42 protein-coding genes (2 of these 42 only partly in view) are annotated in these 53,458 nt (G+C 54.7%); 36 read left to right on the forward strand and 6 right to left on the reverse strand.

Features of this window, described 5'->3' with window-relative positions; all coding sequences use genetic code 11:
* The 15 genes from secA to GCU45_RS19200 all read left to right on the forward strand — a co-directional run.
* Nucleotides 1–1,921: the 3' portion of a preprotein translocase subunit SecA gene (gene secA / locus GCU45_RS19130; protein WP_152399994.1), read on the forward strand. It extends 578 nt beyond the left edge of the window; 1,921 of the gene's 2,499 nt are visible here — the last part of the coding sequence; the start codon falls outside the window, past its left edge; the stop codon is at nt 1,919–1,921.
* A gap of 193 nt (nt 1,922–2,114) precedes the next feature.
* Nucleotides 2,115–3,228 (forward strand): peptide chain release factor 2 gene (gene prfB / locus GCU45_RS19135; protein ID WP_152399995.1). Its coding sequence is split into 2 segments (ribosomal slippage): nt 2,115–2,186 and nt 2,188–3,228, totalling 1,113 coding nucleotides; the frame shifts between segments, so codons are not numbered across the junction.
* A gap of 127 nt (nt 3,229–3,355) precedes the next feature.
* Nucleotides 3,356–4,243: a YitT family protein gene (locus GCU45_RS19140; RefSeq protein WP_145028139.1), complete on the forward strand. Its 888-nt coding sequence runs from the start codon at nt 3,356–3,358 to the stop codon at nt 4,241–4,243.
* 116 nt (nt 4,244–4,359) lie between these two features.
* Nucleotides 4,360–5,100 (forward strand): class I SAM-dependent methyltransferase, encoded by a 741-nt coding sequence (locus GCU45_RS19145; protein ID WP_152399996.1) that lies wholly within the window; start codon nt 4,360–4,362, stop codon nt 5,098–5,100.
* Nucleotides 5,101–5,368: 268 nt separating this feature from the next.
* Nucleotides 5,369–6,433 carry an N-acetyl-gamma-glutamyl-phosphate reductase gene (gene argC / locus GCU45_RS19150; protein WP_152399997.1) on the forward strand — a complete coding sequence of 355 codons (1,065 nt, stop codon included), beginning with the start codon at nt 5,369–5,371 and terminating at the stop codon, nt 6,431–6,433.
* A 17-nt stretch (nt 6,434–6,450) separates the two neighbouring features.
* Nucleotides 6,451–7,680, forward strand: coding sequence for a bifunctional glutamate N-acetyltransferase/amino-acid acetyltransferase ArgJ (argJ, locus tag GCU45_RS19155; RefSeq protein WP_152399998.1), 1,230 nt, complete (start codon nt 6,451–6,453; stop codon nt 7,678–7,680).
* Between the two features lie 33 nt (nt 7,681–7,713).
* Nucleotides 7,714–8,547 carry an acetylglutamate kinase gene (gene argB, locus GCU45_RS19160; RefSeq protein WP_152399999.1) on the forward strand — a complete coding sequence of 278 codons (834 nt, stop codon included), beginning with the start codon at nt 7,714–7,716 and terminating at the stop codon, nt 8,545–8,547.
* Between the two features lie 72 nt (nt 8,548–8,619).
* Nucleotides 8,620–9,816 carry an acetylornithine transaminase gene (locus GCU45_RS19165; protein ID WP_145028147.1) on the forward strand — a complete coding sequence of 399 codons (1,197 nt, stop codon included), beginning with the start codon at nt 8,620–8,622 and terminating at the stop codon, nt 9,814–9,816.
* Between the two features lie 46 nt (nt 9,817–9,862).
* Entirely contained in the window at nt 9,863–10,819 is a 957-nt protein-coding gene (argF, locus tag GCU45_RS19170; protein ID WP_152403203.1) for an ornithine carbamoyltransferase, read from the forward strand.
* A 26-nt stretch (nt 10,820–10,845) separates the two neighbouring features.
* Nucleotides 10,846–12,078, forward strand: a complete 1,233-nt coding sequence (locus tag GCU45_RS19175; RefSeq protein WP_076174549.1) for an argininosuccinate synthase — start codon at nt 10,846–10,848, stop codon at nt 12,076–12,078.
* A 109-nt stretch (nt 12,079–12,187) separates the two neighbouring features.
* Complete coding sequence (gene argH, locus GCU45_RS19180; RefSeq protein WP_152400000.1) at nt 12,188–13,591, forward strand: argininosuccinate lyase; 1,404 nt, start codon at nt 12,188–12,190, stop codon at nt 13,589–13,591.
* Between the two features lie 149 nt (nt 13,592–13,740).
* A complete protein-coding gene (locus GCU45_RS19185) occupies nt 13,741–14,376 on the forward strand; it encodes a YhbD family protein (protein WP_089549763.1) in 636 nt (211 codons plus the stop codon).
* Nucleotides 14,377–14,380: 4 nt separating this feature from the next.
* Nucleotides 14,381–15,106 carry a bactofilin family protein gene (locus GCU45_RS19190; protein WP_116233513.1) on the forward strand — a complete coding sequence of 242 codons (726 nt, stop codon included), beginning with the start codon at nt 14,381–14,383 and terminating at the stop codon, nt 15,104–15,106.
* A 137-nt stretch (nt 15,107–15,243) separates the two neighbouring features.
* Complete coding sequence (locus tag GCU45_RS19195) at nt 15,244–15,981, forward strand: cytoplasmic protein (RefSeq protein WP_145947959.1); 738 nt, start codon at nt 15,244–15,246, stop codon at nt 15,979–15,981.
* A gap of 37 nt (nt 15,982–16,018) precedes the next feature.
* A complete protein-coding gene (locus tag GCU45_RS19200) occupies nt 16,019–17,551 on the forward strand; it encodes an MDR family MFS transporter (RefSeq protein WP_152400001.1) in 1,533 nt (510 codons plus the stop codon).
* A gap of 121 nt (nt 17,552–17,672) precedes the next feature.
* Here GCU45_RS19200 and dnaN read toward each other — a convergent pair whose 3' ends face one another.
* Nucleotides 17,673–18,800 (reverse strand): DNA polymerase III subunit beta, encoded by a 1,128-nt coding sequence (dnaN, locus tag GCU45_RS19205; RefSeq protein WP_152400002.1) that lies wholly within the window; start codon nt 18,798–18,800, stop codon nt 17,673–17,675.
* 9 nt (nt 18,801–18,809) lie between these two features.
* The gene (locus GCU45_RS19210; RefSeq protein ID WP_105444821.1) at nt 18,810–19,055 is read right to left on the reverse strand and encodes a hypothetical protein; all 246 of its coding nucleotides are present in this window, start codon (nt 19,053–19,055) and stop codon (nt 18,810–18,812) included.
* A gap of 167 nt (nt 19,056–19,222) precedes the next feature.
* On the opposite strand from GCU45_RS19210, the gene GCU45_RS33830 reads away from it, so the two are divergent.
* Entirely contained in the window at nt 19,223–19,378 is a 156-nt protein-coding gene (locus GCU45_RS33830; RefSeq protein ID WP_167372917.1) for a hypothetical protein, read from the forward strand.
* Between the two features lie 111 nt (nt 19,379–19,489).
* On the opposite strand, the gene GCU45_RS19215 is transcribed toward GCU45_RS33830, so the two are convergent.
* Nucleotides 19,490–20,929 carry a VanW family protein gene (locus GCU45_RS19215; protein ID WP_152400003.1) on the reverse strand — a complete coding sequence of 480 codons (1,440 nt, stop codon included), beginning with the start codon at nt 20,927–20,929 and terminating at the stop codon, nt 19,490–19,492.
* 213 nt (nt 20,930–21,142) lie between these two features.
* Here GCU45_RS19215 and ftsE point away from each other — a divergent pair, with 213 nt between their 5' ends.
* From ftsE to GCU45_RS19240, 5 genes are all read left to right on the forward strand, one after another.
* Nucleotides 21,143–21,829, forward strand: a complete 687-nt coding sequence (gene ftsE / locus GCU45_RS19220; protein ID WP_089550485.1) for a cell division ATP-binding protein FtsE — start codon at nt 21,143–21,145, stop codon at nt 21,827–21,829.
* Nucleotides 21,819–22,730, forward strand: a complete 912-nt coding sequence (gene ftsX, locus GCU45_RS19225; protein WP_076174530.1) for a permease-like cell division protein FtsX — start codon at nt 21,819–21,821, stop codon at nt 22,728–22,730. Before ftsE ends, ftsX begins: the two co-directional genes overlap by 11 nt.
* 77 nt (nt 22,731–22,807) lie before the next feature.
* Nucleotides 22,808–24,103, forward strand: a complete 1,296-nt coding sequence (locus tag GCU45_RS19230) for a murein hydrolase activator EnvC family protein (RefSeq protein ID WP_152403205.1) — start codon at nt 22,808–22,810, stop codon at nt 24,101–24,103.
* A gap of 136 nt (nt 24,104–24,239) precedes the next feature.
* Entirely contained in the window at nt 24,240–25,664 is a 1,425-nt protein-coding gene (locus tag GCU45_RS19235; RefSeq protein ID WP_145028275.1) for a S41 family peptidase, read from the forward strand.
* Nucleotides 25,665–25,754: 90 nt separating this feature from the next.
* Nucleotides 25,755–27,053, forward strand: a complete 1,299-nt coding sequence (locus GCU45_RS19240; RefSeq protein WP_244364160.1) for a PDZ domain-containing protein — start codon at nt 25,755–25,757, stop codon at nt 27,051–27,053.
* Nucleotides 27,054–27,158: 105 nt separating this feature from the next.
* Here the strand turns inward: GCU45_RS19240 and GCU45_RS19245 are convergent, their stop codons facing one another.
* Together GCU45_RS19245 and GCU45_RS19250 are read right to left on the reverse strand one after the other, a co-directional pair.
* Nucleotides 27,159–27,956, reverse strand: a complete 798-nt coding sequence (locus GCU45_RS19245; RefSeq protein WP_116233521.1) for an OmpA/MotB family protein — start codon at nt 27,954–27,956, stop codon at nt 27,159–27,161.
* Nucleotides 27,940–28,737: a flagellar motor protein gene (locus GCU45_RS19250; protein WP_152400005.1), complete on the reverse strand. Its 798-nt coding sequence runs from the start codon at nt 28,735–28,737 to the stop codon at nt 27,940–27,942. The genes GCU45_RS19245 and GCU45_RS19250 overlap by 17 nt, the downstream gene beginning before the upstream one ends.
* A 173-nt stretch (nt 28,738–28,910) precedes the next feature.
* Between GCU45_RS19250 and uvrB the strand changes: the two genes are divergently transcribed.
* From uvrB to GCU45_RS19325, 15 genes are all read left to right on the forward strand, one after another.
* Complete coding sequence (gene uvrB / locus GCU45_RS19255; RefSeq protein WP_152400006.1) at nt 28,911–30,902, forward strand: excinuclease ABC subunit UvrB; 1,992 nt, start codon at nt 28,911–28,913, stop codon at nt 30,900–30,902.
* Between the two features lie 100 nt (nt 30,903–31,002).
* A complete protein-coding gene (gene uvrA, locus GCU45_RS19260; RefSeq protein WP_152400007.1) occupies nt 31,003–33,864 on the forward strand; it encodes an excinuclease ABC subunit UvrA in 2,862 nt (953 codons plus the stop codon).
* Nucleotides 33,865–34,498: 634 nt separating this feature from the next.
* On the forward strand, nt 34,499–34,708 hold the full coding sequence (locus GCU45_RS19265) for a hypothetical protein (protein ID WP_152400008.1): 210 nt from the start codon (nt 34,499–34,501) through the stop codon (nt 34,706–34,708).
* Between the two features lie 236 nt (nt 34,709–34,944).
* Nucleotides 34,945–36,099, forward strand: a complete 1,155-nt coding sequence (locus tag GCU45_RS19270; RefSeq protein ID WP_152400009.1) for a S1C family serine protease — start codon at nt 34,945–34,947, stop codon at nt 36,097–36,099.
* Complete coding sequence (locus GCU45_RS19275; protein WP_244364162.1) at nt 36,099–38,057, forward strand: copper amine oxidase N-terminal domain-containing protein; 1,959 nt, start codon at nt 36,099–36,101, stop codon at nt 38,055–38,057. Before GCU45_RS19270 ends, GCU45_RS19275 begins: the two co-directional genes overlap by 1 nt.
* A 502-nt stretch (nt 38,058–38,559) precedes the next feature.
* Nucleotides 38,560–41,073 carry a U32 family peptidase gene (locus tag GCU45_RS19280; RefSeq protein WP_152400010.1) on the forward strand — a complete coding sequence of 838 codons (2,514 nt, stop codon included), beginning with the start codon at nt 38,560–38,562 and terminating at the stop codon, nt 41,071–41,073.
* Between the two features lie 349 nt (nt 41,074–41,422).
* Entirely contained in the window at nt 41,423–41,968 is a 546-nt protein-coding gene (rfbC, locus tag GCU45_RS19285; RefSeq protein ID WP_152400011.1) for a dTDP-4-dehydrorhamnose 3,5-epimerase, read from the forward strand.
* Nucleotides 41,969–41,991: 23 nt separating this feature from the next.
* The gene (rfbB, locus tag GCU45_RS19290) at nt 41,992–43,020 is read left to right on the forward strand and encodes a dTDP-glucose 4,6-dehydratase (RefSeq protein WP_152400012.1); all 1,029 of its coding nucleotides are present in this window, start codon (nt 41,992–41,994) and stop codon (nt 43,018–43,020) included.
* Entirely contained in the window at nt 43,017–43,895 is an 879-nt protein-coding gene (gene rfbD, locus GCU45_RS19295) for a dTDP-4-dehydrorhamnose reductase (RefSeq protein WP_152400013.1), read from the forward strand. Before rfbB ends, rfbD begins: the two co-directional genes overlap by 4 nt.
* Before the next feature lie 197 nt (nt 43,896–44,092).
* Nucleotides 44,093–44,965, forward strand: coding sequence for a phosphatidylinositol-specific phospholipase C/glycerophosphodiester phosphodiesterase family protein (locus GCU45_RS19300; protein ID WP_152400014.1), 873 nt, complete (start codon nt 44,093–44,095; stop codon nt 44,963–44,965).
* Between the two features lie 195 nt (nt 44,966–45,160).
* Nucleotides 45,161–45,847, forward strand: coding sequence for a heptaprenylglyceryl phosphate synthase (locus GCU45_RS19305; RefSeq protein ID WP_152403209.1), 687 nt, complete (start codon nt 45,161–45,163; stop codon nt 45,845–45,847).
* Between the two features lie 162 nt (nt 45,848–46,009).
* Nucleotides 46,010–48,337 carry a DNA helicase PcrA gene (pcrA, locus tag GCU45_RS19310; protein ID WP_152400015.1) on the forward strand — a complete coding sequence of 776 codons (2,328 nt, stop codon included), beginning with the start codon at nt 46,010–46,012 and terminating at the stop codon, nt 48,335–48,337.
* Between the two features lie 34 nt (nt 48,338–48,371).
* Complete coding sequence (ligA, locus tag GCU45_RS19315) at nt 48,372–50,393, forward strand: NAD-dependent DNA ligase LigA (protein ID WP_152400016.1); 2,022 nt, start codon at nt 48,372–48,374, stop codon at nt 50,391–50,393.
* A 259-nt stretch (nt 50,394–50,652) separates the two neighbouring features.
* Nucleotides 50,653–51,273 carry a hypothetical protein gene (locus tag GCU45_RS19320; protein ID WP_152400017.1) on the forward strand — a complete coding sequence of 207 codons (621 nt, stop codon included), beginning with the start codon at nt 50,653–50,655 and terminating at the stop codon, nt 51,271–51,273.
* On the forward strand, nt 51,270–53,129 hold the full coding sequence (locus GCU45_RS19325; protein ID WP_152400018.1) for a transglycosylase domain-containing protein: 1,860 nt from the start codon (nt 51,270–51,272) through the stop codon (nt 53,127–53,129). The genes GCU45_RS19320 and GCU45_RS19325 overlap by 4 nt, the downstream gene beginning before the upstream one ends.
* A 22-nt stretch (nt 53,130–53,151) precedes the next feature.
* On the opposite strand, the gene GCU45_RS19330 is transcribed toward GCU45_RS19325, so the two are convergent.
* A protein-coding gene (locus tag GCU45_RS19330) for a molybdopterin-dependent oxidoreductase (RefSeq protein ID WP_152400019.1) crosses the window boundary here: on the reverse strand, nt 53,152–53,458 show its end. Its footprint extends 941 nt past the window's final position; only the last 307 of its 1,248 coding nucleotides appear in the window; its start codon lies beyond the right edge, outside the window; it ends in the stop codon at nt 53,152–53,154.

Here is a 53,458-nt window from a genome sequence, read left to right on the forward strand (position 1 = left end):
TAAGGAACAAATGGTGCAGCGTCCGCTGTACTTCTGTACGATTGACGAAGTGGACTCGATCCTGATCGATGAGGCGCGTACCCCGCTGATCATCTCGGGACAAGCTCAGAAATCGACGGAGCTGTATTACGTGGCGGATCGCTTTGTAAAGCAGCTGCAGAAGGAAGAGGACTATACGGTTGATATCAAGGTCAAATCCGTTGCTTTGACGGAAAAAGGTGTCGCCAAAGCGGAACGCGCTTTTGGCATCGAGAACCTGTATGACCACAGCCATATTACGCTGAACCACCACATCGTGCAGGCGCTGAAAGCGAACGTTATTATGCGCCGTGACGTCGACTATGTCGTGACGGAAGACGAAGTGGTGATCGTCGATGAGTTTACGGGCCGCCTGATGGCTGGACGCCGTTACAGCGACGGTCTGCACCAGGCGATCGAAGCGAAGGAAGGCATCGAGGTGCAGAACGAGAGCATGACGCTCGCGACGATTACCTTCCAGAACTACTTCCGGATGTACCGCAAGCTGGCCGGCATGACCGGTACAGCGAAGACGGAGGAAGAGGAGTTCAAGAAAATTTACGGCCTGGAAGTTCTTCAAGTGCCGACGAACAAGCCGAACCAACGGGTGGATATGCCGGATATCGTGTATAAAAGCGTGAACGGCAAGTTCAAGGCGGTTGTCGACGAAATCGTCGAGCGCCATAAGAAGAACCAACCGGTGCTCGTCGGTACCGTATCCATCGAGAACTCCGAGCTGATTTCGGATATGCTGAAGCGCAAAGGCATCAAGCACCAGGTACTGAACGCCAAATACCATGCCGAGGAAGCGGACATCATCTCCCGCGCCGGCCAGCCGGGAACGGTAACCATTGCCACCAACATGGCTGGACGGGGTACGGATATTTTGCTGGGCGACGGTGTGTCTGATGTGGGCGGTCTGCATATCATTGGTACGGAGCGCCACGAATCCCGCCGGATCGATAACCAGCTTCGCGGCCGTGCCGGACGCCAGGGTGACCCGGGCTCGACGCAGTTCTACCTCTCGTTGGGCGATGAGCTCATGAAGCGGTTCGGCGCCGACAACGTGCTGAACATGATGGAACGCCTCGGTTTCGAGGAAGACCAGCCGATTGAGAGCAAGATGATTACCCGTGCGGTCGAATCCGCGCAAAAACGCGTCGAAGGCAACAACTTCGACCTGCGGAAGGTCGTCCTTCAATACGACGACGTCATGAACCAGCAGCGGGAGATCATCTACAAGCAGCGCCGTGAAATTCTGGAATCCGACAACATCAAGGATATCGTCATGGAGATGATCAAGCCGGTCATTGACCGTGCGGTTGAGGTGCACTGCTCCGACGATATTCCGGAAAACTGGGAGCTCCAGGAAGTGGCTGATTACGTGAACAGCAAGCTCCTCGACGAAGGCTCGATTACCCGCGACGATCTGTGGGGTAAAGAGGTTGAGGAGATTGAAGAGTTTATCTTCGATAAGGTGAAGAAGAAGTACGAAGAGCGCGAAGAACGGATCGGTTCCGAGCTGGTGCGCGAGTTCGAGAAAGTTATCGTGCTCCGCTCCGTCGACAGCAAGTGGATGGACCACATCGACGCGATGGATCAGCTCCGTCAAGGTATCCACCTCCGTGCATACGGCGGTACGGATCCGCTCCGTGAATACCAGTTCGAGGGCTTCGAGATGTTCAACACGATGACGGCCAGCATCCAGGAGGAAGTGGCCATGTACGTGATGAAGGCCCATATCGAAGCGAACCAGGAGCGCCAGGCGGTCGTGGAAGAGAGCAAGGTTTCCACGAATGGCGAGCCGACCGAGAAGAAGCCGGTGCAAGTCGGCGAACAGATCGGACGCAACGATTTATGCCCTTGCGGCAGCGGCAAGAAGTACAAACACTGCCACGGCTAAGAAGCATAAGATAATATAGAAGCAAATGGTACAATGATTCATACAACAGCCGTTTCTTAGGTAACCCTAAGAAGCGGAGCCAAAACTCCCTTAAACCGGGAGACCCGTAGCGGCGCTGCTCTGAAGAGGAGGGTGGCCGCAGGGTCTTTCCGCTTAAGGGAGTTTATGTCGATAAAGAGGTGAAGAGTAAATCATGTTAGATCCAAGCGTTAAGCACGACTTGCGGGAAATCGCAACGAAACTCACCAATCTTAGGGGGTCTCTTTGACTTAGATCTGAAGCAGGAAATGATCTCGAACTTCGAAGAGAAAATGTCAGCTCCCGACTTTTGGGATGACAACGAAAAGGCTCAATCGGTCATCGCAGAAATGAACGCCGTGAAGTCGTCGGTTGACGAGTATGAGAAGCTGCAGCAGGAATACGACGACGCCTCCATGATGGCGGAGCTCGCCGACGAGGAAGGCGACGAATCGCTGGCCGCCGAAATCGCCGAAGCGGTGGGTTCGTTAACCAAGAAGCTGGACGAATTTGAGCTCAAGCTGCTGCTGAGCCAGCCTTACGATAAAATGAACGCCATTCTCGAGCTTCACCCGGGTGCCGGCGGCACCGAGTCCCAGGATTGGGGCCAGATGCTGCTGCGGATGTACACCCGCTGGGCAGAGAAACACGGCTTCAAAGTCGAAACTCTAGACTATCTGCCGGGTGACGAGGCCGGGATCAAGAGCGTTACGCTGCTGATCAAAGGCTTTAACGCTTACGGCTATCTGAAAGCCGAGAAGGGCGTGCATCGTCTGGTGCGCATCTCGCCGTTCGACTCGTCGGGACGCCGCCATACGTCGTTCGTCTCCTGCGATGTCGTGCCGGAGATTACCGAGGACGTCGACGTGGAGATCCGAACAGAGGATCTGAAGATCGATACGTACCGGGCCAGCGGCGCCGGCGGTCAGCATATCAACACGACGGACTCCGCAGTACGGATTACCCACATCCCGACGGGTGTGGTCGTAACCTGCCAGAACGAACGCTCGCAGATTAAAAACCGAGAGCGCGCGATGACGATGCTTCGTTCGAAGCTGTACGAACGCAAACTCGAAGAGCAGCAAAAACAGCTGGATGAAATCCGAGGGGAACAGTCGGATATTGCCTGGGGCAGCCAGATTCGCTCCTACGTGTTTCATCCCTATAGTATGGTAAAGGACCACCGTACCTCAGTGGAAACCGGCAATGTCGGCGCTGTCATGGACGGGGACCTGGATCCTTTCATTGACGGTTATTTGCGCAGCCAAATTAAGGTGGAAACCGAATAAAACCAAGTGAATTCCTACACGCTATTCGTGTAGGAATTTTTTGGTGTAATGGACTGATTTTAGCATTCTGGAAGGTTTGGCTGCTTGATGGCCGATTTATATTTTAGGTAAGGAGAGAAAATTGTTCATGTCTCAGAAGTCATCGAACCGCAGAAAGGCATCGCTGCCTATGAGCGGACCCCGGCGCCATGTGGTGGACACGCTGCTCATCATTATCGGTTCCTTTATTATCGCTTTAGGATTTAATTTGTTTTTCCTGCCGAACGGGATCGCTTCCGGCGGGGTATCCGGGATTTCCGTATTGACCGAAGCCTGGTTTGGCATGGAACCGGCCTTTACCCAATGGGCCCTCAACATCCCGCTGTTTATCCTGGGCATCCTGCTGCTCGGAAAAAATTACGGCATCCGCTCGCTGCTGGGCAGCGTGGTGCTGCCATTGTTCGTCTATCTGACGAAGGACTGGCCGCTGCCGACGAGCAACCCGCTGCTCGCCTCGATTTACGGCGGGATCGCGGTAGGTCTCGGCATTGGGATCGTGTACCGCGGACGGGGCTCCACTGGCGGACTGACGACGCTGGCCCAGATCATCCAGAAGTACAGCGGACTGAGCTTTTCCCTATGCGTTGTGATCCTGGACGGATCGGTCATCCTTTTAGCTGCCTGTACGCTGTCTCTGGAGAAGGCGCTGTATGCACTGGTGGGACTGTATGTCACCGGTAAGGTGATCGACGCCATTGAGCTCGGTTTCAACTACTCGAAGGTGGCTTATATTATCTCGGACCATATCGAACCGATAACGGCGGCAGTGCTGAAGGACCTGGACCGCGGCTGTACCAAGCTGAACGCCACCGGCGGCTATACCGGAACGGACCGGACTGTGCTGATGGTCGTCATCGGCCAGAGCGAAACGACGCGGCTGAAGACGCTGGTGCAGTCGGTGGACCCGGAGGCTTTTGTCATCATCAGCAATGCGCATGAGGTGCTGGGCGAGGGCTTTAAGCTGCAGGGCAGCTGAGCATTTTTTTCACCATCCATCATAGTTTAATAATGAACAACAAAAAGAGGCGAACAGTTATCCATGCGGGCTGGGCAGCCTCTTTTTTATTATGAAGAGGTCGGAGGGATGGACAGATGGCACAGAGGAGACCCGAAATCGCAAACCAGGGGAATTACGGAATTGATGCGCCAACCGTCATTCGGAATTTGGCCTGGATCGGCGTCCTGCCGGTCGTTGCCGGCATCCTGCTCCTGCGTTTGCATGGGGTGGTTTGGTCCATCGCGGCGGGATTGCTTTTGCTCGGCGGGCTTGTGTGCTGGGTGGAAGTCCTCCTGATGCTGTGGAGCAGTAAGCGGGGAAAAGGGGTCGTCATCCGGAAACTCATCGAACAGCTGGATATCGGCGAGAGTGACAGAATCCTGGATGTCGGATGCGGCAGAGGTTTCGTGCTGAATTCTCTGGCGAAGCAGATCCCCAGCGGGAAAGCCGTAGGCATCGACATATGGAATCCCCGGGACCAATCCGGGAATGACCCGAAGGTTACGCTGCATAATGCGGAGCTGGAAGGTATTCGAAGCCGGGTGGAAGTGATCGATGCGGATGCGCGGAAGCTTCCTTTTGATAACGATACGTTCGATAAGGTCGTTTCCAGCCTGGCGATTCATAATATCCAGGAGCCGGATGAAAGACGGAAGGCCATCGAAGAAATGGTGCGTGTGTTAAAAAGAGGTGGCCAAGCAGCGATCCTGGATTTTCAGCACACCCGGGAATATGAACGGATACTGGCCGATTCCGGCATGCAGGATGTGCGTATTTCCGCATTGTATGTTCAGATGTTCCCGCCCGTCCGAGTTGTTACCGGCATCAAAAAATAAACGGCCATCACACATCACAAGGGCGGTTCGGGATCAACGCATGAATCACTCTATAGAAATGAATCGGGTCGGACCTTGAACAGGGTCTTTTTTTCTTGGAGATCGAAAGGTACATAGGCTCGGACTATAGGAGGCGGGAGCGGATAAGCCCTTACAGGATAAGGGAAATTCGTTCCAAAGTGTTGTATTTATATAAAAGCGGTCGTATAATAATACATAATTATTCATGATTTATACAGAAGCGGCAGTAGAGAGGGGAACGCGGGGAATGGGAGAACACGGTACTGGGGAGAAGGTTAGGATTGCGATCGTCGGTTCGACCGGCTACGGCGGGGTTGAGCTGATCCGGCTGCTGCAGGGGCATCCCAGAGCAGTCATTACGTCAGTGATTTCATCATCGAGCGCGGGAACGCCGATTTCGGAAGGTTTTCCGCATTTAACGGATATTATCGTGCAAAATTTGGACGGTACCGATCCGAAGGAAATCGCCGCCAAGGCGGATGTCGTCTTTACGGCTACCCCTTCGGGCGTGAGCTCCAAGCTGGTGCCGGGCTTGCTGGAAGAGGGGCTTAAGGTCATTGATTTGTCCGGGGATTTCCGGATCAAGCACGGCGCCACGTATGAAAAATGGTATAAGCACACCGCGCCGGATGCGGCTTATTTGGACCAAGCCCTTTTCGGTTTGTGCGAACTGTTTGGAGAAGAAGTCGCCGGCAAGGACTTTATTTCCAATCCCGGCTGTTACCCGACGGCTACCCTGCTCGGTCTAGTTCCGGCCATCAGCGCCGGCTGGATTAACCCGAACAGCATTATCATCGATGCCAAGTCCGGCGTATCGGGTTCGGGACGAGGAACGAGCTTGACGACCCATTTTGCGGAAATTAATGAAAATTTCAAAGCTTACAAAGTGAATAAGCATCAGCATATCCCGGAAATTGAACAGGTGCTTAGCCAAGTGGCCGGTGAGCAGGTGACCGTGACGTTTACGACTCAGCTGGTGCCGATGACCCGGGGAATTATGAGCACGATGTATGCAAACTTGAACGGCGTGTATAATGACGAAGATTTTGTGGAGCTGTACCGGCAGTATTACCAAGGACGGCCGTTCGTGCGCGTGCGCGACACGGGCATTTGGCCGGCGACGAAGGAAGTGCTGGGCTCCAATTATTGCGATATCGGTTTTGCGGCGGATCCGCGAACGGGCCGGGTCACCATTATTTCGGTCATTGACAATATCGTCAAGGGTGCGGCAGGCCAGGCGATACAGAATTTGAATCTGATGATGGGATGGGAGGAGAATCTCGGACTCGGCTATACTCCGGTGTATCCGTAAGCGGGATGAACATAGACATGGGACAATTAACGACGTTTACGCAGGTGAAGGACGGATCGATCGTCACGCCGAAAGGTTTCTCGGCGGGAGGCGTGCACTGCGGACTCAAGAAGACGGATCGCCATGACCTTGGCGCGATCCTGTGCGAGGTGCCGGCCGTGGCTGCGGCCGTGTACACCACGAATGTGTTTCAAGCGGCACCGCTGAAGGTGACGCGCGAGAGCCTGCAGAATGGCACGCTGCAGGCTGTGATCGTGAACAGCGGCAACGCCAACGCGTGCACTGGGCAGCAAGGCGAAGCCGATGCCTATGACATGCGGGCGGCCGCAGCCCGCCACCTCGGCGTGGCGGAGCAGGACGTGGCCGTCGCGTCCACGGGCGTGATCGGCGAGCTGCTCAAGATGGACCGCGTGAACGCGGGCATCGAGTCTCTGCCGCCGCGGCTCAGCAGCGCCAATTCGGGCGCGGAGGACTTCTCGCAGGCGATCCTCACCACGGACCTGGTGAAAAAAGAAGCCTGCGTATCGGTGTTGGTGAACGGCAAAGAGGTGACGATTGGCGGCGCGGCAAAAGGTTCGGGGATGATTCATCCGAACATGGCGACGATGCTCGCTTTTATGACGACGGACGCGGCTATTGACCAGGAAGCTCTGCAGCAGCTGATGCGGCAGGCGACGGACGTGACGTTCAACATGATTACGGTGGACGGCGACACGAGCACAAACGACATGCTGATCGCCATGGCCAGCGGGCTGGCGGGGAACGAAGTGCTTACGCCGGCGCATCCGGACTGGGAGCCGTTTGCCGAAGGATTTACGTATGTGTGCCGGAGCTTGGCCCAAGCGATTGCGCGGGACGGCGAAGGTGCGACGAAACTGGTCGAGGTCAGCGTCACCGGCGCAGTTAGTGACCTGTCGGCACGGGCGATTGCCAAGACGGTCATCGGCTCGAGCCTGGTGAAATCGGCTGTGTTTGGCGCCGATGCCAACTGGGGACGGATCATCGCAGCCGTCGGACGTGCGGGCGAGCCGGTAAATCCGGAGACGGTCGACATCCGGCTGGGCGATATCAGCGTATTGGAACAATCGCGTCCAGTCGCCTTTAATGAAGATGAAGCGTTGGCTTACTTGAAAGGGGACACCGTCCGCATCGTCGTGGATCTGCACGGCGGAGCCGGGCAAGCCACCGCCTGGGGCTGCGATTTGACTTATGACTACGTACGGATCAATGCGGCTTACCGGACATAAGGCGAAGGCAGCTGCAGGGGAGAGTGAATGCATATGAAGACGCTGGAGAATGAGCAGGGTTCCCGTATTGGAGCGGATGGCCAGCAGACGTTTGTCATGAAGTGCGGGGGAAGCACGCTGGCAGCGCTGCCGGATTCCTTCTTTGAGGATCTGAAGCAGTTGCAGCAGCAGGGCGTGCAGCCGGTCATCGTCCATGGGGGTGGTCCGGCCATTTCGGACAATCTCGCCAAGCTGGGGATTGAAACGGAATTTGTGAACGGCCTGCGCAAGACGACCGAGGATGTCCTCGACGTCGTGGAGATGGTGCTGGCCGGAACGATCAACAAGCAGATCGTGCGGCGGATCCAGAGCACGGGCGGCAGGGCTCTTGGCCTGTCTGGCGTCGACGGGGGACTAATCCAAGCCGAGCCGGTTGCGAACGCGGCCGAGGTTGGCCATGTCGGCGACGTTACCTACGTGGAATCGGCGATCGTTAAAGGCATTACGGCCATGGGCTACATGCCGGTCATCGCGCCGGTCGGGGTGGATGCGGCCGGGCAGCGTTACAACATTAACGCCGATACTGCGGCGGGCGCCGTCGCTTCTCATTTGGGAGTCGACCGGATGATCGTGGTCACGGACGTGCCGGGCATCCTGAAAGCCGTGGATGGCGAGAAGCAGGTGCTGCCTTCGGTGACGGTGCAGCAAATCGAAGACATGATCGCCAGCGGCGACATTTACGGCGGCATGATTCCGAAGGTTCGGGCCGCGGTGAGCTGCATCCAGGGAGACGTGCAGGAAGTCGTCATCGTGGACGGCAGCGAGCCCCGGGTACTGAGCCGGGTGCTGCAGGGTGAAGTGTTGGGTTCCCGCATCGTGCGGGATTAAGATAAAGGCAGGAACATTATACACAGGGGCACAGGGGGAGACCTGCGGCTCCGGGAGAAGGAGTGATTAGGGATGAGTGCAAGCGAACAGGCAAGCTCATTGTTTCAGAACTATGCCAGATATCCGATCAGCCTGGTGAAAGGGCAAGGGAGCTGGCTGTGGGACGATAAAGGGAACAAATACCTCGACTTTATGTGCGGTATAGCGGTGACCAATCTAGGCCATGCGCCGAAGAAAGTGACCGAGAAGCTGAAAGCCCAGCTGGATGAGCTGTGGCATGTATCGAACCTGTTCCACATTCCGAACCAGGAAAAAGCAGCTTCTCTGCTGACGGCGAACAGCTGCGCGGATGCGGTGTTCTTCTGCAACAGCGGCGCCGAAGCGAACGAAGCGGCCATCAAGCTGGCCCGCCGCTACCACCAGAAAGTGAAAGGCACCGGACGCTTTGAAATCATCACCTTCCATCAATCCTTCCACGGACGTACGCTGGCTACCCTGACGGCAACCGGCCAAGACAAGGTAAAGGACGGCTTCCTACCGCTGCCTGCCGGCTTCAAGAGCGTACCGCTGCATGATCTGGACGCGCTGAAAGCAGCTATCGGACCGGATACGGCTGCGATCATGATCGAGATGGTACTGGCGGAAGGCGGCGTGCTCGTCGTGCAGCCGGACTTCCTGAAGGCAGTGAAGGCGCTGTGCGAACAGCATGGGCTTCTACTCATCTTCGACGAGGTGCAGACCGGCATGGGGCGTACAGGCAAACTGTTTGCGTATGAGCATTACGGCATTGAACCGGATATTTTCACCCTCGCCAAAGGCATTGCCAGCGGGTTCCCGGCGGGAGCGATGCTCGGCAAAGGGTATCTGAAAGACGCGTTTACGCCGGGCAGTCACGGTTCTACCTTCGGCGGCACGCCGATCGCAACGGCAGCGATGATCGCCACGATCGAGACGATTCTCGAAGATCAGCTGCCGCAGCGCGCCGCGGACATGGGCGAGTATTTGATCCAGCAGCTGAACGAAAAGGTCGCTGTGCATCCTTTTGTCAATGAAGTGCGCGGCTTGGGGCTGCTCATCGGCATCGAATGCAAGGAGCCGGTGAACGACATCGTGCTGGAAGGGCAGAAACGCGGGCTGCTGTTCGTGACCGCTGGTCCGAACGTGATCCGCCTGCTTCCAAACCTGTATATTTCCAAAGAAGAAATCGATCAGGCCGTCGGCATGATTGCCGAGCTGATCCATGATCATACCGCAGTAAACAAGGCGTAGCCGGGCAGCATTAGAGCATGCACTGATAAAGGAGGACGTAACGATGTTGAGCCAAACCGGGCTGCTGCAGGATATCGACCTGAAGGGAAGAGACCTGCTGGAGCTCGACGATTATACACCGGAAGAAATTCAGTACTTGATCGATCTGGCGATCGAACTCAAGCGCAAGCAGAAGAACGGCGAGGAATACCAGCCGCTGAAGGGCAAAACGATCGGACTTATTTTCGAAAAATCATCCACCCGTACCCGGGTATCGTTCGAAGTGGGGGCGTTCCAGCTCGGAGCCCACGCGCTCTTTTTAAGCAAAAACGACATCCAGCTTGGACGCGGAGAAATTATCAGCGATACGGCGCAGGTGCTGTCGCGTTACCTGGACGGCATCATGATCCGCACCTTTGGACATCACAATGTGACGGATCTGGCGAAATACGCCTCCGTTCCCGTCATCAACGGCCTGAGCGATCTGGCGCATCCGTGCCAGGTGCTGGCGGATTACCAGACGATCTATGAGCACAAGGGCCAGCTGAAAGGCCTGAAGCTCGCCTACATCGGCGACGGCAACAACATGGCCCATTCCTTGATGATCGGCGGCGCCAAGCTGGGCGTGAACGTATCGATCGCAAGTCCGGAAGGGTACACCCCGGATCCGGCCGTGGTGAAGGCCAGCCAAGAGATCGCCAAGGAGAGCGGCGCGCAGATCATCGTTACGCACAGTCCGGAAGAAGCGGTGAAGGACGCAGACGTCATTTATACCGACGTATGGGCCAGCATGGGCTTTGAGGAAGAGCAGAAGGTCCGCGAGGCGGCGTTCAAAAACTATCAAGTCGACGAGAAGCTGGCGCAGCTGGCGAAGGCAGACTACCTGTTCATGCACTGCCTGCCGGCACACCGTGGGGAAGAAGTGAGCGAAGGGGTCATCGACGGCAAAAACTCGGTTATTTTCGACCAGGCTGAAAACCGTCTGCATGCGCAAAAAGCGCTGATGGCCGCATTGATGGGTTAAGATTAGTCAGGAGAGGGAGTTAAGACATGGCAAAAGAAAAAATCGTACTGGCGTATTCCGGAGGTCTGGATACGTCGGTCATTCTGAAGTGGCTCAAGGAAACGTATGATGCCGAAATCATCGCATTTACGGCCGATATCGGACAGAAGGAAGAGCTGGACGGTCTGGAGGAAAAGGCACTGGCTACCGGCGCCTCGAAAGTATACATTGACGATCTGCGCGACGAGTTCGCACAGGATTTCATCTTCCCGATGTTCCAATCGGGAGCGCTGTATGAAGGGCAGTACCTGCTCGGCACGAGCATTGCGCGCCCGCTGATCGCCAAGCGCATGGTGGACATCGCCCGTGCGGAAGGCGCGACCGCGATTGCACACGGCGCAACGGGCAAAGGAAACGACCAGGTGCGTTTCGAGCTGGCGGCTGCGGCCCTGGCTCCGGACATCAAAGTTATTGCTCCATGGCGTCTTGAGGAGTTCCGCAACGAGTTCCCGGGACGCGCGGAAATGATCGCTTTTGCCGAGAAGCACGGCATTCCGGTAACAGCCTCTGCGGCGAAGCCTTATTCGATGGACCGCAACCTGCTGCATATCAGCTATGAGAGCGGCGTACTCGAGGATCCTTGGTTCGATGCCAGCGCTCCGGAAAATAAAGACATGTACCTGCTAAGCGTGTCTCCTGAAGACGCGCCGGATGAGGCGGAATACGTGGAGCTCGATTTTGTGCAGGGCAACTGCGTCGCCATTAACGGCGAGAAGCTGAACCCGCTGGCCGTAATGGAGCGCCTCAACGAGCTCGGCGGCAAACACGGCATCGGCCGCGTGGACATGGTGGAGAACCGCTTTGTCGGCATGAAGAGCCGCGGCGTGTATGAAACGCCAGGGGGCACGATCCTGTTCACCGCGCACCGCAAAATGGAGTCGATCACGATGGACCGCGAAGTGATGAACCTGCGCGACAGCCTGATCACCCGTTACAGCACGCTCGTGTACAACGGCTTCTGGTTCGCACCGGAACGTCTGGCACTGCAGGCGCTCGTAACCGAAAGTCAGAAGAACGTGACCGGTACGGTGCGCGTGAAGCTGTACAAGGGCAACATCATCGCCGCCGGCGTGAAGAGCCCGGTCAGCCTGTATAACCCGGACATCGCCACGATGGAAGCCGATCCGACCCAAGCGTACGATCAAGGGGATGCTACCGGCTTTATCCATTTGAACGCCCTGCGTCTTAAAGTCGGCACAGGTGTGGCACAGAACAAATAATTTTTCCATGATATAATCAACAGCACAAGCATGTCGTAGGGAGGCCGTTCCTTGTCGGTCACGGGAAGGGGCGGCCCTCTGCTGTCAAGCAAGAGGGGAGAGAACGATAGTGGGCAAACTGTGGGGAGGACGCTTTACGAAGCAGACCAACCATCTGGTAGACGAATATACGGCTTCGATCGGTTTTGACCAGGCGCTCGCCGAGGAGGATATTCAAGGCAGCCTGGCTCATGTGACGATGCTGGGCAAATGCGGAATCGTTCCGCAGGAGGACGTGGAGACGATCAAGGCGGGGCTGCAAACCGTTCTGGACAAAATCCGTCGTGGCGAAATCGAGTTTTCGGTGGTGGACGAGGACATCCATATGAACGTGGAGAAAAATCTGATCGCCGAGATCGGCCCGGTTGGCGGCAAGCTGCATACGGGACGCAGCCGGAACGATCAGGTGGCGACCGACATGCACCTGTATTTGCGCAAGCGGGTCGTCGAGCTGGCCGGCATGCTGCATGAGCTGCAAAAATCGCTGATCGGACAAGCAAGGGACAACCTGGATACGATCATCCCGGGGTATACGCATCTGCAGCGGGCGCAGCCGATTCTGTTCGCCCATCATCTGATGGCGTACGTCTCCATGTTCCAGCGCGATATTGAGCGCCTTATGGACAGCTACAAGCGCATTAACGTCCTGCCGCTCGGCGCAGGCGCCCTGGCCGGGACGACGTTCCCGATCGACCGCCATTTCGTGGCGGAGCAGCTGCAGTTTGACCGGGTCTACGAGAACAGTCTGGATGCGGTCAGCGACCGCGACTTTATCGTGGAGTTCCTGTCCCACGCGTCCATCATTATGATGCATCTCTCCCGCCTGTCCGAAGAGCTGGTGCTGTGGAGCAGCACGGAGTTTAACTTTATCGAGCTGGACGACGCCTTCTGTACCGGCAGCAGCATCATGCCGCAGAAGAAAAACCCGGACGTGCCGGAGCTCGTTCGCGGTAAAACCGGCCGCGTGTACGGAAATCTGATGGGTCTCCTGACCGTCCTCAAGTCGCTGCCTTTGGCGTACAACAAGGATATGCAGGAAGACAAGGAAGGCATGTTCGACACGGTGGCCACGCTGGAGGGGGCCCTGCAGCTGTTTGCGCCGATGATCGCCACGATGAAGGTGAACAAGAGCCGCATGCGCGAAGCGGTCAACCAGGACTTCTCGAACGCGACGGACATCGCCGACTTCCTCGTCGGCAAAGGGCTGCCGTTCCGCCAGGCGCATGAAGTCATCGGCAAAACGGTGCTGTACTGCATCCAGCAGGGCAAGTACCTGCTTGACCTGACGATGGAGGAGTTCCAGCAGTTCTCGCCGCTGTTCGACGACACGATTTATGAGGTGCTGCGGCCGGAAACCGTCGTGAATGCCCGCAATGTGTACGGGGGCACGGCGACGGATCAGGTGGCTGAAGCGATTAAACGCGGTGAGGTGCTGCTCAGCATGACAGAGCAGTGGCTTGCCGAGCACGTATAAACGATAAATTGCAGATCAGAAATAGCAGATAGAAAAAGGCGCTTCCCTTGTGGAGGCGTCTTTTTTCGTTGAGTCCCCCATATTTTTCATTTGCCGTATTTACAACGTAACAATGTTATGTTACATTATTTCTGCGAGGAGGATGTGCAATGAACGAAGAAGAGATTTCCAAAAAGGATCTGCTGGAGCTGACCGGAATTTCCTATGGACAGCTGTACCGCTGGAAGCGGAAAAACCTCATTCCCGAGGAATGGTTTATCCGCAAGTCTTCCTTCACGGGACAGGAGACCTTTTTTCCGAAGCAAAAAATACTGCAGCGCATAGACCGCATTCTCAATATGAAGGACGGTTTGTCCCTCGACGAGCTGGCCGATGTGTTTTCACCGAGCTCCGGCGAAGTATCGATCACCCCAGGCGAGCTTTTACAACGTAACATTGTTACCAATATGACGCTGGATCTGTTTGAACAGGAGCTGGGGAAACAGGACGTGCTGACGTTCGCCGATATTCTCTCGGTCTATGTACTGGAGAAGCTGCTCAAGAGCGGAGAAATAACCCGGGATGAAGGCAAGATGCTGTTATCCCTCATGCGGGATCATTACGCTAAAGTGGCAAGCAGACCGTGCGAGCTGGCGCTCGTCCGCAAAATGGGCGTGCCGCTGCTGCTGCTAATCGAGACTACCGAGCATGTATATGTGGACCGGGATGCCAAGTGGGTGTTCCGCCTGCCTTTAAGGGGCTGTATCGAGGAATTGAAATTAAAAATCAACCAATCGGAGGTTTGAGGCGATGGAGCGGGAACAAAGACATGACATGTCGATGTCGGGCATCGGGACGGTGGCGTCCGGTGTGTATAAAACGGTTAGGATTGACGGGATCAGCAAGGTGAAGGGAGATATCGACTGCATTACGCTGGATTCCAACGGCACCCTGAATATTTCGGGTTCAGTGCTGGGGGAAACGGTCAAGATCAACGGGACGATGTCGATCGGCGGCAATTTATCGGCCGAACGTTTGATTCTGGACGGCATGGGATCGGTCAAAGAGATGACCCGCTGCAGCGAATCGGCTGCGATCAACGGCCAGGTCACCCTGGAAAAGGGACTCAACAGTGAGAAAGTGGAAGTGTCGGGCAGCCTGAAATCGAGAGGGGACGTGCAGTGCGAGGTGCTTTCGGTTCACGGCGGCTTTAACGTGGATGGGCTGGTGAACGCCGGCGAGATCGACTTGAAGATGAGCCTGGCGAGCAAAGCCAAGGAAATTGGCGGGGATCATATTACTGTGCGCCGGTTGAAAAAAGCGCCTATTTTGCTGCAGTTGGCCCCGGTCTTCAACAACCGCCTGAAGGCCGATCTCATTGAAGGGGACTTCGTGGACCTGGAATATACCGAAGCGGATGTCGTCCGCGGCAGCGAAGTACGAATCGGCCCCGGCTGCAAAATCGGCAGAGTCGAATACAAGGTCGACTTCAAGCGGGACGGAGACGCTCAGGTCGGATCGGCGAAGCAGATCTGAAGCAGCGTTGAAGCAGATGTGAATCTGCGCTGAAACCTGCTGCTAGGCAGCAATAGAGCAAAGTCCCAACAGGGGTGCATTAGATAACATTCAGGGTATGCCCGGACGACCGGGTATTCATAAGGGAGGAAAAGGTCATGACGGCAAATGGAAACCGCCAAGGGCTTGGCGATATTAAAATCACGGGCAGCGGGAGCTCGGGAGGCGGAACCTTTAACCAGGTCAAAATTATGGGTGACGCGGAAATCAGCAGTACGGCGGACTGCGGGCTGTTTAAATGCCTGGGCACGGCTCAGGTGAACGGCTCCCTGATCGCGGAAACCGCATCCGTCAACGGAACACTGAACGTCCGGGAGAACCTTCAGGGCGGACTGCTGAAGTCTCAGGGCGAGGTAAGCGTGTCCGGGGATCTGCAGTTGAAAAGCATCAGCATTAACGGCGAGCTGGCCGTCGGCGGCAATGTGTCTTCGGATTTCGTCAAGATCAACGGGGGCCTCCGGGCGGCGTCCGGCCAGACGGAGGAGCTGCTCGTGCGGGGCGTAGTGGAAGTCCCGGGCATGCTGAACGGCGAGCTCGTCGAGATTAAAATGTATGGACCGAGCAGGATTGGAGAGCTCGTAGGTGCCAAAATCACCGTCAAGAAAGGGCTGGAGATTCCGCTGTTCGGGAAGATGACTTCCCATTACGACGGCGGGGATCTGAGCGCGGATAGCATTGAAGGCGACGTCGTTTATCTGGAGAACACCAAGGCTGCCGTCGTCCGGGGCAGAAGGGTGAACATCGGCAGCGGATGCGAGATCGGACTGGTGGAGTATACGGACGAATTCAAGCAGGACACAGCGGCAAGTGTAGGCCGGTTTGTCCGGCTGGGATAAGATATTTTACAAATAACATAAAGGGGTAGTGCGTGACATGACAGAGAAAAAGAACAGGCTGGGTCTGATTGTCGCCGGTCTGCTGCTCGGCGTGCTGATCGCCGCGATGGACAACACGATTGTCTCCACCGCAATGGGGACGATTGTCGGCGAGCTTGGCGGTCTGGACCAATTCGTCTGGGTCACCTCCGCGTATATGGTGGCAGAGATGGCCGGCATGCCGATCTTCGGCAAATTGTCCGATATGTATGGAAGGAAAAGATTTTTCGTATTCGGGATCATCATGTTCCTGCTGGGTTCGGCCTTGTGCGGGACGGCACACAGCATTACCGAGCTGAGCATTTACCGGGCAATTCAGGGAATTGGCGGCGGGGCGCTTGTGCCGATTGCATTTACGATCGTGTTTGATATTTTTCCGGTGGAGTCCAGAGGCAAGATGGCGGGCATGTTTGGCGCCGTATTCGGGGTGTCGAGCTTGTTCGGACCGCTTCTCGGAGCGTATATCACCGATTATTTGGAGTGGCGCTGGATATTCTATATTAACCTGCCTTTAGGCATTGCAGCCTTTCTGCTGGTGGTGCTGTTCTATCATGAGTCTCATGAGCATTCCAAGCAAAAGATCGACATTTGGGGAGCCGCTACGCTGGTGGGCTCCGTGGTCAGCCTGATGTTCGCGCTGGAGCTGGGCGGCAGTAAATATGCCTGGGATTCACCGGTCATTATCGGATTGTTCGCCGCGTTTGCCGTGCTGATGATCGTCTTCCTGGCCGTGGAGGCCAAGGTGGCTGAACCGATCGTGTCCTACGACATGTTCCGCAAAAGACTGTTCGCCTTCAGCAGCGCAGCGGCCTTGTTCTATGGGGCGGCTTTCATTACCGCAGCCGTGTACATTCCGATTTTCGTGCAAGGGGTCATGGGTGGAAATGCAACTAACTCCGGGTTGATACTACTTCCGATGACACTGAGTTCCGTAGTTGCCTCGCAAGTAGGGGGCATGCTGTCCACCAAAATGTCGTTCCGCAGCGTCATGATCCTGTCTGCAGTCATATTCGGCGGCGGCATGCTGCTGCTAGGCACGATTACGCCGGAGACGACGCGGACGATGCTGTCCATCTATATGCTGATCGCCGGCTTCGGGATGGGATTTTCATTCTCCGTGCTCGGGATGTCGGCTATCCAGGGTGTGGATGCCAGACAGCGGGGCTCGGCCAACTCGACGATTTCCTTCCTGCGCTCGCTGGGAATGACGGTGGGGATTACGATCTTCGGCATCATCCAGCGAAATGACTTCCATGACCGGCTGAGCAGCACCTTGGGCGGGGCTTCCGGCCAGAATATGCCGGCCACGATGGATCCGCAGCAGATGCTTTCGCCGGAGCGTAGAGCGCTCATCCCGGCACCGGTCATGGAGAAGATCAGCAGCGCGCTGTCCGTCTCCGTGGACCATGCGTTCCTGTGGGCCGTGATACCGGCGGCGCTGGCGCTGGTTTCGGTCTCCCTGATGGGCGGATCACGGCTGCAAATGTCCCAGATGGGACCGGGAGCGCGTAAGGATGGGGCGCATCATTAATAGAAGCGTGATTTGGAAAATTTCTTTCTTAGAAGTGAAGAAGCTGGGGTGCAGTTCAGTGCCCTGGCTTCTTCTTTATTTTGGCAGGTGATTGCAATTCATGGTGCTTGTATCTATGTATCTATGTAGCTCTAGTCCTTAGCGGAGTGATCAGATAAACCAGGGACTCATTTTTAGAAGCAGCAGTAACAATGAGGGGTTTTAAAGGACTTGCATATTGAATACTGATCCATTCGCTGTCAATTACACGTATGATGTCCTGCATATACTTCCCGTTGAAAGCAATACGAAATGGCTCCCCTTGAAAGTTCTGCACAGGAGTAGTCTCGTTAACATCGCCAACTTCTGGCGTACTGGAGCTTAATTCCAAGGAAGGGGGTGTTCCATTCAGCAGAACCGTTTGTCCGCCCGCAACCAAATTAACCCGCTCGATCGCGCTGAGAAAGGCTGCTGAGGAAACCCGAACTTCTGTTACATATGTGGCGTTGGTCATCGTTTCCATTTGCGGGAAGGATCCGGTCATTAGAGGAATGTAAGCCGCGAGATCTTGATTCTGTATAACCATCCGGTGATTGCTGAAGGAGATCCGCAGCTTCTCTCCGGACAGCAGCTTGGAGACATGCTTTAAATATGCGGAAGGTATGATGGCCTCAACTTCATTGCTCAGATTGCGGTCAAGAAGGGTTGTATATGAAGCCAGGCGCACACCGTCTGTAGCCATCAGCTTCATTGAGCCATTTGCAATGTGAAACAGGGCGCCGGTTAATACTGGCCTGGCTTCATTGGAACTGGCGGATGAAAAAACGACCTGCTGAACCATTTTTTTAAATTGAGAGCTCGATAGCTCCACATCCAACAGGTGGTTTCCGAGGTCTGGAACGGAACAGCTATCCTCTGGATCCATTCCGTAGAGTCGGAATACAGTACTGCCTGAGCTAATCTTTAATAGGAAAGGCGGCTGTGTTTCCAGGGTCACTACTCCGGCAGGCAGCTTGCGAATCATGTCCGCAAATAGACGCGAAGGCACGGCAATGGACCCCGTTTGACAATGTCCCTCATCGAGTGGAAGCTTTGCTTGAATGACCATTCCCGAGCTTGTTCCTGATGCAAGAGTCAGTCCATTCAGACTCGTATGTAAATGAATCATAGAGTTCTGCGGTTGTGCCGAGGATACCGAAGCTGCGACGGCAACCTGTTGAACGGTTTGAGCCAGAAGATCACCTGGGATACGGACGAACACGGGCGTCACCTTTTTCTTTTAATTTTGGTCGGAAAAATAATGTTCGATCATTCCACGCAGAACTTCGGACCGAGTAAACTGATGGTCGTCACAATAGGCATCAAGGCGGCTCCATGTTGCCTCGGATAAAGTTAACGATACTTTGCGGGTCGTCCCGATCCCTTTTCTGCCTGCTCCCCGGCGCGCTCCGCCACGGGTAAACATGAAGCTCAACTGCCCTTCCTCATCGGGGATGCCGATTTTTACTTTGTTGCGCGGCTCCATGATCATGCCTCCTGTTTGAATAAGGTAACCTATTTCAAATATTTTCTAATATTAATCTATCACAGTTCGAAAGTGTTGGGCAAGAAGCACTCCTTTTAGCGTCAAGCGAATCAACCCACCCAAAACGGGGTATAAAAGGGTAAAAGAACTGAAAAGGAGTGAGCGTCATGAAAATCATTATTACGCAGGCGGAAGCGGTAGAGAAGGGCATCTGGGGCGAAGTCATGAAGATGTTCGGCGTCGAGGCCGAAGAGGAAGTGTGGCCAAGCGAGGAATACATTATGACGGAGGAGCAGGCGCGCCGGCTCGGGATTATTCAGTAGAGCTCACATATGATTATAAAAAGGGTGTCTCCAGCGGTTTCGTTAAACCGACGGAGGCACCCTTTTGCTTCGTTTGGATTATAGCTGACAACTAATTGCCTTCATCTGCCCTCAGAAGTTCGGCCCGCTTACGCCGTCCTCCACGATTTGCTCTTCAGAGCCTGGAGCGGGGCTGCCCTCTCCCGGATCTTCCGTATGGACCGCGATCAGCCGGTTTTGCGGGCGGTACGTATCACGGGAAATGCGTTTGCGCGATACCTCCTTGCCGTCCACCTTCTTGATTTGATAGGTCTCGACGACGTAGCCGGGTTTGCCGCTCTGCAGGATCTCCTGGCCGCCGACCGGAAGGGTCGGATTCTGCACGAACTTCTCGGTGACCGGAAGTGTTTCGACCGTGCGGGACATGAGGTCATAGGTGACATTTTTCGGGAAGGTGCCAAAAAATTTGACGATCAGATTCCGATCCTTGACTTCGGCCTGAATTAGCAGCGACTTGCCGGTATTGTTCCGGAAGCGAAAGTTGATCGAGCCTTCGGCAAACGTGGCGTCCTGCCCTTTCGGCAAGTAGCTGACCGGCAGGGAATGGTTGCGCCGCTCGACGATTTCAAGCCCGGTCCGGACCGCCGCATTGTACACGGTGCTGGACACCTGGCAGATGCCTCCGCCTACTCCTGGAACCAGCTTCCCGTTAAGAATGACCGGCGCCTCCTGGAACCCGTATTTTTCCTCCGCCTTGGCAATGACCTTGCTGTAATCAAACACGTCACCCGGCTTCAGCACCATGCCGTTCACCACCTTGGCGGCGGAATCGACATTGTATACCCTTCCCGGCCCGCTCGAACCGAGCCCGGTGGAGAACTCGATGATTTTTCGCTCGATTCCTTCTTCCTTGAGGCTGCCGATCGTGACGTTCGGCACCATTCGGTACAGGGGAAGGTCCAGGCTGAGCTTGGGCTTCTCACCGCCGGCAATCAGGGCGAAGTCCTTCGGAATCAGCGCGGTCATCTGCTCCTTGAGCGTGTTCCAGTCAATCCGCGAGACCGAAACCTCAGGCGTGTACACGACCTCGTCTTTCCCTGAGATCCGCCGCGTGGCTTCCACCGGAAGGCCGAAGTGCTCCTGCTCCCACTCCGGTGTAAATTTCTCCTTCAGCGCGGAAATGTCCCAGTGGGGCACGATGTTCCAGTCCGTCTGAAAATGCCAGCGGTATTTCAGCTGGTCCAGCCAGCTTCCTTCATGCAGCTTCGCAACCGCCTCTTTAAAGGCGTCCGCTTCAAACGAAACGCCGGCCTCCTTCAGCGTCAGCTGGGCATCGGGAATACCTTTGGCGGCCACGGACAGCGTCAAGGGAATGCTCTCCATCTGTCTGAGACGGGCGTCCAGCAGCTTAAGCGCCTCATCTGAATCTTTTCCTCCGAGCGGGTATCCGGCAACCTGGATCTTATCCGGAAGGGTGTTTTGTCCGATATAAAGATGTACCCACCCGGCGGTGACGGAACCGATCAGCAGGATGCTGGCGATAATGATCAGGCTCAAATGAATTTTTTTCATAGGGTTCCCACCTCTTTCGCTTCCTCTTCATCGTGATTGATGCTGTCTTTCCATATATATGTAGGCAAAGTGGAAAAATTTCGGGTACTCAAAAGGTAACAATTTTGTTACAATGAAACACATCGTGATGATTCCTACGCTTTTTTAAAGGAATTAGCTGGAATGTGTCGAATTTATAATGGCTAATTATGTAATTAGGAAGTGATGAACGAAGTGATTGAAATGCAGGACGTATGGAAGACCTACCAGAATGGAACCCATGCATTGCAAGGCGTATCGGTCAAGATCGACCGTAACGAATTCGTATACGTCGTCGGACCGTCCGGCGCAGGCAAATCGACATTCATGAAGCTTATTTATAGAGAAGAAGTGCCGACCAAAGGGCAAATCTCTGTGAACGGTTTTAATATCGGCAAGCTGAAGCAGCGGAAAATTCCGTATGTGCGCCGGAATATCGGCGTCATTTTTCAGGATTTCCGCCTTCTTCCGACGCTGTCGGCATATGAAAACGTGGCTTTTGCCATGGAAGTCATCGAAGCGCCGAAGCGGCAGATGAAAAAGCGCGTGATGGAGGTGCTGGATCTGGTTGGACTGAAGTCCAAAGCCACCCGCCTTCCAGCGCAGCTGTCCGGGGGAGAGCAGCAGCGGATCGCGATCGCCAGAGCCATTGTGAACAACCCGGCGGTCATTATTGCGGACGAGCCTACCGGCAACCTGGACCCCGAAACTTCATGGGGCATCATGCAGCTGCTTGATGAGATCAATTTCCGCGGAACGACCATCGTCATGGCCACCCACAACAAGGAGATCGTGAACACGATGCGCAAGCGCGTCATCGCGATCGAGCACGGCAACATTGTACGCGACCAGCAGAGAGGGGAATACGGGTATGACTTTTAACACCTTTCTGCGGCATTTGCGGGTCGGGTTTAACAGCATCTTCCGCAACGGGTGGATGACCGTAGCCTCCGTTACCTCCATCGTGGTATCCCTGTTCGTGCTCGGGGTATTTATCATCCTGGTGCTCAATGTCAACGCTTTGGCCGACAAGGCCGATAAACAAGTGCAGATCCGCGCTTATCTCAACCTGAACGTCGACCAGAAGCTGCGCGAGAAAGTGCAGAACGAAATCTCCGCGATGCCGGAGGTTAGCAAAGTGCAGTTTATTTCCAAAGAGCAGGGCCTCACCGATTTCCGCAACAGTATGGGAGACGAGGGGAAGGAGCTGCTGGAAGGCTTCAGCAAGGATAACAACCCGCTACCGGACACGATTATGGTCGAGGTGATCGAGCCGACGACGGTTCCGTTCGTCGCCCAGAAGATCGAGGCGCTGAACACGAGCCATACGGAGCAGCCGATCATGAAAGTGAAGTACGGCAAAGGCACAATCGAAACGCTGTTTAAAGTGACGCGCCTGGTGCGCAACATCGGGTTTATTTTCGTGGCCGGCCTCGCCGTCATGTCGATGTTCCTGATCTCCAACACCATTCGCGTCACGATTCTTGCCCGCCGCCGGGAAATCAGCATCATGAAGCTGGTTGGGGCGACGAATTATTTTATCCGCTGGCCGTTCTTCGTGGAGGGCACCCTGATCGGACTGATCGGGTCCGTCATCACGGTGGCGCTGCTGTTCGTCGGTTATGACCGGCTGGCCGCCTCTATCGGCTCGGATTTTACGCTCCAGATGTCACTTCTCCCGCTGAGCCAGCTGTGGCAGTGGGGAGGATTACTGATTGTCCTCGGCGTGCTGATCGGCATGTGGGGAACGACCCTATCTATTCGCAAATTTTTGAAGGTATAAGAACAAGAACGATAAGCAGCTGACGGAGAGTCTTGGTTATACAGGAGAAACTTTTGGAAAAGGACGGGGAACGCAAGTTGAAAAAGATCGCCACTTGTTTGGCCGTAGTTATGATCGCAGCGGCTGTAATTCAGCCTTCGGAAGGTCTGGCAAAGAAAAAAACGGTCGATGACATCGACCATGAACTGAGAGTGCTGCAGCAGCAGGCGAAGACCGCCAAGCAGCAGAAGAGCAAGGCGGAAGCCCAGAAGCAGGAAGCGCAGCATTACAAAAATAAAACGACCCAAAACCTTCAGTATGTCATGAACCAGATTAATACGGTGAGCAACACGATGACCAAATTGACGGTTCAAATAGACGATACGCAGGACAAGCTTCATCAGACCGCGACCGAGCTGGATGCCGCCGAGGAGCGGATCCAGTCGCGGGAGAAAATGCTGGAGTCCCGGGTACGTCTTATGTATACCGACGGCAACGTATCCTATTTGGAGGTGCTGCTCTCATCGACCAGCTTCTCCGATTTCCTGGAGCGGGCAGACGCTCTTAAGGAATTCGTAGACCAGGACAAGGACTTGCTGGAGCAGCACAAGAAGGATAAGGCGCTGGTGCTGGCTAAGAAAAAGGAACTGGAGTCGGATTACGCCAAAGCCAAGGATTTGTATGCCCAGATGGAAGACCAGAAGGCCATTCTGGCTGAAAACGAGCGGCAGAAGCAGATTCTGATCGCACAGTACGACCAGAAGATTGAAGAATCCGACGACACCAGTGAAGAGCAGGATCAGCTGCTCGTCACGCTCGTCAGCAAGCGTGCTTCCCTGGAGCAGGAGAAGAACAAGCTGAAGGCTGAAGAAGCAGCGAGAAGGGCGGCGGCAGCCAAGGCGGCTGCTGCGAAGAGAGCGGCTGCAGCAGCAGCGGCAGCGGCCAAGAAGAGGAGCGTCACAACGACGGTTGAAAGCTCGGGCGGCTTCTCGGGCAGCGGCGGACCGCTGTATATGCCGGTTAGCGGAGCCCGCATTTCTTCGTCTTTCGGCCGAAGAGTCCATCCGGTTACGGGTGAAGTCGGCAAGATGCATAAAGGGGTGGACCTTGCCGTTCCGCAGGGAACGCCGATCCACGCCGCTGAAACGGGAACCGTCACGCTGGCCGAATGGTGGAGCGGTTACGGGTACTGTGTCATCATCGATCATGGAGACGGAATGTGGACCCTCTATGGACATATACGTGAAGGCGGTATTAAAGTAAAGGTAGGCGAGCATGTCAGCCGCGGTCAGGTGATTGCAGAATCCGGCGCAACGGGACAAGTCACGGGGCCTCACCTTCATTTTGAAGTCCGTCAGAATGGAACGCCTGTGGACCCGATGCCGTATCTGTAGACCGTATAAATATTCCGTACAAGCCGAACATATACTAGGATGGTTAAGTCTGGTCATAAGAGGTTCGGCCGGAAAATAAAAGGCGGTGAAACTTACTTTGAAGAAACGTACGGTCGCATTGTTGGTCGTCGTAGGTATGCTGTTGGGAAGCGTACTGACCCTCGTGTTAACAAGCGCAAGCTTTGCGAATCAGGCCTCGACGGGCCAGGGCGTGCTAGCGAGCGTGGTCAGCGGCGGCTTGAAGCAGGATGAAGCGAAGAAAATCGGTACGGCTCTGGATCTCATCCAAGGCAATTATTACGAGGATGTGGACCGGAGCAAACTGGTGGACGGTGCCATCAACGGCATGATGGAATCGCTGGAAGATCCGTACTCGACTTATATGGGTAAGCAAACGGCACAGGAATTTGAGGAGAGCATCGAGGGCTCGTTCAGCGGCATCGGTGCCGAAGTGTCTTCGGAAGACGGCAACGTCGTTATTGTGTCTCCGATCAAGGGATCGCCTGCGGAAAAGGCAGGACTCCGCGCCAAGGACATCATCCTGACGGTGAACGGAGAATCGCTGAGCGGGCTTGAGCTGAACGATGCGGTTTCGAAAATCCGCGGTCCAAAAGGCAGCGAGGCGAAGCTGACGGTCCGCCGCAGCGGCGTATCGACGCCGCTTCAGTACACTATCGTGCGCGACGATGTCGATCTGGAGACCGTCAATGCCCACATGGAACCGGGTAAGGTAGGCGTGATTGAAATTACCCAGTTCTCCCTGAACACGGGCGATCGCTTCAAGGAAGAGCTGGCGAAGCTCGAGAGCGAAGGCATGAAGGGCCTCGTCATTGATGTCCGGAACAATCCCGGCGGCGTGCTGTCCGTCGTAATCGATATCGCCGAGCAGTTCGTGCCGAAAGGCAAGCTGATCGTTCAGGTTGAAGACAAGAACAAGAAACGCGAGAAGAGCGAGTCCAAGGGAACGGGCAAAGACTATCCGGTCGCCCTCTTGATGAACAAAGGAAGCGCCAGCGCATCCGAAATTCTGGCAGGTGCCTTGCAGCAATCGGCCGGAGCGAAGCTGATCGGTGAAAACTCCTTTGGTAAAGGAACTGTACAGACGAGCTTCGACAAGCAAATGGGCGACGGCAGCCTGCTCAAGATTACGATCGCGAAATGGCTGACGCCAAACGGCAGCTGGATCCACAAGAAGGGGATCAAGCCTGACATTGCGGTGGATCAGCCGGATTACTTCTCGGTGGCTCCGATCAACAAGGACAAATCGCTGGAATACAACATGAATAACACTGACGTGAAGAGTGCGCAGATCATGCTGGACGGCCTTGGCTTCAAGCCTGGACGCAAAGACGGATTCTTCGATGAGAAAACCGCGGCGGCCGTCAAGTCGTTCCAAAGCAGCGCGAAGCTGAGCGCGAACGGAGTTATTGACGCGAAGACGGCGGAAGCACTCGAGAACGCGCTGATCGAGCACATCCGCGATCCGAAATACGATAATCAATTGAACCGCGGGATCGACGAGGTGCGGAAGGAAATTGCCGCTGCCGCGTCGAATCGTTAAGAAGGCTGATCTTTAGCCTTCTTTTTTTCTTGCGTCTGATGTCTGTCCTGGATATGCGTAAATGTTATGGTAAAGGAGCGTGGTGACGGATTGGATGTCGCATTGGAACTGCTGTGGAAGTTGGGGGATGCTTTGTTACAGCTGCTGACGCAGCCGTTTTATTATATTTCGATCATTTTGATGGCACTTGTGTACCGTAGGCAGGTACTGCTGGAAAGAAAGCTGTTCTCCGTCCGGCTGCACAGCTGGGGGCTGCAGACATGGCGGACCTTTTGGGGCGGACTGCTGGCCGGGATTGGCGTCTCGGTGGCCGCGGCGTTTTTGGGAATTTCGCTGACCACAGAAGCGGTGATCTGCATTTGGGTGGTAGCTATCGTGCTGCTGCTGTTCCGGGTAAGGTATTTATGCTTTGCTTACGCCATCGGGATCTTGGGCGTGATTCAGTTTGTGATGGGGCTGTTTTCCTGGAGTCCGGACGGGTTCCTGAAAACGGTCAAGGATACGGTAGCGGGTCTGGATATTCCTGCCCTGCTTGCCTTGGTAGCCGTGCTGCACTTGGCCGAGGCTCTGCTTATCCGCTTGCAGGGAGCGTCCTTTGCTAATCCGCTCTTTATTGAAGGGAAGCGGGGCAAGCTCGTTGGAGGCTACCAGATGCAGGTGTTCTGGCCGATTCCTCTGTTTCTGCTGATTCCGGGAGCCTCGGATACCGTTCTGCCTTGGACGCCTTTATTTGGCGGAGACGGATGGAGCGGCGGCTTCAGCATGATGGCGCTGCCAGTGGTGATCGGCTTCAGCGAAATGACGCAGAGCCTGCTTCCGCAGGTGAAGGCCGATCGGACGTTCAAACGCCTCCTTATCTATGGCGTCGTACTGCTTGCTTTTAGCATTCTGTCGGCTTGGTGGAGCCCGCTGGCGCTTGTGGCGGCCTTGATCGCCTTTGTGCTTCATGAAGGGCTGGCGTGGTACAGCCGGTATGAGGAGCAGCACCGGAGCCCGGTGTTTGTCCATCCTGCGCAGGGGCTGAAGGTGCTGGCCGTCATTCCCGGGAGCCCTGCCGAAGAGCTGGGCATTGCGGCCGGCGAATCGATTATGAAGGTCAACGGCATGGCGATCCGGTCCAAGGAGCAGCTGCATCTGGCGATCCGTAAAAACCCGGCCTTCTGCAAGCTGGAAGTGCAAAACCTGCAGGGTGAGGTCAAGTTCCTGCAGCGGGCGATCTACGACGGGGATCATCACCAGCTGGGCGTTATCCTGGCCCCTGACCCGGATGCAGGTGTGGCGCTGGTGCTGAAGCCGGTCAATCTGTTTCAGCTGATCGGCATGAAAATTCATGCCCGCAGCAAGTCGTCCACCCCTGTATCGCATGATGCGCGGGAAGCCGACATGTAAGGCAAGAACGCAAAAAAAAGCGTGGGAGCTCTGAAGCTTCCACGCTTTTTTTGTCTTTATGAAAGGTCCAACGGGCGGTTTGCTGGCGAAACAGGAGGTTACGGATTATTCCTGAAGCTGGCGGAGGACGATGATCTCTACCCGGCGGTTTTTCTGCCTTCCGGCTTCGGTGCCATTATCCCCGACAGGACGCGTGTCGCCGTATCCGGCGTACTGGAACTCGTCCGGGTTCAGATGCTTTTGATCGAGGAAAAACCGCAGGACCGACAGCGCCCGCGCTCCGGAAAGCTCCCAATTGTCCTTGTAATTCGAAGCATGCACGATCGGCAGATTGTCGGTGTGACCCTCAATGCTGATCACCGTGCTCAGGTTCTTAAACAGGCTGGCTAGCTTGTCCAGCACCGGAGCCGAGCCGGGCTTTAGGTCCGCTTTGCCGACATCGAACATAAATTGGTCGCTCAGCGTAATGGAGATGCCTTGAGGCTCGTCCGCTACAAATATCTGGTCCTCCAACCGGTTATCCTTCACATACTGCGAAATAACCTGCATCAGGTTCTGGAGCTCCTGCTCCTGCTTGCGGAAGGCAAGCTCCCGTTCGGTCAGTTCCTGAGAACCGCTGTTCTGCGGTTTTTTGGCCGTGTCGGGATTTCGATGCGTATTTTTGTCCGCTTGACCGGTGATGCCGGATCCCTTCTCGAGGATCGAGTCGCCGCTTTTGAACGTATGCTGCAGGGATTGTGTGATCGCTTCGTACTTCTCAACGTCCAGCCGGCTCATCGCGAACATCATGACGAAAAAGATCAGGAGCAGCGTGATCAGGTCCGCATAAGTGATCAGCCACCGGTCCCGGCCGCCGTCTCCTTCGCTTTTCCTCCGGCCTTGGCGTCTATTCCGCTGTCTCATCGATGAATTCCTCCTTCACGGCAGGGGCATGATAGCTGTCCACCGGTGTGAAGGAAACGAGCTTTTTACGCACCATGTTGGGGTGCTCGCCGTTCTGAATCGCCAGAATGCCCTGCATCAGAAGTTCCATTTGCTGAATTTCATCGGCGCTGCGAGACTTAATTTTCGACGCAATGGGTAAAAAGATAATATTGGCGCTCGCCACGCCGTATAACGTAGCGGTAAATGCTACCGCGATCGACGGCCCGAGATCGGTCGGCTCGGACAAGCTGCCGAGGACATGGATCAGCCCCATAACGGTGCCGATAATACCCATGGTCGGGGCGTAGCCGCCTGCGGACTCGAATATTTTGGCGTAGTTTTCGTGCTTTTGCTCTACAGCGTCCATTTCGAGCTCCATGATTTGTTTGATCTGGGATTCTTCCGTTCCGTCGACGACCAGCCGAATGCCTTCGCGAAGGAACGAGTTGTGATGGTCCATCGCCATTCTTTCAAGGGAGAGCACTCCATTGCGCCTGGCCGCTGTGGCCATGCCAACCAAGTCTTCGATCAGCTGGTTCGTATCCTCGGCCGGTTTGCTGAAGGCAAAGCGCAGCGCTTTGGGAATCGTCTTGAGCCGGTGAAGCGGGTAACTGACAACGACAGCGGCAATAGTTCCCCCGAATACGATCAGGGCGGCCGCTGCCTGCATTAATCCATTAATCTGACCTCCTTCCCATAAAAAGCCACCTACCAGCGCGGCAAGTCCCGCCAGGATGCCCAGTATTGTTGTGATTTCCATGTTGTGCTATCACTCCTGTTCATGAGTTAGGGTTTGCATACGGCACTTGATCAGAGTATAATAGACGGGAACAAATATTCTTATTTCAACAATGATTTCCTATAGCTTATATCGGGAAATCTCGACATATAGTTTAGAATATCTATTTTAGATGATAAGGGTGATGTTGGGCAATGAGCGATATTGTCGTCAGTACCAAGACGTTTGAGCTTGAGTCGGAATACACACCGCAGGGCGACCAGCCGAAGGCCATTACCGAGCTGGTGGAAGGCCTGAAGCAGGGGAAGAAGCATCAGACGCTGCTCGGTGCGACCGGTACCGGCAAGACCTTTACCATTGCGCAGACCATCGCCAAGGTGCAGCGGCCGACGCTGGTCATCGCGCATAACAAGACGCTTGCCGCCCAGCTGGCGAGCGAATTCAAGGAGTTTTTTCCGAACAACTCCGTCGATTATTTTGTGAGTTACTATGATTACTATCAACCGGAAGCGTACATCCCTTCTTCGGATACGTATATTGAGAAAGATTCGAGCATCAACGAGGAGATCGATAAGCTGCGCCACTCCGCGACCAGCTCGCTGTTCGAGCGGCGGGACGTTATTATCGTGGCGAGCGTCTCGTGTATTTACGGCTTGGGTTCGCCGATGGAATACTCCAGCATGCTGCTGTCGCTGCGCGTAGGTATGGAGAAGCCGCGCAATCAGATTTTGTCGCGCCTGGTGGACATCCAATACCAGCGCAACGACATCAACTTCGTGCGCGGGACGTTCCGTGTTCGCGGCGACGTCATTGAGATTTTCCCGGCTTCCAAAGGGGAACAGGCGATCCGCGTGGAGCTGTTCGGGGACGAGATCGAACGGATTACGGAGATCGACGTCCTGACCGGTGAGCTGATCGGTGAACGCGATCATATCGCGATTTTCCCGGCGTCTCACTTCGTAACGAAGGAAGAGACGATGCGTGTGGCGCTGGTCAATATTGAGCGGGAGCTGGAAGAGCGGCTCGAGGAGCTTCGCTCCCAAGGCAAGCTGCTCGAGGCTCAGCGCCTGGAGCAGCGCACGCGCTACGACATCGAGATGATGAAGGAAGTCGGCTTCTGCTCGGGGATTGAGAACTATTCCGGACCGTTAACGTTCCGGGAACGGGGAGCAACCCCATATACGCTGCTGGACTATTTTCCGGATGATATGCTGATCGTCGTCGACGAGTCCCATGTGACGCTGCCGCAGATCCGCGCGATGTACAACGGGGACCGGGCGCGCAAGACGGTGCTGGTGGAACACGGATTTCGTCTGCCGTCGGCTCTGGACAACCGCCCGTTGACGTTCGAAGAGTTCGAGAGTAAAGTGAATCAAATTATCTACGTGTCAGCGACGCCGGGACCGTACGAGATCGAGCACTGCAATGAAATGGTTGAGCAGATCATCCGTCCGACAGGTTTGTTGGATCCGGTAATCGAAGTCCGCCCGACCGAAGGGCAGATCGACGATCTGATCGGGGAGATCCGGGAGCGGATCGACCGCGACGAGCGGGTGCTCGTGACGACGCTGACCAAGAAGATGGCCGAGGATTTGACCGACTACCTGAAAGAGATTGGGATCAAGGTCCGGTACCTACACTCCGATATCAAGACGCTGGAGCGGATGGCGATTTTGCGTGACCTGCGTCTGGGTACGTTCCATGTGCTGATCGGGATCAACCTGCTGAGAGAGGGACTTGACCTGCCTGAGGTATCTTTGGTTGCGATCCTGGATGCCGACAAGGAAGGCTTCCTCCGCTCGGAGCGGTCTCTCATTCAGACGATCGGCCGCGCGGCCCGGAACTCTGAGGGCTTTGTTCTGATGTATGGCGACAAAATTACGGACTCGATGGACAAAGCGATCAAAGAAACCCAGCGCCGCCGCACCATGCAGATCGCCTATAACGAGCAGCACGGAATCACGCCTCAGACGATCCGCAAGAAGGTGCGGGACGTTATCGAGGCGACGAAGGTGGCCGAGTCGAAGGCGGAGTATTTGACCGGCACCGGCGGCAAGATGTCGAAGAAGGAGCGCCAGTCGGTGATTCAGCGTCTGGAAGCGGAAATGAAGGATGCCGCGAAGAACCTGCAGTTCGAGCGCGCAGCCGAGCTGCGTGACGCCCTGCTGGAACTGAAGGCGGAATAAACAAGAACATGGATAAGATAAGGGAACGGCCGCTTGTACTGGTCGTTCTCTTTGTGGATAAATCCCATAAATAGATCCTTTCAAAGGAGATGAGCGACCATTGGCCAGCGAGAATATCATCATTAAGGGTGCAAGGGCCCACAATTTGAAAAATATAGATATCACGATTCCCCGTGATAAATTCGTTGTTTTAACCGGACTGAGCGGTTCGGGCAAATCTTCCCTGGCGTTTGACACGATTTATGCGGAAGGGCAGCGCCGTTATGTGGAGTCGCTGTCCGCGTACGCGCGGCAGTTTTTGGGGCAGATGGAGAAGCCGGACGTCGACTCGATCGACGGGCTGTCTCCGGCCATATCGATTGACCAGAAGACGACGAGCCGCAACCCGCGCTCTACCGTCGGAACGGTAACCGAGATTTACGATTACCTGCGGCTTCTGTTTGCCCGTGTGGGCCATCCCCACTGTCCGGAGCACGGCATTGAAATCACGTCCCAGACCGTGGAACAGATGGTCGACCGGATTATGCAGTATCCGGAGAAGACGCGTCTGCAGCTGCTGGCACCGATGATTTCCGGCCGGAAGGGTGAGCACAAGTCATTGTTTACCGACGTGGCCAAGCAGGGCTTCGTGCGCGTACGGGTAGACGGCGAGCTTCGCGATCTTTCCGAAAATATCGAATTGGAGAAAAACAAGAAGCACTCGATCGAGGTCGTTGTCGACCGGATCGTCGTTAAGGAAGGTGTGGAGGCGCGCCTGGCGGACTCCATCGAGACGGCGCTGAAGCTGTCCGGAGGCCAGCTGCTGGTCGATATTATGGGCCAGGAAGAGCTGCGCTTCAGCTCCAATTTCGCCTGCCCGATCTGCGGATTCAGCATTGAGGAGCTGTCCCCGCGGATGTTCTCGTTTAACAGTCCGTTCGGGGCCTGTCCGGAATGCGATGGACTTGGCGTGAAGATGATCGTCGACCCTGAGCTGTTGATTCCGGACCGGGAGAAATCGATCGATGACGGCGCTTTTCTGGCGTGGACAGGCAGTACGTCCAACTATTATCCGCAATTTTTGAAATCGGTATGTGAGCATTACAACATTCCTCAGAATGTTCCGGTCAGCCAGCTGAAGGAAGAAGACATGAACAAGCTGCTGTACGGAACGGGTAATCAGAAGGTCCGCTTCCGTTACGAAAATGACTTCGGACAGCGGAAAGAAGCGTTTGTGGTATTTGAGGGCGTCATTCCCAACCTGGAGCGCCGCTACCGTGAAACGGCTTCCGAGGGCATCCGCGAATTTATCGAAAACTTCATGAGCGCGAAGCCGTGCGAAGTCTGCAAGGGTCACCGTTTGAAGAAAGAAGTGCTTGCCGTAACCGTTAACGACTACAACATGGCGCATGTGACGAGCCTGTCCATCGGCGAAGCGATGAAGCTGTTTGATCAGCTCGAGCTGTCCGAGAAGGAACGCTCGATTGCGAACTTGATCTTGAAGGAAATTAACGCGCGCCTCGGATTCCTCGTGAATGTCGGGCTCGATTACCTGACGCTGAGCCGGGCCGCGGGCACACTCTCCGGGGGAGAGGCCCAGCGGATCCGCCTGGCTACGCAGATTGGCTCCAGCCTGATGGGCGTGCTCTACATTCTCGATGAGCCGAGCATCGGTCTGCACCAGCGGGACAACGATCGGTTGATTTCTACGCTGGAGCATATGCGGGACATCGGCAATACGCTCATCGTCGTAGAGCATGACGAGGACACCATGATGGCCGCCGACTATATCATCGATATCGGTCCGGGTGCGGGTATTCACGGCGGCCGTGTCATCGCTCAAGGCACACCTGAGGAAATCATGAAGGATCCGAATTCCTTGACCGGCCAATACCTGAGCGGACGCAAGTTCATCCCGGTCAATACGGAACGCCGTAAGCCGGATAACCGCTGGCTGGAGATCCGCGGAGCGAAAGAGAACAACCTGAAGAACATCAATGCCAAAATTCCTGTGGGTGTCTTCACGGCAGTAACGGGGGTTTCCGGTTCGGGCAAATCGACGCTCGTGAATGAGATCCTGTACAAAACGCTTGCCAGGGAGCTCAACAAGGCGGTCAAGGTCAGACCCGGCCAGCACAAGGAAATTCGCGGGCTCGAGCATCTGGAGAAAGTCATCGACATCGACCAGTCGCCGATCGGCCGCACGCCGCGTTCCAATCCGGCAACCTACACCGGTGTGTTTGATGATATCCGTGACATTTACGCACAGACGAACGAGGCCAAAATCCGCGGTTATAAAAAGGGACGCTTCAGCTTTAACGTGAAGGGCGGACGATGCGAAGCCTGCCGCGGGGACGGCATCATCAAGATCGAGATGCACTTCCTGCCGGACGTCTATGTGCCGTGTGAAGTCTGCAAAGGCAAACGCTATAACCGGGAAACGCTGGAGGTTAAGTACAAGGAGAAGAGTATTGCCGACGTGCTTGAAATGACGGTGGAGGACGCGACGGAGTTTTTCAAAAACATTCCGAAAATCCACCGCAAGCTGCAGACGCTGCTCGACGTTGGCCTGGGATATGTCACATTGGGACAACCGGCCACGACGCTGTCAGGCGGTGAGGCGCAGCGTGTGAAGCTGGCCTCCGAGCTGTACCGGCGCAGCACCGGCAAGACGCTCTACATTCTGGATGAGCCGACGACCGGTCTGCATGTCGACGATATCGACCGTTTGCTGACTGTGCTTCATCGCCTGGTTGATTCCGGGGAATCCGTGCTCGTCATTGAGCACAACCTGGACGTCATCAAGACGGCCGACCACATTATCGACCTGGGTCCTGAAGGCGGCAGCGGCGGCGGAACGATCATTGCCTCCGGTACGCCGGAGCAAATCGTGAAGGTCGAGCAGTCGTACACAGGCAAGTACCTGAAGCCGATCCTGGAGCGCGACACGGCGCGCAGTGAAGCTTTGAAGGTGACGAGCTAATAGTGACCAGCTTGTACCAATGCCGTAACCAGAGTCAAGCGTGGAACGATTACGCTAAATAAGGATATAGGATCAGTTCATGTCTCCATTCCGCCGCGAGGCGGGGAGGCATGATTTTTTTTGTAATGAAGAAGGTATATGTTCTGGAGATTCTGTGTAAGTTGAACTAAAGAATACGATGTAAGCAAGGGAGTAAAATGATTCCGAAGAAGCGAAGCGGTCACATTTGGCTTTCGGATTTCTACCCTACGTGGGTTCCATAAAATCAAGAAATCCGAAAACAAGAGGGATCGTAGGGACATTTTACGTACTTGCCCCATCATCCAATTCAATTTATACCGTAAGAAATTTCCGCCTTTCCGATATCCATAGTCACAGAGTTGGATGAACGGCACTTCCGGAAATAAGCGCCATTTTTCATAAATTGAAGCCAACCGGGGTAATAATATTAAGGATTAGGATTCTACACATGCACATGGTAATTGATCCGAGGCGACAAGCCTCAATTACCAGAAAAAGGCGATTTTATGACAATTTCAATTTTTTACATCCGAAGTCTTGCATCTCATCGCCCAGAACGATAACATGTAGAGAGATATGTAAATTGAGCGAAGCCACAAGAGGAGGTCCAACCATGTTGCTTGCAGAAGCTGCTGCATCGGCTGCATCCAAATTCAATACCTTTGACGTATTCATGATCCTGTTTACGGTTTTGATCCTGATCGGGATTATCCGTCTGGTGAAGCAACCGGTTAAGAACAAATTTGCAATCGGATTCAGCGTGATTTGCTTGCTGGTCTTTTTAGCGTCCGACTTTGCTATGATCCAGAACTGGATGAGCTAAACAGATACAACTCCAACGAAATTGCGACGAATGAAGACACCTTTCGCTAACCGGCGGACAAGGGGTCTTTTTTTGTTTAAGCTCTTGGGATCTTGCTGTGGAAATTTCCTATTAAATATAGGGCTTCCAGCAATTGTACACGCCCGGTTTGTGTGATACATTGAGGCTATGATTCAGGTGAAAGGATAGACTCCGGGGATCTGCAGATCAAGATAAAGATAAGGTCAGGTGAGGGAATGAAACCGACGGGGAAAAAGTGGGTCATTACGCTGCTCAGCACGATCGTGCTCGTCAGTGGAAGCGCGGCGGCCGAGGCACAGAGCACAGGCAAAACGGCCACAGCGGCATCCAAGGCGGGACAAGCTGCGCAGAAGGTAAAAACAGCAGCATCAGGCGCATCTACAGCAAAGAAGGTCAACGTCCAGGTGGCAGCGGATCCGGTCCCGCAAATCGTCAAAGACATATCGCCTTCGGTTGTAGGGATTATCGGCCGCTCGACGGATACGACGCTGACGGGAGGCGCGACCAACCGCTACAATTTGGCGCACGGTACAGGAGTCATCGTGAAGTCCAGCGGTTGGATCGTTACCAACGCGCACGTGGTGAACGGACTGGAAGGTACGCTGGTCGTCACGTCCGACGGCAAATCGTATAGCATTGTGGATTCATACATAGACGAAACAAGTGATATTGCCTTGATCAAAATCAATGCCAAATCTTTAGTGCCAGCAGTCTTTGCCAAGTCCGCACAAACTGCGCAGGTAGGAGAGAAGGTCATTGCGATCGGTACGCCGATCTCTTTTTCCCTTCGTAATTCGGCGACGGTGGGCGTTGTCAGCGGTCTGAACCGGGGCGTGAACGCTTTTTACCGGCTGATCCAAAGCGATACGGCAATTAACCCGGGCAACAGCGGGGGGCCGCTCGTTAATATGCGGGGCGAAGTTATTGGGATCAACAGCCTGAAGTTCGCAGCCGTCGGCGTGGAAAATATGGGCTTTTCCATCCCTTCAGATACGGTGCAGTACGTGATGGGACAACTGTTCAAGTATGGGGAAGTGAAGCGCCCAAGCCTCGGATTCAACATGGAAGAGAGCTGGTCTGCCATTGTCGGACTGCCAACGGACGATCCGTTAACCGTAACGAAGGTCTTTTCGGATCAGGCCAAAAAAGCCGGCATTCAGGAAGACGACGTACTCTACAGCATTAACGGCAAGCGGGTGACCTCGGTCGTGGACATCAACGAAATGTTTAAGTCCTTTTTACCGGGGCAAACGGTTAAGCTGCTTATGCAGAGCGGCGGGGATATCGTGGAGCGGAAGCTGGTTCTGTCGCAGGCGGGCGCCGATGGTGACGCCTACAATGACGAGAGCGGACCGGGAGAGGAATTTTAATGGGGAAGAAGGGACAGTCACGGATGAAGGGAAGCGCATTGCGTAACATCGGATCGGCGGCACTGGCCGGCATCATCATGCTGGCAGCCGCATTGCCCGCGTGGGCGGATAGCAGCTCGGACAAGCTGACATTGCAGCTCAAGACGGGAAGCACTGCAGCGGTGATTAACGGGCAGACGGTACAAATTTTGAAGCCGTTCAAGAAAAATGGAACCGTAATGGTTCCGCTGGGCGTGTTCAGCAAAGCGTTCGGCAGCGAAGTAAAGCTGGAAAAAAACAATGTGGTCAAAATCGGATACGGCCCTCATCAGATCAGCCTAACGATTGATAGCCAGCTGGCCTGGGTGGACGGACGCAAAGTGAAGCTGGAGGCTGCCCCGTCCATGATGAACGGCACCCTGATGGTTCCGCTTCGTGTGGTGGCGCAAGGCATCGGAGCGCAAATGAATACAGGGTCGGCGGGGGAATGGGTGATTAGCCTGAAACCTTCGGAGGATGATGCCAGTCCGCAGGATCCGGGGATCGATTCGGATGTAGGCAAGACGAAAATCGGCAACAGCTACTACGGCTGGACGATGAATTATCCGAGCGGCCTGATCGTCGGCAGCGGCGATGAGACCGAGAGTATTGCGTCTTTCAACGATGCAGAGGAAAAGTATTACATTGAAGTCCACGCTTCCGATGTGGATGCGGATCTAAGCACCGATGATTTGCTGGATCGGCTGGTGGAGGACGCCAAAAAAGGTGGCGAGATGGTAGTGGACCGGGGGACCTTCCCGAAAGCAAAGGTGCCGTATGCCCGTATTGTGACCAAGGATGGGGACGGAACCTTCTGGGAGTGCCGGATGTATTCGGGCCATAATCGTCTGTACGAGCTGTATTTTGCTGATCTGCAGGCGTCCAACTACAAGGACCTGAATAAATATGCCGGGCTGCTGAACTCCTTCGATACCAGCTTTAATCCGGCGGATAAAACCGTGAAGGATCTGTCTACTGTCAAAAATGGCATGCGCGGCGTGTATAACGAGGACTACGGCATTGCTTTAGACATCCCGGCTGCCTGGAGCATGGACAATGCGGACATGTATTATGAAAGCAAGGACGGCAGCTACTTGAAGCTCAACGTGTCCACTGGACCCAAAGGCGACTCGCTTGAACAGTGGGGCGGACAGATGAAGAAATGGTTGGAGGAATCCTTCGTCAAAACTTCGTATGAGGTCGTCAATACTTACCCGCTGGAGGTATCCGGGGAACAGGCACTGGTGAACGAAGCCAGGTATAACTACGGTGACGGCTGGATCCGTGAATATGAAGTGATGATTTTGAAGGACGGTTACCGCTATTATGTGGAATATGCAGCTCCGGAAGACCAGCCGGCGGATGTGGCCAAGTTCAAGGATTTGATGAACGGGGTCAACATTGATTTTACCGTCGTACCGGAATCCTTCGGGAGTATGGAAGAGAATACGTTCCTGATCGATAAATCCAAGAGAACGACCAAAACGTCCAAAACCTATCAGTACCAAATTCGTATTCCGCAGTACTGGAGCGCGAATCGCGACCAGTTTGAGCTGTCGCCGGTGGAGTATCAGTTCGTGGGCGGACGCATGATGATCACGGCCGAGAAGGATAGCTCCTTTGAAGAGGCTGTAAGCCAACTGAAGGCGTTCTACAATGAAGCCGTGAAGTATCAGAAAGATCTGAAGCTGGAAAAGGTAGAGAACACGACCTTTGCCGGCGAGCCGGCTGTCGTCTTTTCCATCCATCAGGTGAAGGACGGCATTCCGTACAGCGCGCGCCAAATCGTCGTTCAGCATAACGGCACGGTATATACGCTGTCCGCGTCCCTGAATGACGCCAACGCCACGGATATTCAGAAGAAGACGCTGGATGAGACGCTGAATTCTTTTACGTTTACGAAAAAAGATGAAGTCAAAACCACTGCGGCTGCCGAATAACGTGAGATAGCTGCTGTAGCGGTGAAATTGCAGTGGAAAAATATGTGATCAGGAACCGGGATAGCCCATGGGCTGTTCCGGTTTTTGTTGTGGCTGGTGGGATCTGAGATGCATTAGAGGGTGATGGCTTTAGTTGTGAGGGCGGTCTGGGTCGTCATAGATGATCTGATGGCTTAAAGCTGTGCCGGGCGTCTGCGGAAACGTCTTAGAGGTGCTTTGGTTTTGCTGCATATGGAGTTTTTCACATCATATAAAGCACGCTGGCCCATAATCATGGTTTGCCCCTACCAAACACGGATAACCTGATAATATGCAAATGCGAAAATTGCTGCCTTCCTATGGGAATCGAGATAATTCGTGGGGATAGTAGAAGGATCAGAAGATGTCTGGTACACTAGATAAGTTAAAGCAGAAGTTGTGCTGGTGATTCTTTTCGTTAGGTCAGCAATGAGTACGAGAATTCTAGAATTTGAATCGGCAGGACCGGTTTGGGAGGATATAGATGAACAAACAGACATTAAGAAGGGAAGACGTGGAGCTTTTGGCGCCGGCCGGCGACTGGGACTGCATGCGTGCGGCGGTAGCCAACGGAGCAGATGCGATCTTTTTCGGCGTGGAAAAGTTTAACGCCCGTGCCCGGGCGAACAACTTCCGGATGGCGGAGCTGCCGGAGATCATGTCGTTTCTTCACAGCTATGGCTTGAAGGGCTTTTTGACGTTTAACATTTTGGTGTTTGAAAACGAGCTGGAGGATGCCAAAGAACTGATCGACGCCTGTATCGATGCGGGCGTGGATGCTGTGATTGTGCAGGATTTGGGGCTGGTGAAGCTGATCCGGGAAATTTCCCCGGACTTCCCGATTCACGGCTCGACCCAGATGACGATCACCTCGCCAGAAGCGGTGGAATTCACCAAGCCGTGGGGCATGGAGCGTGTCGTGCTGGGACGCGAAAACAACCTGAAGCAGATTCAAAAAATCGGGGAACAGGCGAAGCTTCCGATGGAAGTGTTCGTTCATGGCGCCCTGTGCGTCTCCTATTCCGGTCAGTGCCTGACGTCGGAGATGTGGGGCGGCCGCTCGGCCAATCGCGGTGAATGCGCGCAGGCCTGCCGCTTGCCGTACGACCTGATCGTGGACGGCGAGCAGAAGCCGATGGGAGATGTGGCTTATCTGCTGTCGCCAAAAGATTTGGCGGCCATCGATTTGATGCCGGAGCTGATCGAGGCGGGCGTTACGTCCTTTAAGATCGAAGGGCGCCTGAAGAGCCCCGAGTACGTGGCCAACGTGGTCAGCAAGTACCGCAAGGCGATTGACCGTTACTTTGACGGCGACAATACGCCGCCGAGCGAAGAGGAAATGCGCGAGCTGCAGCAGAGCTTTTCGCGCGGCTTTACGCACGGATTCCTCGAAGGCACGAATAACAAACAGCTGGTCGACGGCACGTTCCCGAAAAGCCGCGGTGTGTACGTCGGCCGGGTCGAAAAGATCCTGCGCGACGGCGTCGTCTGCAAGATCGAAGCTCCGCTGAAGCGCGGGGACGGCATCGTGTTCGACGCCGGCGACCCGACGAAGCAGGAAGAGGGCGGACGGATTTACGACCTGCGCCGCAAAGGCGTCAAGATTGACGGGGAAGCCGGTGAAGGCTGGATCGTGGACATCGTTCCGGGCCGGAGCGATGTGGACCTGCGTAAGCTGCATGTCGGTGACCGTATCTGGAAAACGAACGATCCGGCGCTCGACAAGCGCCTGCGCCAAACGTTCGAGACGGAGAAGCCGTACCGGGTGTTCCCGGTGCATGTGAAAGCCGTGGGCCATGCCGACGGTCTCCTGACAACCGTCTGGACCGACGTGCAGAAGGGCACGACGGTGCAGGTGGACTCGGAGATGGAGCTGGAAATCGCCAAGAAGCGGCCGATGGATTACGCTCTGCTCGAGGAGCAGTTCGGCCGCCTGGGCGGCACCGTCTACCAGCTCGAGAAGCTGGACGTCGACCTGCAGGGCGACGTCATCGTGCCGATGCGCGAGCTGAACAATATCCGCCGCCGTGCGGTGGAGCTGCTCGCAGGCGAGCGCCCGAAGCCGCCCGTGTACGTGAAACGGGCGGCGACTGTGTTCAGCGATGCCGCGCGCAGCGCATCGCCGGTGGCCCGCGGTGAGGCGAAGCTCACCGCGCTGTGCCGCAGCCTCCCGCAGGTGGAGGCTGCGCTTGAAGCCGGCGTAGAGATGATATACGCCGACTTCGAGTTCATCAAGCAGTTCCCGGCAGCGGTGGAAGCCGTTCATGCCGCCGGCAAGCGGATCGCGCTGGCGACGCCGCGCATCCATATGCCGAACGAGAACGGCTACCACAAAAACATTCTGCGCCTCAAGCCGGACGCCGTGCTTGTGCGCAACACCGGGGCGCTGTACTTCTACCTGCGCCACCGGATGGAAAACCCGGATGCCGATCATCCGCAGCTGATTGGCGATTTCTCGCTGAACATCGCCAACCACAAAGCGGTGGATCTGTTCCTCGAAGCCGGCTGTGACCTGGTCACGCCGTCTTACGACCTGAACATCCAGCAGATGGTCGATCTGCTGGAGCGCTCCAAGACGTCGCAGATGGAGATCGTCATCCACCAGCATCTGCCGATGTTCCATACGGAGCACTGCGTATACTGTACCTTCCTGAGTGAAGGCACCGACTTTACGAACTGCGGCCGTCCGTGCGAATCGCACCGGGCGTCCCTGCAGGACCGCATCGGAATGTCTCATCCGGTCCGCGTGGACGAGGGCTGCCGCAACACGGTCTACAACGCCATCGAGCAGTCCGGTGCCGAGTATCTGACGAACTTTATGGATCTCGGCGTCTCGAGCTACCGCGTCGAGTTCCTGGAGGAAACACCTGAACAGGTGCACGAGGTCATCGACCTGTACAACCGTGCCCTTCGCGGCGAAATCAGCGGCACGCAGGTGTGGAAGACGCTGAAGGCGACCAACCAGCTTGGCGTAACTCGTGGACAGCTGGTGAAATAAGAAAAAATAAATGAAGGCAGAATCCCGCTATGTTCGTGCGGATTCTGTCTTTTTTATGTGCTAATGCTTATGATAATGGCTTGTTTTTTCATAACTAAAATAATTCATTTCCTCGTGCTGGATGAATGGTGTATTGTATATATATGGAATTTGGAAGCGTTAATACAGCTTATTTCGATCCTCTCCTAAACCTCTCTGGCCCCACTCCCTAGAACAGTTTTCCCTAAGATGATTTATGACTTAAAAAGGGCGGACCAATAGATCACCCTACGGTTTGGTAGCACCATATATTAATAAGAATGAATTCAATTTTGGTTACTTACAAGACTACCATTAGGGGGCCTTCCGTGTGAAAGTGAATCAATTACGCTTAGCAGATGCCGTATGGATTGAACCTGTTGTTCATGGTGACAACCGGGGATTTTTTATGGAGGGGTATAACGAGGCTGTGCTGCGCCAGCAGGGGATTACGCACACATTCGTTCAGGATAATCAATCGCTCTCCGCAGAGGCGGGCGTCATCCGCGGCCTTCATTATCAATTGAACCCCAAAGCCCAGACCAAGCTGGTCCGCGTTCTGAGCGGTGCGATTTATGATGTGATTGTGGATATCCGGCGGGATTCAGCGACATTTGGAGAGTGGACCGGTGTGATTCTTAGTGAGTATAACAAGCGGCAGCTGCTTGTACCCAAAGGGTTCGCCCACGGATTCTGCACGCTGGTTCCGGGTACGCAGGTTCTGTATAAGGTGGATGAATATTATTCTCCTGAACATGACCGGGGCATCTTGTGGAACGATCCTGCGCTTGGCATCGACTGGCCGGTCTCCAGTCCGATCCTGTCGGATAAAGATCAGCGCCATCCTCTGCTGAAGGATGCGGAGCTTAACTTTTGATTACGACCAGGAGGGATCAAACGATGGGAAGGAAAATGCTCGTTACCGGCGGAGCGGGGTTTATCGGAAGTAATTTTATTATATACATGCTGCAAAAGTATCCTGAACTGGAAATCGTCAATATGGATGCGCTAACCTATGCTGGCAACCTCGAAAACCTCAGCTCCGTCCAGAATCATCCTCATTATTCATTTACGGCGACCAACATTACCGATGTGGAGGCTGTGGAATCATGGTTTCAGCAAGGGATCGATATCGTCGTCAACTTTGCGGCTGAATCCCATGTGGACCGGAGCATTCTGGAACCGGATATTTTTGTGAAGACGAATGTGCTGGGGACGCAGGTGCTGCTCGATGCAGCCCGGAAGTATGGGGTGACCAAATTCGTTCAGGTATCTACCGACGAGGTATACGGAACCCTGGGAGATACGGGACTTTTTACGGAAGAAACACCGCTGGCTCCAAACAGTCCTTACTCCGCGAGCAAAGCCGGAGGAGATCTCGTGGTCCGGGCCTATTATGAAACATTTGGACTGCCCGTAAATATCACCCGCTGTTCCAACAATTACGGTCCGTATCAGTTTCCGGAAAAGCTGATCCCGCTCATGATTTCCCGCGCCCTCAACGAGCAGCCGCTGCCTGTATACGGCGACGGGTTAAATATTCGGGACTGGCTGTACGTCGAAGACCACTGTTCTGCCATCGACCTTGTCATCCAACAGGGCAAGCCGGGCGAGGTTTATAATATTGGCGGCAACAATGAGCGGACGAACCTTCATATCGTCAGAACAATATTACAGGAACTGGGTAAACTGGAATCATTAATTACGCATGTTCAGGACCGGCCGGGGCATGACCGCCGTTACGGAATCGATCCTGGCAAAATAACGAGGGAACTCGGATGGAAGCCGAAGTACGATTTTGAATCCGGCATCAAGGAGACGATTCAGTGGTATCTGGATCATAAGGATTGGTGGGCGCGTATTCAGTCCGGTGAGTATCAGGATTATTACAAGAAGCAGTACGGTTCGCGTTTGGGGGACGGCTTATGAAAGTCCTTGTGACAGGGGCCGAAGGACAGCTTGGCCGGGATGTGACCGCCTTGTTCCAGCAAGCGGGGCATCAGGTTCTGGGCTGCGGGCGCTCCATGCTCGATATTACCCGTTGGGATGCGTGCCAGCAGGCCGTTAATGATTTTGGGCCGGACACGATTGTCCACTGCGCTGCCTACACGGCCGTGGATGCGGCAGAAACGGACATTGACGGGGCTTACCGGGTTAATGCGATCGGCACCAGGAATATGACGACGGCAGCGGAGAACTGCGGAGCCAAGCTGGTATACATCAGCACGGATTATGTTTTTAACGGAAGGTCTTCGGTTCCTTACCGAGAATATGACGAGACTGATCCCCAAAGCGTCTACGGCAAAACCAAACGGGCTGGTGAGCAATTCGTGCAGAGCCTGTCTTCCCGGTACTTCATCGTTCGGACCTCTTGGGTATATGGTGCGCATGGAGGCAATTTTGTCAAAACGATGCTGCGCCTCGGTCAAGAAAAACCCGTGCTGCAGGTCGTCAACGACCAGCTGGGTTCTCCTACGTTTACAGTAGATTTGTCCCGCTTTCTGCTCGAACTCGTCCAAACGGAGCAATACGGGATTTACCACGCCTCCAATGCGGGGCAGTGTACCTGGTTTGACTTCACCCGGGCTATTTTTGACGAAGCAGGGAAAGCTGGAATCCAGCTGACCGCCCGGCTTGAACCCTGCACAACGGCTCAATTTCCCCGTCCTGCTCCCCGTCCAGCATATTCGGTCATGGATCACATGGCGATTCGGGCCAATGGGCTGACTGATTTGAGGGATTGGCGGGAGGGGCTGCATGATTTTATTCAAGATCTATCTACCCAAAATCAAGGAATAGAGTAGATTAGAACTCTCTAATGAAAAGTTCGATCAGGCACCGGCTGCTGCGGTGCTTTTTCTTTTCCCAGCATTCCCCTCCCCCCTCATCGTTTGATACCCCTCCAGTCCGGGTAATCTCTACTTACTAATCTCTTTCTTCGGCTCCCAACGAATCAGACACGCTCCCCTCACGCTTAGCTGGTGAAAAGGATGTGATATCGATGAGGAAATGGGTGGCATTGCTGGCGCTGGTCGTAGCGGCCGGCCTGATGATGTGGGTTCCCCAGGGAAGCTCCAAGGACATCAACAACAATTTTACCGATTACCGGGTCATTTCCCACGCGATGGGCGGGATCCGCGAGCATGCGTACACGAATTCCTACGAGGCGTTTATTGCCAACTATGAAAAAGGAAACCGCGTATTCGAGGTGGATCTGCTTCTGACTGCAGATGGCCATTTGGTGGCCAGGCACGAATGGACGCAGTACATGACTGAGCTGCTGGGGCAAAAGGGTGAGCTTCCGAAGGACAAGCAGTCGGGGAGACTGACCTACAGCGACTTCAAGAACAGTAAAATCCTCGGCACATACGAGCCGCTGGATTGGTCGGATATTTTGGACCTGATGGAGCATTATCCCGATATTTATATCGTGACGGATACGAAGGAGCAGGAGCCGGCGGATATGCAAAAAGAGCTGGAGATCCTCGTAGATACGGCGAAAAAACGCGATCCCGCGCTGCTGGAGAGGGTCGTGCCGCAAATTTACGATCAGCCGATGCTGGACATGGTAAACGGTATTTATGAATTTCCGTCCATTATATATACGCTGTATGCTACCAAGGATACGGATCAGGAAGTCATCGATTTTGCTGCCAGCCATTCGATTGAGGCGGTTACGATCCCGGAATCCCGGGCGAAGCCTGATTTTCTGGCCAAGCTGAAAAAAGCGGGAATCACGGCTTATGTGAATACGATTAACGATCCTTCCGAAATTGGCAGGCTGCAGCGAATGGGGGTTACGGGCGTGTATTCCGACTTTGTAACGGAACAAGAGCTTGGAGACAACCGTTGGCTTGTTGCCCTCGGGTGGTAATTGCATCCAAATTGTTCATCGGATGAATCGTTTATGACCTGAAAGATATGCTTCTCTACCCGGAGCATATCTTCTTTTTTGTGTACGGCGGATTGGCGAAAAAATGTTCGCATTTTATGCGAACACAAATTGACACTCACCCGGTGCTGACATAGACTAGATTTATGAAGATTTGTCGTGGAGGAATGCCGTTTGATGCAAATGATTATGCCATGGAGGCATGTGTTTAAGCTTGATCCGGATAAGGAGATCTCCGATGAGGCACTGGATGCGGTGTGCATGTCCGGTACAGACGCCGTCATGGTGGGCGGGTCCAGCGGGGTAACGTTCGACAACACTGTGGAGCTGCTGTCCCGTATTAGGCGATATGAGGTCCCCTGCGTGCTGGAGGTATCCGATCTGGAGGCGATCGTACCGGGTTTTGATCTGTATATGATCCCCATGGTGCTCAATGCTTCGGATTCGGCATGGATCGTTGGCCATCATCAGCGGGCGGTGGAGGAATATGGATACATGATCCCGTGGGAGCTGCTTGTTCCCGAAGGATATATCGTCCTGAACGCCGATTCCACAGTTGCCCGCTTGACCGGTGCGCAGACCGAGCTGGATGCAGCCGGAGCAGCGGCGTATGCCCAGGTTGCGGACAAGCTGATGTCTCTGCCGGTTGTCTATGTGGAGTACAGCGGGACGTTCGGGGACATGGAGACCGTGCGTCACATTCACCGCTCGCTTAACGGGGCCAAGCTGTTCTATGGCGGAGGCATCAAGGATGCCGATTCGGCCCGTCAGGCTGCTGACGTCTGCGACACCATCGTCGTCGGCAACGCTGTTTACGAAGATTTGAAGCAGGCGCTGCTGACGGTTAAGGCCATTAAGGAATAAAAGCAAGTGGATTTAGACTGTTGTCGGTACTACCTCTAATCCCCAAATGCATATAACCGCTAACTGGTATAATAGATGCTGGCCGTTGGGCCACACTGCATACCGCTTTTATGATGTCCTATCATATTTGTGAATTTCTATAGCAGGAAGGAGCATGCACGCATGCAACCTATTGATATACAACAGGCAATACAACGACTGAACCCGCAGCAGCGCCAAGCCGTGGAAGCCACGGACGGCCCGCTGCTCATCATGGCCGGCGCGGGCAGTGGCAAGACCCGGGTGCTGACGCACCGGATCGCTTACCTTATCGCAACCCGTAAAGCTCCGCCTTGGGGGATTCTGGCCATTACGTTTACCAACAAAGCCGCACGCGAGATGCAGGACCGAGTAGCCAAGCTGGTCGGCAATGAGGGCCGGGACATTTGGGTGTCCACGTTCCACTCGATGTGCGTCCGCATTTTGCGGAGAGATATTGAACGCATCGGATTCACCTCGAACTTTTCCATTCTGGACTCCACAGACCAGCTGTCCGTTATCCGCAACTGCATGAAGGATCTGAACCTCGACACGAAAAAATTCGAGCCGAAGGCGATCCAATCCGTGATCAGCACGGCGAAGAACGAACTGGTGACGCCGGCGCAGTATGAACAGAAGGCGGGAGACTATTTCGAAGGCCTGGTCGCCAAGGTGTACACGATGTACCAGAAGCGGCTCAAGGCCAACAACTCGCTGGACTTTGACGATTTGATCATGGCTACGATCCAGCTGTTTAAGGAAGTCCCGGAAGTGTTGGATTTTTATCAGAAAAAGTTCCAGTACATTCATGTCGACGAATACCAAGATACGAACCGGGCGCAGTACATGCTGTGCCGGATGCTGGCCGACAGCCATCACCGGATTTGTGTTGTGGGCGACAGCGACCAGTCCATTTACCGCTGGCGCGGCGCGGACATCAGCAACATTTTGAATTTTGAAGAGGATTATCCGGAAGCGCGCACTATTCTGCTTGAACAGAACTACCGCTCGACCTCGACGATCCTGAACGCGGCGAACGAAGTCATTGGACAGAACACCGGCCGCAAACCGAAGAAGCTGTGGACCGATAAAGGCGAAGGCGCGAAGATTAAAGTATACCGGGCGGACTCGGAGCATGACGAAGGGTATTTCGTTACCTCGGAGATCAGCAAGAATGTAAACCAGGGCAAGTCGTACCAGGATCACGCCATCCTATACCGGACCAACGCCCAGTCCCGGGTAATCGAGGAAATTTTGATCAAGTCGGACATTCCGTACCAAATCGTCGGCGGCATCAAGTTCTACGACCGTAAAGAGATCAAGGATATGCTGGCCTATCTGCGCCTGCTCTCCAACCCGGATGACGATATCAGCTTGACACGGATCATTAACGTTCCGAAACGGAGCATCGGCGATACGACGGTGGCTAAGCTCGCGGCAGCGGCGGCCGAGCGGGGAGCGTCCATCTTCCGCGTGCTGGAGTTCGTTGACGACCTGGGCTTTGCCGGACGGACCCGCAATGCGCTGGTGGAGTTTTACGATATGATTTCGGCCCTTCATCAGATGGTGGAGTACCTGTCTGTCACCGAGTTGACCGAAAAAATACTGGAAATGTCCCAGTACCGGGTCGACCTGCAGCGCGAGAATACGCTCGAATCCCGGTCCCGCCTGGAAAATATCGACGAGTTCCTGTCTGTTACGATGGAATTTGAGAAGAATAATGAAGATAAGTCGCTGGTGGCGTTTCTGACCGATTTGGCGCTCATTGCCGACATCGACAGCATGAACGACAGCGAGGAGGACCGCTCGGACGCAGTTGTCCTGATGACGATGCACAGTGCCAAGGGGCTGGAATTCCCGGTGGTGTTTATCATCGGCATGGAGGAGGGTGTATTCCCGCACAGCCGAGCCTTCCAAGACAACGAGGAGCTGGAGGAGGAGCGCCGGCTGGCTTACGTCGGGATTACCCGCGCGGAGCAGCAGCTGTTCCTCTCCTGCGCGCAGATGCGCACTTTGTTCGGCCGGACGACGGCGAACCCGCCTTCCCGCTTCCTGGATGAGATTCCGGAAGAGCTGAAGGAAGATACGGTCGTTGCCCGTGACCGCTACCGCCGCGGAGGCAACATTGGCGGTTCTTATGGCGGCAGAGGTTTTGGCAGCGGCGGAAGCAACTTCGGCAGAAGTGCTGCGCCAACCTCGCAGAGCGGTTCCACGGCCACTTCGGTTGGCCGGGATAGCCGGGTGACGGTGACTACCTCCACACCGGCCAAAATGGCAGCGGCGAGCAGCACCTCGGATCTTACGGCCCTGAAGGCGGGGGACAAGGTCTCCCACGGCAAATGGGGCACCGGGACGGTCGTTTCGGTCAAAGGCAGCGGCAACGATACGGAGCTGCAGATCGCTTTTCCGGCGCCGGTTGGCGTGAAACGCCTTCTGGCCGGGTTTGCGCCGATCACTAAAGTGGAAAATTAAAATTATGAATCTATAGACGGAGGGATGACCCTGCATGGATCCGAAGTTGACCATGGAGCAGCTCGTAGCCGAGCTGAATAAGCACAATTATCAATACTACACGCTGGATGCGCCTGTCATTAGCGATAAAGAGTACGACGCTTTGTACGACCAGCTCGTTGCATTGGAGAAGGAGACCGGCGTGTCGCTGCCGGATTCTCCGACACAGCGTGTAGGGGGAGAGCTGCTCAAAGGATTTGTCCAGCATCGTCATCTGGCTCCGTTGTGGAGCCTGGATAAGGCCCAAAATATCGAACAGCTTGGCAGCTGGAACGCAAGGGCTGTAAGGCTGGTTCAAGACTATAACAAGAAAAACCCGGATAACCCTCTGCCCGAGCTGAGCTATGCGGTGGAGCTGAAGTTTGACGGGCTCACGCTCAATTTGACCTATACCAACGGAAGATTGGTTCAGGCGGCTACGCGCGGAAACGGTGTAGTCGGCGAAGGCATCCTTCCGCAGATCAAGACGATTAAGTCTGTGCCTTTGAGCATTCCATATAAGGACGGTACGATCGAGGTCCAAGGCGAAGGGATTATGAACCTCTCTGTGCTTGAGGAGTACAACAAGACGGCGGCTGAGCCGCTCAAGAACGCCCGGAACGGGGCGGCGGGAGCGCTGCGCAACCTGAATCCGAAGGTGACCGCCGAGCGCCGGTTGAATGCCTATTTCTACAACGTGGGCTATTCCGATAACATCCGGTTCGACAGCCATAAGGAAATGATGGATTTTCTGCGGGAAAATCATTTTAAAGTCAATCCGTACATCGCGTATTTCGATAACTTCGACGATGTGATGGAACAGCTTGCCGAAATTCAGGAACGCCGTTCCAGCCTGGACTATCTCATTGACGGAGCCGTTATCAAAATCGTCGACATGCGCACGCGCGAAGCGCTCGGGTATACGGACAAATTCCCTCGCTGGGCAGTAGCCTACAAATTCGAGGCGGAAGAGACGACGACCGTGCTGGAATCCGTCAGCTGGAACGTAGGCCGCACCGGTAAAGTGACTCCGCTTGCCCGGGTAGAGGCAGTAGAGCTGGCAGGTGTTACCGTTCAGAACTGTACGCTGAACAACGTGGGGGACATCGAGCGCAAGAACCTGAAATATGCGTTGGGCACGCGCGTGTTTATCCGCCGTTCCAACGACGTCATTCCGGAGATTTTGGGTAAGGTGACCGAAGAGAACGACGGCGGTGAAATCATTTATCCGGAGCACTGCCCGGCGTGCGGCTTCCCGCTGGAAATGCGCGGCGCCCATCTGTTCTGCAACAACAAGCTGAACTGCAGGCCGCAAATCATCGGGCGGATTACGCATTTCGCCTCCCGTGATGCGATGGACATCGAGACGTTCAGCGATAAGACAGCCGGACAGCTGTACGACGAACTGAACGTGCGCGAAGCAGCGGAGCTGTATGAGCTGACGTTTGAGCAGCTGGTGAAGCTGGATCGTTTTGGCGAGAAAAAGGCGATGAATCTGCTGGAGGCGATTGAGAAAAGCAAGGGAAGGGATCTCGCTTCCTTCCTGTACGCATTGGGTATTCCAAACACCGGTAAATCCACAGCCAAAATGCTGGCGGACCATTACCGGGATCTCCACGCCGTGATGAAAGCCGACATAGAGGAGTTAATCGCTCTTCCGGATGTCGGCGGCATTGTCGCTGAGAGCATCGTGAACTTCTTTGCCGATCCGTTTGTGGTGGCGGGCATCGAGAAAATGCTTTCCCTCGGCGTGCAGGCGAAGGCTCCTGAGGCACCTCAGGCGGTTAAAACCGACTCCTTCTTTAGTGGGAAAACGGTCGTATTGACCGGCACGCTGCACCAAATGACCCGCGACGAGGCGTCGGCGCAGCTGGAGGCGCTTGGGGCGAAGGTGACGGGCAGCGTCTCGGCCAAGACGGACCTGCTCATTGCCGGAGAGAAGGCCGGCAGCAAGCTGGCCAAAGCCAAGCAGCTCGGCATTCAGGTGATCGAGGACGAGGACGAGTTCATCCGTCTTTTGAACGAAGAATCGAACTAGTTATAGGACATGACCAACAAAGTCCTGGCTCATTGAAAAATGGGTCCAGGGCTTTTTCTTTTTACCTCATGCTGACATTGCTGTTTTGATCTTCGATGGAACTCGCATGAAGGGGCTCTCTGCATGAAGCCGGATTTCTGCTTGCAGTGGAGTTTTAAGGGAATGTTAAGGATTTCGCGGGTGTTTGTTAAGAATTGTCTGGTATCCTTTTGCGCATAGGTGGGTGAGTTTTCCGCTTTGCTGAGAGGAGGCCTGAGTTTTGAGAAAATGGTTAACGGTTCGGGCTGCTTATCTGTATACAGTGACGGGCAGCGCTTTGTTAAGCGGTATCGTTCTCTTTTTGACATACCATGTCTTTGTGTGGTCCTATGAGCATGTTTCGCCCGATTCATTTTTTGCCAGGCTGGCCCATGGTTTGGTGAACTATATTGGTAGAACGCCGATTGCCGCTGTTGTTTTTTTGATCGTGTTTGCCGGTTTGTTCATGCTTCGCTCGCAAAAATTTGCGGATGATATGAAACAGATCGTGAGAGCGGCGGAGGAGCTGGCAGATCGAGGATCCTTCCGTGAACTGAAAGTTGCCTCGGGTGGTGAGTTGAAGGCATTGGCGAGCCACTTACAAGGTATTCGTAGATGGATGACAACATCTTCAGCATCTTCAGCCGATCAAATATCCACACCGCCCATCCAAAACGAAACGACTCCGCTTTTGGACAACGAAGAGGTCATGGCAGTCATTTTGCGAATCAAATCACTGCTCCGCACATTGGAGGCTGCGGATTTGGACAGTCAGCGGCCGCCAGACTTCGATATGGAATCCGTGAAGCGGGAAGCGCAAGGATTGGAGAGGCTTCTGGAAAGCCTGATGACGGCGTCATGAACAGCCTTCAGGCAAAGGTTTTGCGTAAGGTGATGAGGGGGTTCTACCTCTCGTTCGATGTCGCGGTCATCGGTACGGTGATCGTACTGGCGGGTCTGTTTTATGTACATACGTACGGAGGCATCGTCGTGGGGCGTCATCCCGAGAAACTGGTATTGCCGGAGTCGAGCATCCTGGTGGCCTCGGATGGGACCAAGCTTCGAAAAATACCACTGCCGGAGTCGGGCTACAGGGCCAAGGCACAACTGGAAGATATGCCTGATTTGCTGCTGGACACTTTTTTGGCGGTGGAGGACCGGAGTTTTTATGGACATAATGGACTGGATTACAAAGGGATCGTACGTGCGGTATACACCAACTCCATCCATATGCGGATTTCGGAAGGCGGCAGCACCATTACACAGCAGCTGGCACGAAATCTGTATCTGAACCGGGATCAAACGCTGCTGCGCAAGCTGAACGAGGCTTCTATCGCTTTGTCGCTGGAGAAACGTTTGTCCAAGCATGACATATTGGAATTGTATTTGAATGAGATTTACATGGGGGATGGGCAATTCGGCATCAAATCTGCGGCGGAGCATTATTTCGGAGTGACGGATCTGAAAAAGCTCAGTGTGGCGCAAATCGCCTCCTTGGCTGCCATTCCGAAGGGACCGTCTATTTACAATCCGTTACATAAGGGCGACCTGCCCGTACAACGGCGAAACATAGTGCTCGGCATTATGAAGCGGCAAGGTCTGATTACCCATAATGACATGTCTGCCATGAATACAGAATATCAGCAGCCGGCGAAGGTTGATCCTCCTGTGTTGGGGGCTTCTTATATGGATGCTGCTCTCAAGGAAGCCTCACAGCGAACAGGCAAAACTTTGGGAGAGTTGAAGACGGGTGGGTATACCATCGTAACGGGGATGAATATGGCTGCACAGGCTGCACTGGAAGATACCTTCGCCAACCCGGGTTTCTTTCCGCCGGACGGAAAGGATCAGCAGGTTGAAGCAGCGATGGTGATTATGGATCATCGGACGGGAGAGATCGTGGCGCTGACCGGAGGCAGGCATCCTGCTGCAGGCAGTTTGAACCGGGCCGTGGTTGATGCCAGGCAGCCGGGTTCCGCCTTCAAGCCGATTATCGTCTACGGCCCGGCCCTTGAGAGCGGTAAATTTTCACCGGACAGCATGCTTCAGGATCGCAAGATAGCTTACGGGAGCTACAAGCCTCAGAATTTGGGCGGAGCTTATCAGGGGCAAATGACCATGAGGCAAGCGCTGCAGCAGTCTGTAAATGCTCCAGCCGTATGGCTGCTGCAGCAGGTAGGGATTACAAAGGCGACACAGTTCGCGGCGAAGCTGGGCATTCCGCTTACCTCTGAGGATGCCAATCTGTCCATTGCGCTTGGCGGCGTTCATTCCGGCGTCTCCCCCTTGAAAATGGCGCAGGCGTACAGCGTGTTTGCCAGCAGAGGGATTTATCGTGACGCGCATCTCGTACGGCAGGTTACGGATTCAAAAGGTCGGGTGCTGTATGCCTACCGTCCGGATGAGCGCCAAGTCATCTCGCACTCGGCGGCGGAAGATATGACGAGCATGCTGCGCGGTGTCGTGAACGAGGGCACAGGCATGAAAGCGAGGATGAACCGGCCGGTAGCGGGCAAAACCGGCACGACGCAGCTTGGCCTGCCCGGCGTCAGCAGCAAGGGAAACCGCGATCTTTGGTTCGTCGGCTATACGCCGGAATGGACCGGGGCTGTATGGATGGGGTTTGACAGAACGGATGCGGATAATTACATGATCGCAGGCAGCGGGAAGGCCGCCGCCTTGTTTTCAGCGGTCATGAGGAGGGGGCTTGAACGTTGATTGAAGGGCTGCCAGGAGCGAGTTATGTCCTTTTGGCGTCCGGAAGCCAGGCATTTTTATCGTAACCCCGTTCTTCCCAATAGCCGATATGGTCGCCTTGAATCAATTCAATCCGGTTTAACCATTTGACGGACTTATAAGTATACATTTGGGGAACGATCAGCCGTACCGGACCGCCGAGATCGCTTGGAATGGGCTTGCCGTCGTGCAGAACGGCCACCATAATGTCGTCCATGCGAGCCTGTTTCATCGTTATAGAGTCCGTGTAGACCCCGTCGCCCGAATAAAACTTCACGGTTTGTGCCGCTGGCTGAACCCCGGCTTCATCC

Source organism: Paenibacillus cellulositrophicus, assembly GCF_009363095.1.
GTDB lineage: Bacteria > Bacillota > Bacilli > Paenibacillales > Paenibacillaceae > Paenibacillus_AQ > Paenibacillus_AQ favisporus.

What these genes read in the sequence shown, in the direction of transcription:
- GCU45_RS19140 (WP_145028139.1), top strand. Translation starts at nt 3,356, where the DNA reads ATGTCTCAGAAGTCATCGAACCGCAGAAAGGCATCGCTGCCTATGAGC.
- GCU45_RS19145 (WP_152399996.1), top strand. Translation starts at nt 4,360, where the DNA reads ATGGCACAGAGGAGACCCGAAATCGCAAACCAGGGGAATTACGGAATT.
- argC (WP_152399997.1), top strand. Translation starts at nt 5,369, where the DNA reads ATGGGAGAACACGGTACTGGGGAGAAGGTTAGGATTGCGATCGTCGGT.
- argJ (WP_152399998.1), top strand. Translation starts at nt 6,451, where the DNA reads ATGGGACAATTAACGACGTTTACGCAGGTGAAGGACGGATCGATCGTC.
- argB (WP_152399999.1), top strand. Translation starts at nt 7,714, where the DNA reads ATGAAGACGCTGGAGAATGAGCAGGGTTCCCGTATTGGAGCGGATGGC.
- GCU45_RS19165 (WP_145028147.1), top strand. Translation starts at nt 8,620, where the DNA reads ATGAGTGCAAGCGAACAGGCAAGCTCATTGTTTCAGAACTATGCCAGA.
- GCU45_RS19175 (WP_076174549.1), top strand. Translation starts at nt 10,846, where the DNA reads ATGGCAAAAGAAAAAATCGTACTGGCGTATTCCGGAGGTCTGGATACG.
- GCU45_RS19185 (WP_089549763.1), top strand. Translation starts at nt 13,741, where the DNA reads ATGAACGAAGAAGAGATTTCCAAAAAGGATCTGCTGGAGCTGACCGGA.
- GCU45_RS19190 (WP_116233513.1), top strand. Translation starts at nt 14,381, where the DNA reads ATGGAGCGGGAACAAAGACATGACATGTCGATGTCGGGCATCGGGACG.
- GCU45_RS19195 (WP_145947959.1), top strand. Translation starts at nt 15,244, where the DNA reads ATGACGGCAAATGGAAACCGCCAAGGGCTTGGCGATATTAAAATCACG.
- GCU45_RS19200 (WP_152400001.1), top strand. Translation starts at nt 16,019, where the DNA reads ATGACAGAGAAAAAGAACAGGCTGGGTCTGATTGTCGCCGGTCTGCTG.
- GCU45_RS19210 (WP_105444821.1), bottom strand. Translation starts at nt 19,055, where the DNA reads ATGGAGCCGCGCAACAAAGTAAAAATCGGCATCCCCGATGAGGAAGGG.
- GCU45_RS33830 (WP_167372917.1), top strand. Translation starts at nt 19,223, where the DNA reads ATGAAAATCATTATTACGCAGGCGGAAGCGGTAGAGAAGGGCATCTGG.
- GCU45_RS19215 (WP_152400003.1), bottom strand. Translation starts at nt 20,929, where the DNA reads ATGAAAAAAATTCATTTGAGCCTGATCATTATCGCCAGCATCCTGCTG.
- ftsX (WP_076174530.1), top strand. Translation starts at nt 21,819, where the DNA reads ATGACTTTTAACACCTTTCTGCGGCATTTGCGGGTCGGGTTTAACAGC.
- GCU45_RS19235 (WP_145028275.1), top strand. Translation starts at nt 24,240, where the DNA reads ATGCTGTTGGGAAGCGTACTGACCCTCGTGTTAACAAGCGCAAGCTTT.
- GCU45_RS19245 (WP_116233521.1), bottom strand. Translation starts at nt 27,956, where the DNA reads ATGAGACAGCGGAATAGACGCCAAGGCCGGAGGAAAAGCGAAGGAGAC.
- GCU45_RS19250 (WP_152400005.1), bottom strand. Translation starts at nt 28,737, where the DNA reads ATGGAAATCACAACAATACTGGGCATCCTGGCGGGACTTGCCGCGCTG.
- uvrB (WP_152400006.1), top strand. Translation starts at nt 28,911, where the DNA reads ATGAGCGATATTGTCGTCAGTACCAAGACGTTTGAGCTTGAGTCGGAA.
- GCU45_RS19265 (WP_152400008.1), top strand. Translation starts at nt 34,499, where the DNA reads ATGTTGCTTGCAGAAGCTGCTGCATCGGCTGCATCCAAATTCAATACC.
- GCU45_RS19270 (WP_152400009.1), top strand. Translation starts at nt 34,945, where the DNA reads ATGAAACCGACGGGGAAAAAGTGGGTCATTACGCTGCTCAGCACGATC.
- GCU45_RS19275 (WP_244364162.1), top strand. Translation starts at nt 36,099, where the DNA reads ATGGGGAAGAAGGGACAGTCACGGATGAAGGGAAGCGCATTGCGTAAC.
- GCU45_RS19280 (WP_152400010.1), top strand. Translation starts at nt 38,560, where the DNA reads ATGAACAAACAGACATTAAGAAGGGAAGACGTGGAGCTTTTGGCGCCG.
- rfbB (WP_152400012.1), top strand. Translation starts at nt 41,992, where the DNA reads ATGGGAAGGAAAATGCTCGTTACCGGCGGAGCGGGGTTTATCGGAAGT.
- rfbD (WP_152400013.1), top strand. Translation starts at nt 43,017, where the DNA reads ATGAAAGTCCTTGTGACAGGGGCCGAAGGACAGCTTGGCCGGGATGTG.
- GCU45_RS19300 (WP_152400014.1), top strand. Translation starts at nt 44,093, where the DNA reads ATGAGGAAATGGGTGGCATTGCTGGCGCTGGTCGTAGCGGCCGGCCTG.
- GCU45_RS19305 (WP_152403209.1), top strand. Translation starts at nt 45,161, where the DNA reads ATGCAAATGATTATGCCATGGAGGCATGTGTTTAAGCTTGATCCGGAT.
- pcrA (WP_152400015.1), top strand. Translation starts at nt 46,010, where the DNA reads ATGCAACCTATTGATATACAACAGGCAATACAACGACTGAACCCGCAG.
- ligA (WP_152400016.1), top strand. Translation starts at nt 48,372, where the DNA reads ATGGATCCGAAGTTGACCATGGAGCAGCTCGTAGCCGAGCTGAATAAG.
- GCU45_RS19325 (WP_152400018.1), top strand. Translation starts at nt 51,270, where the DNA reads ATGAACAGCCTTCAGGCAAAGGTTTTGCGTAAGGTGATGAGGGGGTTC.